Below are 43,704 nucleotides of genomic sequence, written 5' to 3'. Positions count from 1 at the left end.
TCAACCTCCCGCCGATGCAGCCCGGCTCGTCGATCATGCCCGGCAAGGTCAACCCCGTCATCCCGGAGGTGGTCAACCAGATCGCCTTCAAGGTCATCGGCAACGACCTGACGGTGACCATGGCGTCCGAGGCGGGGCAGCTCGAACTCAATGTCTTCGAACCCATCATCGTGCACAGTGTCTTCGAGTCGGTGGAAATGCTGATCCAGGGGATGAACACCCTGAGGCACCGCTGCGTGGAGGGGATCGCGGCCAACGAGGAGCGTTGCCGCTCCCTGGTGGAGAACAGCATCGGGCTGGTCACCGCCCTGGTCCCCTGGCTCGGGTACGCGACGGCGAGCGACCTGGCCCGGGAGGCGCTCGAAACCGGCGCGAGCGTCTACGCGCTCGTGCTGCGCGACAACCTTCTCTCCAGGGAGAAGCTCGACCGGATTCTCGCTCCGGAAAACATGATCCGGCCCGGGAAGATGACGGCGGATTAGGAACAACCGATATCCAGGAGGGGGACATGGCGGACTATTTCGTGGGATCCAGGGAATACTTCCCGGGCATCGGGAAGATCCGGTACGAGGGGCCGGAGAGCGATAACCCGCTGGCGTTCAAGTACTACGACCCGGGCAGGATGGTGGGCGGCAAGAGCATGAAGGACCACCTCCGCTTCGCCGTGGCCTACTGGCACAGCTTCTGCGCCGACGGCCGCGACACCTTCGGCGACCCCACCCACGCCCAGGGGTGGAAGCGCGGGGGGGACCCGATGACGCTGGCGGAGCAAAGGCTCGACGCGGCGTTCGAGTTCCTCACCAAGCTGGGGGCGGAGTTCTACTGCTGGCACGACCGCGACTTGGCCCCCGAGGGGGCCACCCCCGCCGAAAGCGAGCGGAACCTGATGGCCATGGCGGCCAAGGCGCGGGAGCGGCAGGCCGCCACGGGGGTCAAGCTCCTCTGGGGGACCGCCAACCTCTTCGGGGACGTGCGCTACATGAACGGCGCCGCCACCAACCCCGAGTTCGCCGTGGTGGCCCACGCCGCCGCCCAGGTCAAGGCCGCCATCGACGCCACGATCCTGCTCGACGGGGAGGGGTACACCTTCTGGGGCGGCCGGGAGGGCTACATGAGCCTCCTCAACACCGACCTCAAAAGAGAAAAAGAGCACCTGGCCCGCTTCCTCGCCATGGCCCGGGACTACGCCCGCGCCCGGGGCTTCCAGGGGGTCTTCTACATCGAACCGAAGCCGATGGAGCCGACCAAGCACCAGTACGACTTCGACGTGGAAACGGTGGCGGGCTTTCTGCGCCGGTATGGCCTGGACGCCGACTTCCGGATGAACATCGAGGCCAACCACGCGGAGCTGGCGGGGCACGACTTCCACCACGAGCTGGAGACCGCTGCGGCCATGGGGCTGTTCGGCTCCGTCGACGCCAACCGGGGGGACCCGCGCTGCGGCTGGGACACCGACCAGTTCCCGATCGACTGGCGGGACACCACCCTGGCGATGTACGCCGTCCTCCGCGCCGGGGGCTTCACGAGCGGCGGCCTCAACTTCGACGCCCACGTGCGGCGCAACTCCGTCGACCCCTCCGACCTGTTCGAGGCCCACATCGGCGGCATGGACGCCTTCGCCGTCGGGCTCGAGGCCGCCTGGCGCCTCCAGGCCGAGGGGAAGCTCGCCGCCTTCGTCTCCGAGCGCTACCGCTCGTTCGACTCGGGCGACGGGGCCCGCTTCGAGCGGGGCGAGATGAAGCTCGGGGAGCTGGCCGCCCTGGCCGCCGGGTACGGCACGGCCGGCCGCCAGAGCGGCCGCCAGGAGCGCCTGGAAAACCTAATCAACCAGGCGTTGGGGACAGTCACCACTGTCCCCAACCGCGTCGCCAACCGCGACGTCCCGCCCATCGCCCATTTCTGAAAACAGGGACGTCCCGCACGTTTCCCATTTTCCATAAGGGGGACGTCTGAACAGAGGGGGAAGTCACCAGCGTCCATTGGGGACACCGGTGACTGTCCCCCGGACTCATTCCCCTCCGGCATGGGCCTTGACGTTCTTGAGCGACTCGATCAGCCGGCTCGCCTCCGCCTTCGTCAGCCGCTCCAGCTGATCCCTGTGATGGTACTTGACGAGGAAATTGCGGAAGTGGTCCTCGCCCCACCCGAGTTCCCGGCGCAGGTTCCCGATGAAGTACTTCTGCCGGAGCGTGATCCCGTCGGGCCGCGGCCGGTAGTGACGGCTGCGCATGAAGACGTTCATCAGCCGGCGGAAACTCGCGTCGTCCAGGTCGCGCGCCGACTCCACCCCGGCGGCTTCGCGCAGGATCTCCCGGTACCGCTCCTCGTCCAGGCCGAGCTCCTTCTTCACGATATGGATGACGGCCAGCTTGTTCCGGTCGATCTTCATACTCAAAGTTTAGCATGAAGCTCCCGGCCAGGCCTTCGCGTAGGCGGCCAGCACGCGGTCGATCAGCCGCTCCACGGCCGGGTCGACCGCGCGCCGCGCCGGGTCGGCCTCGTGCCATGCGACGATCTCGCGGGCGCCCGCGGCGAAGGGGGTGTCGCAGCGGAAACCGGGGGCGAGCTGTCGGATCCTGCCGTTGTCGAAGATCCTGCTGCGACTCTTGTCCCCCAGCAGGCCCGCGCCGAACTGCGGGTCGTAGGCGTGGACGAGTTCGCTCGGCACGTGCACCAGGCGCGGCTCGACCCCCAGCGCTTCGGCCAGGATGCCGTAGATCCGGTTCCAGGGCAGCCACTCGTCCGAGGTGATGTGCACCGCCTCCCCCACGGCACGCGCGTTTCCGAGCAGCGGCACGAAGCCCCGGGCGAAGTCGCGCGCGTGGGTCAGCGTCCACAAAGATGTGCCGTCGCCGGGGACCAGCACCGGCTTCCCCCGCTTCATCCGCTCGAGCGTCGTCCACCCTCCCGGCAGCGGCACCTTGGTCGCGTCGTAGGTGTGCGAGGGGCGCACGATGGTCACGGGGAACTTTTCGTCGTGCCGGGCCCGCTCGAGCAGCCGTTCGCACTCGATCTTCTGGCGCGCGTACTCCCAGAACGGGTTTGCGAGCGGCGTAGCCTCCGTCACCGGCAGGCGGTCGGGCGGGGTCTGGTAGGCCGAGGCCGAGCTGATGAAGACGTACTGCCCCACCCGCCCGGCGAAGAGGTCGATATCCGCCTGCACGTGGTGCGGCTCGTAGGCGATCCAGTCTACGGCCGCGTCGAAGCTCTGCCCGGCGAGCGCGCGGGCGACGCTTTCGGGGTCGCGGATGTCCGCGCGCAGCACCCGGGCGCCCGCGGGGGCGGGCCGGGCGGCGCTCCGGCCGCGGGTGAGCAGGGTCAGGTCGATCCCCTCCCGTATGGCCAGCGCCGCGGCCTCCGAGCTGATCACGCCGGTCCCGCCGATAAAGAGCACTTTCATGCCTGTCCCCCCTCATGCCGGAAAGATGGTAAGATGATTCTACATCAAAGGATCGAGCCGAAACCCGTGGCGGCGAGGACCGATGGGTCCAGCCCCGCCGCAAAGTGCGAACGAATTTGCAGGCGACAGATCCGTCAGCCAACAATAAAGGAGCGCCCATGGAATATCTACGCATGATCGCGCAGTTGATCGTCGCATTCGGCATTCTGAACGTCTGGTTGCTTCGTTTCCACAAGGCGACGGCCTATCGGGCCAAAGCGGCGGGGAACATGCGGGAGGAGTTTGCCGCCTACGGACTGCCGGTGTGGTTCCTGTGGGTGGTCGGCGGATTGAAGGTGATCTTCGCCCTGTCCCTGCTCGCGGGTTTCTGGCTGCCACAGCTCGTCCGGCCCGCCGCCCTCGGCCTGGCGATCCTCATGATCGGTGCCGTCGGGATGCACCTCAAGGCAGGGGACCCATGGAAGAAGGCCGTGCCCGCCTCGATCGTGCTCGTTCTCTCGCTGATCGTTGCGATCCTCTGACCGGGGACAGTCGCCGGCGTCCCTCCAGCATGGGGCGTTGTCCGAAATCCGTTTGCGAACGGGAGGAGCTATGACAAACAGGACGGACGCCATCATCAGCGGCCTCGCGGCGCTCCTTGTATTGTTCACGGCCATGCTCGATCCGCGCGTGTCGGTCGGCCTGGCGGTCGTGTTTCTGCTCGGCGTGGCGGTCTACAAATTTACTCGGAAAGGCGGGGCATGAAATGCCGCGGCGTCCCGGTTTTACGATGGGGACAGTGGTGACTGTCCCCGTTCCCAGACGGTGACCTGGCTGAGGCTGTGCTGGAATTTCCGGCGCGTCTCGCGGATGACGAAGGGGACGGTGACCGGGTCCGCGACGGGGCGGAAGGACGGTTCGAGCACGCGGTGAAGCGCCTCGAGCGTCGCGAGCGGCTCCCCGGCCACGCGCCGCCCGCCGAGCCAGCGCGACCTGGGCGTGAACGCCTCGTCCCAGCTGTAGGGGGAGGCGATCACGAGCAGCCCGCCCGGGACGATGCGCCCGGCGATCGTCTCCAGGAAGCGGGCGGGGTCGGGCAACCGGTCGATCAGGTTGGCGGCCAGCACCAGGTCGTAGCCGGTGTAGCGCTCCTTGAGGTTGCAGGCGTCGGCCTGCTCGAACCGGACCCGGTCGCGCAGCGCCTCGAGCCCGAAATCGGCCAGCCGGGCCTCGTGGTGCGACTCGATCTCCCCCTCCTCGACGCGGGTGTACTGGATGAACCCCTGCTCCTGCATCGCCGCGCCGATGCGGATGAAGCGGGCGGAGAAATCGAGCCCGGTCACGCTCTCGAACCCGCGCGCCAGCTCGAAGGCGGCGCGCCCGACCGAGCAGCCGATGTCGAGGGCCGCGCGGTGGGGCTTCCCCTCCGTCGCCGCGAGGCAGATGCCGGCCATCGCCGCCGGGAAGTTGGGCACCCCGAAGGCGCCCTCGCCGTAGTGGCTCTCGCAGTACTGGGCCACCAGCGGGTCGCTTTCGTACGTCTCGACCGCCGCCGGCGCCGGCTGCGCGGAGACGAGGTAGCGGAAGCCGGCATGCTGGTAGAAGTGGCGCCGGAAGGCGTAGCGCGCGTGCCGCGTCGCCTCGTTCCCGGTCGAGATCCAGGAGCCCCCCTTGATCAGGTTGTGCCGGCCGTCGAAGGTGGGGGTGGAAAAGTCGTCGTAGTAGGGGTGGACCTCGAAGCCGGGCAATCCCGCGATCGGGGTCTCGGTCCACTGCCAGACGTTGCCGACGAGGTCCGAGAACGGCCCCTGGGTGAAGGCGCCGACCGGGCAGCTCGACGCGTGGTGCTCGAGGTTCAGGTTGCCGGGGGCCTTATCCCAGTCGGGCTGGTCCTCCGGCACGTGCCGCTCGCGGAGCAGCTGCCACTCCGCCTCGGTGGGGAGGCGCACCGGCTCGCCCCGCCGCTCGGCGAGCCAGTTGCAGAAGGCCTTGGCCTCGAGGTAGTTCACCTCGACCGGCCAGTCCCAGGGCATGTCGATCTCGTGCGTCACCAGCCTGAGCCGGTACCCGTCGTCCTCCCGGCGCCAGAAGCGCGGGAACTCGGCCTGCTGGAAGGAGCGCCAGCGCCACCCTTCTTCGGTCCACCACCGCTCCTCGCCGTAACCGCCCGCGTCGACGAAGGCGCGGAACTCGGCGTTGGTGGCGAGGTGGCTCGCGGCGCGGAAGGGGGCGACCGTTTCGATCCGCTCCCCGTATTCGTTGTCCCAGCCGTAGAGCCGGTGCGAGCGCGGTTTGCCCAGCCGGACGGAGCCGCCGGGGGCTTCGATCAGTTCGTTCGCGGGGGGCTCGCCCGCGCGCGGGCACGGCTCCCACAGCGGGTGCCGGCGGACATGCTCGAGGGGGAGCTGCCGGATCAGCACCGAGGAGGTTTCCAGGTGGATGCGGGCGTGCTCGATCCCCATCAGGACCGCCCACCAGGGATTGTCCCAGGTGATCGGCAGCGCGAGCGGCAGCCGCCGGATGAGCCCGTCGACCAGGGCGCGCACCTCGTCGCGGTAGGCCTGGACCGCCTGGGGGGCCGGCCAGTCGTAGTGGGCCTCGTCCAGGTCGTCCCAGGACATTTCGTCCACCCCCACGGCGAACATCGATTCGAAGGCGGGGTGGATGCGACGGTCGACGAGCTTGGCGACGACGAGCTTGTTGACGTAGAAGACGGCGGTGTGGCCGTAGTAGAAGATCAGGGGGTGGCGCAGCGGGTCGGCCCGGAGCCGGAACGACTCGTCGTAGCGCAGCGTTTCGAGCAGCGCCTCGTCCAGGTCCCAGGTGTCGTGGAAGTAGCGCAGGATCTCCGCGCGCTTGGCTTCCGGCTCCCCCTGGTCGAGGATGGGCGTCCGCGTGCGGCGGAGGCGCTCCTGGGTGCGCCAGCCCGACGTGGGCCGCTCGGTCAGGGCCGCGGCGCCGGGGGTCGGCGCGGAAGGTTTTGAACCCTGGTTTTCCGGCCCCATGGCACCCTCCCCGGGAAGCGACCTCGATGCGCCCTGTCTTCCCTTCAATGTAGTCGGGTCCGGGGCAGGAATGCAAGGGGGACAGTCACCACCGTCCCCCTGCCTCCTTCCGTTCCTATTGACATGTGTCACGTGACGCGATACAGTCTTGCCTATGATCAAGACGTTCGCAGATAAGCGGACACAGGAGCTTTTTCGCACCGGGAATATGAGACGTTTCCCTGCGGATACGGCGCGTCGGGCCATGCGCAAACTTGAGTATATCGACCTGGCGACCAGACTCGATGATCTCAAGGTGCCTCCGGGCAACCGGTTACATGGTCTGGAGGGAGATCGGAAGGGTAAGCACTCCATATCGGTCAACGACCAGTGGAGGATCTGTTTCCGGTTCGAGGATGGCGACGCCTACGACGTCGAAATCTGCGATTACCATTGAGACGGAGAACGAGATGAGTATTGACAACAAGGGGCGGAGGCAGTGCCGCCCGACCCATCCCGGCGAGATGTTGCGCGAGGATTTTCTCCCGGACTATCAGCTGACGGCCTCCGGGCTGGCCCGCGCCATCGGAGTGTCCCGGCAATCTGTAAACGAACTGTTGCGCGGACGACGCGCCGTCAGTCCGGAGATGGCGCTGCGTTTGGGAAAAGTGTTCGGCAACTCGCCCGAATTCTGGCTCGGCGCCCAGCGGGCCATCGATCTGTGGGACGCCGAACAGGAGTTGAAGGACGATATCGCCGGCATCAGGACACTGCATGTCGCTTGATCATCGGCCGGGGCGGCACCGACGAGGATCCGGTCCGGTCACACGCGAACGTTCCGCCCCAGGGGAGGAGCATGATCCGCGCTTTCGAACCTTCGGACATGGAAGACGTGCTGGAACTCTGGCTCGAGGCGTCGGCCGGGGCCCACGATTTCGTCGGCAGGGAATTCTGGGAGTCGAAAGTCGATGACATGCGAAACCGGTACCTGCCCGCCGCCGAGACCCATGTCTTCGTGCAGGGGGGCAGGGTCAGAGGTTTCGTTTCTCTCCAGGGCGATACCCTGGCGGCCCTGTTCGTCTCCCCCGCTTTCCAGGGGAGGGGCCTGGGGCGGCGGCTGATGGACAGGGTCAAGAGGCTGCGCGACAGGCTGGAGCTCACCGTCTATCGCGAAAATCAACGGGCCGTCCGGTTCTACCGGCGATGCGGCTTCGCCGTCGTCGGAGAAAGGACGGACCCCCACACGGGGCACGCCGAGGTCCTGATGGAGTACGGCCCCGGCGGGACGGTCCCCGCCCTCCCCGGAGGATGAATCGTGTTCGACGAACTGGCCGCCATCTTCGAACGGCCGGAGCCGTTCGGGTGTCACACCGCAAGGGAACTGTGGACCGACGGGCACACGTCGGCCCGGATGCTCTCCTTCCATCTCGACGAGGCCGGCGATCTCGCCTCGCGCAACGCCCGCTTCATCGACCGTTCGGTGGAATGGATTGCCTCCCGTTTCGGCCTCGGCGCGGACAGCCGGGTGGCCGATTTCGGCTGCGGCCCGGGATTGTACGCGACGCGGCTGGCACGGCTCGGGGCGAAGGTGACGGGCATCGATTTCTCCCCCCGGTCGGTCGGCTACGCCCGGGAGGTCGCCGCCCGGGAGCGGCTGGACATCCGTTACGTGGCGGCCGATTACCTCGATTGGGAGACCGCCGACCGGTTCGACCTCGTCCTGATGATCATGTGCGATTTCTGCGCCCTCGGGCCTGCGCAGAGAAACATGATGTTGCGCAGATTCCACCGGATCCTGAAGCCGGGCGGGTCGGTCCTCCTCGATGTCTACGCGCTCGCCGCTTTTGACCGGCGGGTGGAGGGGGCGAGCTGCGGGATGGACCTTCTCGACGGATTCTGGGCGCCGGGCCGCTATTTCGGGTTTTTGAATACCTTCAAATATGCCCGGGAAAAGGTCGTCCTCGACAAGTACACCATCGTCGAACCTGGGCGCATCCGGACGGTGTACAACTGGTTTCAGTGCTTCGACCCCGGCACCCTGGAAGGGGAACTGGCGGGGGCGGGCCTGGCCCTGGAGGGGCTCCACGCGGACGTCGCCGGGTCTTCCTACGACGAGAACGCGGAAGAATTCGCCGTCATCGCCCGGAAGGGCTGATTTTCAGGGGGACAGTCACCACTGTCCCCTTCGGGCCGTTCCGGTTGCGCGCAAAAACGGGTGGGACGTCCGCATTTTCAACGGCTGGGGCTGTTTCGGTGGTATAAGGCGGAGGAACAATGAGATACATGAAGAGGATCATGCTGATTGCATTTCTGGCTCTGTTTCCGCGAGCCTTTGTGGCCGGCGAGCAGGCCTCGACTCAAGACGATGAGGGTTTTTCGCTCATCAGAATCTCCACGGGCATTGTGAGTCAGGAGATGAATGGAAGCCTGGCGGGATATTATGCCATTTATGTGGGTCCCGACGCCTGGGACGCACTTTTGAATGACGGGGATCTGGGCCCTTTACTGAAAGCCGCTCCGCCCAACGCTGCCCAGAAGGCCGTCATACTCCTGCCGCCCAATCCCAGGAATGGCAAGACCCATTGCATCTATTTTGATAACGCCCATCCTGTTGGAGTGGTCGGCGTGCCGTCCAATGCCGAGGGGAAACTGGAATCAGCCGCAATCGGTTCCGCGCTCAGGGTGGTTACGGCCGAGATGAACCAGCCGTGCAGGGAAGAGCTGTATTTCATTCCGGGAATGTTGGAGGCCGATGACGGCAGGCCTGTGCGGGCACTTAAAATCGCCAGTGCCGGGCAAAAGTAAGGCGGTGATAACATCACTTTTTTGGGCAGAACTCTGGCTTTCGTGAAGGCGGGAACATGGAATGGATCCTTCTTTTTGTCGCGGGGCTGTTCGAGGCGGGCTGGGCGATCGGGCTGAAGTACACCGATGGGTTTACCCGGTTGTGGCCCACGGTCTGGACCGTCCTGGCGATGGTCGTGAGCCTCGGGCTCCTGGGCGTGGCCATGAAGGCGCTCCCGGTGGGCACCGCTTACTCCGTCTGGGTGGGGGTGGGGGCGGTCGTGACCGTCGCCCTGGGCATAGTGCTGCTGGGGGAACCGGCAAGCGCCGGCCGGCTCCTCAGCGCAGGGCTGATCATCGCCGGGATCGTGGGGCTCAAGCTTGCGACCCCGGCCTGAGCCCGGGTATAACCATGCACGCGGCGGTTCGATGCGGGTGTCGCCGGCCGGGTAAGAGTGCACGGACGCTGGAGGGAGCGGGAATGACGGCTGAACTGAACGGGCGGACCGCGCTGGTCACGGGGGCCAGCCGCGGGGTCGGGAAGGGCGTGGCGCTTGGATTGGGGGAAGCCGGGGCCACCGTGTACGTGACCGGGAGGACCGTGACCCCGGGGGCCGGGCCGATGGGTCTGCCCGGCACCATAGGGGAAACCGCCGACGAGGTCTCCCGCCTCGGGGGGACGGGCGTCGCCGTCCGCTGCGATCACACCGACGACGGCCAGGTCGAGGCGGTGTTCGAGCGGATCGACAGGGAGCGGGGGGGGCTCGACCTGCTGGTCAACAGCGTCTGGGGCGGTTACGAGCGCATGTTCGAAAACAACGAGTACACCTGGCCCTTCCCCTTCTGGAAGCAGCCGGTCTGGCGGTGGGACGCGATGTTCCAGGCGGGAGTGCGCGCCCACTACGTGGCCGGGGCGCTGGCCGCCCGCCGCATGGTCGCGCGCGGGGCGGGCCTGATCGTCAACATCTCCTACTGGGCCGCGCAGAAGAGAATGGGGAACGTGGCCTACGGCGTCGCCAAGGCGGCCACCGACAGGATGACGTCGGACATGGCCGCGGAGCTGGCGCCGCACGGCGTGGCGGTGATCTCGCTCTACCCGGGGCTGGTGCGGACCGAGAGCGTCATGCGCGCGGCCGAATTCCTCGACCTGGGCAATTCCGAATCCCCCCGCTTCATCGGGCGGGCGGTCGCCGCCCTCGCGTCCGACCCCGGGGTGATGAAGCGCACCGGCACGGTCTGCGTGGCCGCGGCCCTTGCAAGGGAATACGGGTTCGGGGACATCGACGGCAGACAGCCCGTCCCGTTGTCCCTGGAGGACGCATAGAACAAGGTCATGAAGGATTTCCGGGAGCTCCAGGAGCACGCGGAAGGCGGGTGGGAAGAGGGCCGGGCGGGAGCCGTCCCGACGCGGGTGGCCGGGGTGTCGCTCCACCGGCTGCCCCGGTTTTCCGATCTCCGCGGGAGCGTGACGGTGGGGGAGTTCGACCGCAGCGTCCCCTTTGCCGTGAAGCGCTACTTCCTGGTCTTCGACGTCCCCGGCGGGGAAGCGCGCGGGGGGCACGCGCACCGGCAGTGCCGGCAGTTCCTGGTCTGCGCGCGCGGCAGCTGCGCCGTGGTCGCCGACGACGGGCGCGACCGGCAGGAATTTGCGCTCGACCGTCCCGATTTGGGCCTCCACCTCCCCCCGATGGTCTGGAGCGTGCAGCACCGGTACTCGCCCGACGCCCTCCTGCTGGTCTTCGCGTCGCACTATTATGACGCCGACGACTACATCCGCGACTACGACGGGTTCCTCCGGATCCTGTCGTTTCATGGGGGGGTGCGCCGATGACGGATCGGCGGGTGGCCGTGCTCGGCGCCGGCATCCTGGGGAGCAGCCTGGCGCTGTTTCTGGCCCGCGCCGGGGTCCGGGTCACCCTCTTCGACAAGGCCGACCGCCCCATGGCCGCCGCCAGCCGCTGGAACGAGGGGAAGATCCACCTCGGCTATCTCTACGCGGCCGACCCGACCCTCGGCACCGCGCGGCACGTCCTTCCGGGCGGGCTCGCGTTCGCCCCGCTCCTCGGCCGGCTCATCGGCGCCGACCTGCGCCCCCACGCCACCGCCGTCGACGACATCTACCTCGTGCACCGCGACTCGGTGGTGGAAGCCGCGACCGTGCGCGCCCGGTTCGACGCGGTCGGGGCCCTGATCCGGGCCCACCCGGACGCGCGCCGCTACCTCACCGACGTCTCGGATGCGCGCGCCGTCCCGCTCGGGTCTTCCGAACTGGCGACGCTGGCGCCCGGGGACGACATCGTCGCCGGGTTCCGCGTCCCGGAGCGTTCGGTCGATACCCGCTGGGCGGCGGACCGGGTGGCCGAAGCCGTCGATGCCGAGCCGCGCATCGCCTTCCGGCCGCGGGTGACGGTCACGGGCGCCGCTCCCGTCGCCGGCGTGGACGGGGCGTGGCGCGTCAGGAGCGCCGGCGGCGACAGCGAGCCCTACGACGTCGTGGTCAACGCGCTCTGGAACGGGCGTCTCCCGGTGGACGTTGCGGCCGGGCTCGACCCGGAACCCCCCTGGACCCACCGCTACCGGTTCTGCGTGTTCGCGCGCACGCGCACCCTCGTCGACCTCCCGAGCGCCATCGTCGCGGTGGGGCCGTTCGGGGACGTCAAGAACTACAACGGGAGGGACTTCTACCTCTCCTGGTACCCGGTCGGTCTCGTGGCGGAGGGGGACGGGCTTGAGTTGGCGGAGCCGGCCCCGCTCGCGGGCGCGCTGCGCGAGCGCTTCCTCGACGAAGTGCGCGCCGGGCTTGGCGCCCACATCCCGGGGATCGGGCGGGTGTTCGACGAGGCGGAGGAGCTGGTGGTGGGGGGCGGCTTCGTATTCGCGCGCGGGAGCGGTTCGATCGGGGACCGCGATTCCACGCTGCACGCGCGCGACCGGTTCGGCGTCCGGCGCCGCGGCGCCTACCACTCCGTGGACACGGGCAAATATTCGACCGGACCCTGGCTGGCCGAGCGGCTGGCGCGGGAGATCGCCGGGTGAGGAGGAGACGTGACCGATAACGGGTGCCCGCTGGTGACCGCGCTGGTCCCCACCTGGAACGGGGCCGCCTTCATCGGCCGGACGCTCGAGTCGCTGGCGCGCCAGTCGTGGCCCCGCCTCGAAATCCTCGTCGGGGACGACGCCTCGACCGACGGCACCCTCGCCGTCGTCCGCGACTTCGCCGCCCGCCACCCCGGCACCCGGGTGATCGAGCGCACCGAAAACCTCGGCTGGCTAGGCAACTCCAACGACCTCATGGCGCGGGCGCGGGGCGAACTGATGTTCTTCGCCTTTCACGACGACGTGGTCGCCCCTACCTACGTCGAGCGTCTCGCCGGGGCCCTCCGGGACCGGCCGGCGGCGGTGCTGGCGTTCTCCGACATGAAGGTGCACGAGGTCGACGGGACGGAAGATTTTTACAGTTTCCGGCGCCTAGAGGGCAGGTCTAGCGCGGTGGGGCGCGGGCTGGTGATGCTGCGGCGCCCGGCCGGCTGGTGGGTGCCCAACCGCGGCCTGTTCCGCGCGAGCGCCTGGCGCCGGGTCGGGGGGATCCGGCCGAACGACCGGGGGGAGTACTCGGCCGACTGGACCTGGCTGCTGCACCTCGCGCTCTTGGGCCCGTTCGTGCGGGTGCCGGAGACGCTGTGCGACAAGTACTACCAGAAGGGGAGCATCAGCAAGCAGTGGCCCCACGACGCCGCCCAGGTGGCGGCGCTGTGGCGCGCGGGGGTCGCCGAAATCAGGCGCAGCCCGCTCGACCCCTGGAGCAAGGGGGTGCTGATCGCCCCGCTGATGGTCTTCCCGCACCTCGGCGGGCCGGTGAAAAGGGCGCTGCGGAAGGTGTTCCCGCCGGCGTGAGCCCGCTCACCCCGCGGCGACCGAACTGTCCGAGGACCTTTTCCACAAGAGGAGCGTCAGCCACAGGACGAAGGTCTGGAGCAGCGGCGGGATTTCTCCGTCGAACTCGGCTCGCACGCGGCGCCCCAGCCACGAGGCGGGAACGACGGCGCCCACGCGCCGGTCGCCGTCGAAGAGGCCGAATTCACGGCTGAGCGCGCTTGTGGCCTGAAGCGCATATTCCCGGCCGCCGAAGAGGACCGCGAATTTCCGCTGCAGGGCGGAGGGCTTCACGGCGCTGGCGGCGGTCGATCCGTCGACGCTTTCCAGCACGAAGGGGCCGGTCAGTCCCTGGCGGTAGACGCGGTACTCCCCCTCCGCCAGGATGATTGTCCCCTTCTCGCTCCAGGAGCCGATCACGACCCGGGCGACATCCGCCCCTTCCGAGTCCCTGACCGAATAATCCCACGACAGCCACCGTCTGGGTGACGCGCTCAGCATGACGGAACCCCCTTCTTTTCGCCGGGCCCGAGTCTACCGTGAAGTGCCGGCCGGACGCCATCGCGAACCGGAGGCCCCCGGGATCGGGCGGATGTCCCGTCCGCCGGTGTGATATAAAGTCGTGCGCGGGGCAGTCGGATCCCCGCGGCAAAGGAGGCTCCAATGATCCAGCGGATCGCGGCGGTTTTCGAATACCACGACTGGGCCAACCGCCAGTTCGTCGCGGAGGCGCGCGCGCTCCCGGCCGGGGAACTGGAGCGGGAACTGGGGGGCAGCTTCGCGACGTATCTGAAGACCCTCCGGCACATCCTTTTCGTGGAACGGCTCTTTCTCGGGCGCTGGCAGGGGGCGGCCGCCGCGACCGGGGTGAAGCTCGACACCGTGGAGGAGATCGGGGCCGCATGGGAGAAGCTCGAGACCGAAAGAAGGGCTTTTCTCTCCACCCTCGGGGTCGACCGGCTCGACGGGGAGATCCGGTACGCGGACACGCGGGGGCGGGACGTGTGCGTGCCGTTGTGGCAGGCGGTCTTTCAGTGCGTCAACCACGCGACCTTCCACCGCGGGCAGCTGGCGGAAAAGCTGCGGAAGCTCGGCCGGACGCCGCCGGCGACGGACTACATCCTGTTTCTCCTGGACAGGCAGGCGCGTGGCGTTACGGCGTCTTGATGCTTTGACGCCATGATGCTATGCTCCTTCCGGGAGGAGAGGACCCATGAAAAACAACCCGACCCGTTCCACGATCTATTTCGAGCCGGACCTGCACCATGCCCTGAGGATAAAGGCCGCCCATACCCAGCAGTCTCTTTCCCGGCTGGTGAACGATGCGGTCCGGCAGGCTCTCCAGGAGGACCAGGAGGACCTGGAAGCTTTCGATGAACGAGTGAACGAACCCTTGATCAGTTATGAGGAGCTTCTGAAGGATCTCAGGAAGCATGGGAAAATATAGGGTCGTCCTCCGCAAATCGGTTGCCCGGGATCTGCGTCCCATCCCGAATCCGGACCTTCGAAGAATCCTGGCCGCCATCGAATCCCTGTCGGTGGAGCCGCGGCCCTCAGGAGCCGAAAAGCTCTCGGGGCAGGACAGGTACCGGATAAGGTTGGGCGCCTGTCGGGTCATTTACGAAATCCACGACGGGGAAGTGCCCGTCATCGTCGTAAAGGTCGGACATCGCAAGGATGTCCATAGTCACAGATGAGGGGACAGTCACCACTGTCCCCACGGAAGGGGCGGCATGAGAGGGGATGTCCTGGTTTACAGCATCGACGGCGCCGATACCATTGCCGGCGTCGACGCCAACTGGCGGAGCTTCGCGGAAGATAACTGCTGGCGCTCGAGCTGCGGCCCGGAAGAGGTGGTGGGGCGGTTGCTGTGGGACTTCATCCAGGACTACGAGACCCGCCACCTCTACCAGGAGCTCTTCCGGCGGCTCCGGGACGGGCGCCGCTGCCCGCCGCTTCCGTTCCGGTGCGACTCCCCCTCCGAAAGGAGATTTCTCGAGCTCGCCCTCAATCCGCTGCCGGAGGGTGGGATCGAACTGCGCAGCCGGACAGTGCGCAGCGAGCGGCGCGAACCGGTGCCGCTGCTGGAGGCGGGCACGCCGCGCTCCGGGGACTCCATCACCATCTGCAGCATGTGCAAGAAGATCCGGGTCGCGGAGGAGCGGTGGGCGGAGATCGAGGAGGGACTGGTCCTCCTGAGGATCTTCGAGGCCGAGGCGATGCCCTGGTTGTCCCACGGGCTGTGTCCGGCGTGCTACCGGTCGGCGGTGGAAAATATGGATTAGGGGACAGTGGTGACTGTCCCCACTCACGACATGAAACGATTTTCTCGTCCGGACGACATCCCCTTGATCACGACGGAGCATTTCGTGCTGCGGCCGCTGCGCGCCGCCGACGCGGCGGCGATCTTCCGGGTCTTTTCCGATCCCGAGGTGGCGCGCTACTGGGGTCATCCGGCGCTCGCGGAGATCGAGGATGCGGAGTCCTTCATCCGCCAGGCCCGCGAGGGGGTCCGGTCCGGGGAGCTGCTCGAGTGGGGGGTGACCGAAAAGGGGCGGGACGAGGTGATCGGGACCTGCGCCTTCTCGAACTGGGTCCGCGCGCATCGCCGGGCGGAGATCGGCTTCGGGCTGCGGCGCGACCGCTGGGGGGAGGGGATCATGTCCGAGGTCCTGCCCGCCCTCGTCCGGTTCGGCTTCGTGGAGATGGGGCTCCACCGGATCGAGGCCGACGTCGATCCCCGCAACACGCGGTCGATCCGCGCCCTCGAGCGGCTCGGGTTCGTGCGCGAAGGGTATCAGCGCGAGCGGTATCACGTCAGCGGGGAGCTCCAGGATTCGGTCCTCTTCGGGCTGCTGCGCCATGAATATGAATAGGGGACAGCGGTGACTGTCCCCATTCACACCAACTGGAGGTTTTGGAGCTGGCGGTGGGCGGCCTCGGCCCAGCCGCGGTTGGCCAGCGGGCTGGCGGGGGAGGGGTGGAGGATCTGCCCCACCGGGATGCCGCTCCCCCCGAGCGCGCGCTCGGAGGCCCGGCGGGCGAAGGCGCCGACCCCCACCAGGAAGCGCGCGTCCATTGCGAGCGCCAGGCGCCGCAGCGCCTCGTCGCAGGCGGCGGTCAGCCGCTCGGCCTCCGCGGCCGGCAGCTTGTCGGGGGTGATGTTTTTGCCGCTCTCGGCCATGAAGACCAGGGGACAGTAGTTCACCACGAAAAATTTCTCGAAGAAGGGGCGCGGGGCCCCGAAGCGGTCCCGCGCGTAGCCCCACAACCGCGTGCCGCTCACCTCGCTCCGCGGGCAGTCGAAGCCGCGGATCGGGCGCTTGGGGTGCTGCCGGGGGAGCGCGTCCAGCGCCCCCGAAACGCCCAGGAAATCGCGCACCATGGCCACGTCGCCGAAGGGGACCCCGGTCTGGGCCATGCCGAAGGGGCCCGGGTTCATCCCCACCCAGAGGGCGACCCCCGGCCGGGCGTGCTTCTCCACGTAATCCCTGTGGGGGGCCCGGGCATAGGCGAGGGGGTTGTACACGTACTCCACCGGCGGCCCGAAACGCATCCGGTCCACCCGCGCCGACAGCTCCTCCGTGATCTCCATCAGCCGGGCGGCCAGACCCCTCATCGGGCCGGCTCCGCGGGCGGGGGGGACACCCTCCGGTGAAGGGCGGGGACCGCCACGAGCGCGGCCGACCCGTACCACTCCTGGAGCTCCATCACCAGGCTCCCCGCTTTCACCGCGGGATCGGTCTCGGTGAGGGCCTTCGCTTCGGCCAGGGTGGCCACATCGAAGATGTAGATCCCGCGCAGGTCCCCCTCCCCGAGGAAGGGGCCGGCCACGAGCAGTTTCCCCTCTTCCACCAGCCGCTGGATGTTCTTCAGGTGGGCCGCCTGCAGCTCCCGGGCCCGGACGGGCTCGATCGGGCGGTTGGGCCCCCGGTTCAGCAGCGCGATCACGTACCTTTTCATGCCGTTGCTGTCGGCGCCGAATGTTTTCGCCGCCCGCGCGTCGAACCCGCCGTCCGCCAGGCAGGCGTCGAGCGGGACACTCTCCTCCCCCCTCGCGGCCGCGGCCGGGAGCGCCAGCGCACAGGCCAGGACCAGAACCGCTTTCGGGATGTTCATGGACCGTTCCTCCATGATTTCATTCTCCCGCATCCCGGGCGGAGGGGCAACGGCATTATCCACGTCCGCCCACCCTTCCGGGAAAGGGTTGCCCGCGCACCGAATGGGAGATATCCTTTAGGTAAAGAGTACGGCGGTAAATGAGTAAAGGATAAGGAATCGTGAAAGTAAGCAGGGTATCGACCAAAGGGCAGGTCACTATTCCGGCGGGCATCCGATCGGCCCTGGGTGTGGGTCCGGGCGATCTGATCGCCTACGAACTGGAGGGGGACCGGGTGCGGCTGAGGAAGGTCGAGCCGTTCGATGCGGCCTACCATGCCGCGGTCGCCGAAACCCTCCAGGAGTGGAACAGCCCGGAAGACGAGGAGGCGTTCCGTGATCTGTGAGCGCTGCGACGTCGTCGTGGTGCCCTTCCCTTTCTCGGACCGGGTACAGGCAAAACGGCGGCCGGCCCTGGCGCTGAGCCGCGAGGACTTCAACCGGCACGGGCACACGGTGATGGCGATGGTGACCACCGGCCGGGCCCCGGCCTGGCCGGGAGACATCGTGCTCACCGACTACACCGAAGCGGGCCTCGCGGTCCCCTGCGTGGTGCGCATGAAACTTTTCACCCTGGACAACCGGCTCATTCTCCGGAAAATCGGGCGTCTTGCCGACGACGATGCCGAAAGAGTCTCCGGCAGCGTCCGGCAACTCCTGGGGGAGGCGGACGAATGCCCGAAAAACTGAATCCGCGGAAGAAGCCGATGAAGCGCTGCGGCTGGCCGGGGGACGACCCCCTGATGGTGGACTATCACGACCGCGAGTGGGGCGTCCCCTGCCACGACGACATCCGGCATTTCGAGTTCCTGGTCCTCGAGGCGGCCCAGGCGGGGCTGAGCTGGCGCACGGTCCTTTACAAGCGCGAGGGGTACCGCAGGGCGTTCGCCGGTTTCGACCCGCGGAAGGTGGCGCGCTTCGACGCCCGGAAAATCGAGCTCCTGCTCGGGGACCCCGGGATCATCCGCAACCGCCTGAAGGTCGGCGCCGCCGTCCACAACGCCCGGCGCTTCCTGGAGGTGCAGGGGGAGTTCGGTTCGTTCGATCGGTACATCTGGGGCTTCGTCGGGGGCCGGCCCCGCGTCAACCGCTGGCGGTCGGAGGGGCGCGTCCCGGCGACGTCGGCGGAGTCGGAAGCGCTCAGCGCCGACCTGAAGCGGCGCGGCTTCAAGTTCGTCGGTTCGACCGTGATCTACGCCCACCTGCAGGCCGCTGGACTGGTCAACGACCACCTGGTCGGCTGTTTCCGCCACGCCGGGGTGCAGGCCGGGGGCGCTACAGGGTCCCGATGAAGCTGGAGGCTTCGATCTTGAAGTCGAAGTCGCGCTCGAAGAGGATGAAGCTCACGGGGACGGAGTAGGTCACCTCGATGACGACCTGGCCGGCGAGGCGGTGCACCTTGATGTTTTCCCTCTGGATCGGGACGTCGTTCCGCTTCGCCATCTGGTAGACGTCGCGGATGATGGTGTCGTCGTCGAGGAAGCGGGCGCCCGCGCGGCTGGCCTCGGTCTTGATGTCCGCCTCCATGTTGTAGTTGGCGTAGTAGACCGGCCCCAGCTGCACGGCCAGCACGATCGCCAGCCCCATGAGGACGATGAACACGAGGCAGCCGACCATCCCCTTGCCTTCAGCGTTTTCGAGTAAGCGACGCCCTTGCGATTTCATATTCCCATGCTCTCCCGGGGATCCCCCCGATGTCCGACCAAAGCAGAAATGCCGCTATTACGCCTAACGTAGCTCCAAACCGCCGGCAAAGGAAACGCTTTTTCCCCCAATCTTCCGAAACTGTGAGCGCCGTCACCGTACGGGCCCGCGGCTCGCCCTAATCCACCTTCAGGATGGCCAGAAACGCCTCCTGGGGGATCTCGACCTTCCCCAGCCGCTTCATCCGTTTCTTCCCCTCCTTCTGCTTCTCGAGGAGCTTGCGCTTGCGGGTGATGTCCCCGCCGTAGCACTTGGCCAGCACGTTCTTGCGGATCGGGCGGACGACCTCCCGCGCGATGATCTTGCTGCCGATGGCGGCCTGGATGACGACCTCGAACATCTGCCGGGGGATCAGCTCCTTCATCTTCAGCGCCAGCGCGCGCCCCCGCAGCACCGAGTTGTCCTGGTGGATGATGAGCGAAAGGGCGTCGACCGGCTCCCCCGACACGAGGATGTCGAGCTTGACCAGGCGCGCCTCCTGGTAGCCGGCGAAGCGGTAGTCGAGCGAGGCGTAGCCGCGCGAGGCCGATTTGAGCCGGTCGTAGAAATCGAGCACGATCTCGTTGAGCGGCAGGTCGTAGGTGACGAGCACCCGGTTCCGGGTCACGTACTCGAACCCCTTCTGGACCCCCCGCTTCTCCTCGGCCAGCTTCAGGATCGGGCCCAGGTACTCGTCGCTGGTCAGGATCATGGCTGTGATCAGGGGCTCCTCGAACTTGTCGATCTCCTGCGGATCCGGGAGCTTGGAGGGGTTATGGATCTCCATCACCTCCCCCTTCCGGGTGGTGACCCGGTAGCGCACCCCGGGCGCCGTCGTGATGAGCGAGAGGTTGAACTCCCGCTCCAGCCGCTCCTGGACGATCTCCATGTGCAGCAGACCCAGAAAGCCGCAGCGGAAGCCGAAGCCGAGGGCGCCGGAGGTGTCCGGTTCGTAAAAGAAGGCGGAGTCGTTCAGCTGCAGCTTCGAGAGGGCGTCGCGCAGGTCCTCGTACTGCCCGTTGTCGGTCGGGTAGAGCCCGGCGAACACCATCGGCTTGATCTCCTGGTACCCCGGGAAGGGGGCGTCGGTCGGCCGGGAGTGCTCGGTGATGGTGTCGCCGATCTTGGTGTCGGCCACCCGCTTGATGTTGGCGATGACGAAGCCGACCTCGCCCACCGTCAACTCGTCCGCTTCCTGGAACTTGGGGGTGATGACCCCCACCTGCTCGATCGTGAAGGACTGCCCGGTGGCCACCATCCGGATCTGCTGTCCCTTGCGCAGGGTGCCGTCGATGACGCGCACCAGCACGATGACGCCCCGGTAGGCGTCGAACCAGGAGTCGAAGATCAGCGCCTTCAGCGGCCGGTCGTAGTCCCCGGCGGGGGGGGGGAGCCGGTGCACGATCGCCTCCAGGATCTCCTCGGTGCCGATCCCCTCCTTGGCGCTCGCCAGGATGGCGTCCTCGGCGTCCAGGCCGATGATGTTCTCGATCTGGTCCTTGATCCGCGGGATCTCGGCGCTCGGCAGGTCGATCTTGTTGATGACGGGGATGATCTCCAGGTGGTGGTCCAGGGCCAGGTAGGTGTTGGCCAGCGTCTGCGCCTCCACCCCCTGCGCCGCGTCCACCACCAGGAGCGCCCCCTCGCAGGCCGAAAGGCTGCGGGAGACCTCGTAGGAGAAGTCGACGTGCCCCGGGGTGTCGATCAGGTTCAGGACGTAGTCCTCCCCGTTGGCCGCGCGATAGTTCAGGCGCACGGAATGCGCCTTGATGGTGATCCCCCGCTCGCGCTCCAGGTCCATGGCGTCGAGCACCTGGTCGGACATCTCCCGCTTGGTGAGCGCCCCCGTGCGCTCCAGCAGGCGGTCGGCCAGGGTCGACTTCCCGTGATCGATGTGTGCGATGATGGAGAAATTCCTGATGTGACTCTTGTCGCGCAGCAAATGGACTCCTCTTTCTTTCCCGGAACCTTCGTTCCCACCCCCCAAATATACCTCGAACGGGTCGGGACTCGAAGAGCGGGGAATAAACGGTTATAATAAAGGCTTTTCGGCAGAGAGCAAATGGCCAAAACACCGAATCCGGGCGGGGACCTCGTCTACGGCGACGTGGCGTACGGGAAATCCCTGATCCATTCGTCGCAGTTCGAGATCAGCACCCCCTTCGAGCCCGCCGGCAACCAGGCCGACGCCATCGGGCAGCTGGTCCGGGGGGTCCGGGCGGGGGACCGCCACCAGGTCCTGCTCGGGGTGACCGGTTCGGGGAAGACCTTCACCATGGCCAAGGTGATCGAGGCGCTCCAGCGCCCGGCCCTGGTGCTGGCGCACAACAAGACGCTGGCCGCCCAGCTCTTCCGCGAGTTCAAGGGCTTCTTTCCCGGCAACGCGGTCGAGTACTTCGTCTCCTACTACGACTACTACCAGCCCGAGGCCTACATCGCGGCGACCGACACCTATATCGAAAAGGACGCCCTGGTCAACGACGAGATCGACCGGTTGCGCCACTCGGCCACCCGCTCGCTGTTCGAGCGCCGCGACTGCGTCATCGTCGCGAGCGTCTCCTGCATCTACGGCCTGGGTTCCCCGGAGGCCTACTACGGGATGCTGCTCTTTTTGGAGAAGGGGCAGCGGGTCTCCCGCGACGGGATCCTGCGCCGGCTGGTGGAGATGCAGTACGCGCGCCAGGACTTCGCGCTGGAGCGGGGGTTCTTCCGCGCCCGGGGGGACGTCGTGGAGGTCTTCCCCTCCTACGAGGACTACGCGGTCCGCATCGAGCTGTTCGGGGACGAAATCGACGCCCTCTCCCTGATCGATCCGGTCACGGGGCGGAGGCTCCGGACGTTCGACCGCGTCCCCCTCTACCCGAAATCGCACTACGTCCAGCCCCGGGAGCGGCTCGCGGAGGCCATGGACGGCATCCGCGCGGAGCTCGAGGAGCAGTGCGCCCGCTTCGAGCGGGAGGACAAGCCGCTGGAGGCGCGGCGGCTGCACCAGCGGACGATGTACGACCTGGAGATGATGCGCGAGCTCGGCTACTGCCGCGGTATCGAGAACTATTCGCGGCACCTGACCGGGCGCGGGCCCGGGGAGGCCCCCCCCACCCTTCTCGACTACATCCCGCGCGACTGGGTGCTGTTCGTGGACGAGAGCCATGTCTCCATCCCCCAGGTCCGGGCGATGTTTCACGGGGACCGCTCCCGGAAGGAGAACCTGGTCCGGTACGGCTTCCGGCTCCCCTCGGCCCTCGACAACCGCCCGCTCAACTTCGCCGAGTTCGAGGAACGGGTGAACCAGGTCATCTACGTCTCGGCGACCCCGGGGCCCTACGAACTGGAAAAATCGGGGGGCGTCGTCGTCGAGCAGATCGTCCGGCCCACCGGGCTGACCGACCCCGAGATCGAGATCCGCCCCGTCGCCGGCCAGGTGGACGACCTCATGGAGGAGATCCGGCTCCGGGCCGGGCGCAACGAGCGGGTGCTGGTCACCACCCTGACCAAGCGCATGGCCGAGGACCTGGCCGAATACTACACGGAGCTGGGGCTGCGGGTGCGCTACCTCCACTCGGAGGTGGAGACGCTCGACCGCATCCAGATCCTCCGCTCCCTGCGCGCGGGGGAGTTCGACGCCCTCATCGGCATCAACCTGCTGCGGGAGGGGCTCGACCTGCCCGAGGTCTCGCTCGTCGCCATCCTCGACGCCGACAAGGAGGGGTTTCTGCGCTCGACCACCTCGCTGGTTCAGACCGTGGGGCGCGCGGCCCGGCACATCAACGGCCGCGCCATCCTCTACGCGGATGTCATGACCGGCTCGATGCGCGCGGCGATCGAGGAGACCGGCCGCCGGCGCGCGGCCCAGCGGGAATACAACGAGGAGCACGGCATCACCCCGCAGTCGATCACGAAGCCCCTCGACGCGGACATGATCCGCATCTACGAGGGGGACTATTACGAGCCCCCCGCCCTGGCCGAGGAGGCCGTCACCTACCAATCCGCCGCGGAGCTGGAGCGCGAGATCGGGCGCCTGGAAGGGGAGATGCGCGCGGCCGCCCGCCGGCAGGAGTTCGAGCAGGCGGCCGTCCTGCGCGACCAGGTGCGCAGGCTCAAGAAGACGGCCATGGAACTGGTGCAACCGGAGACGACCGCATGATCCAGACACTCGAAGCCGCAACCACCGTTACCGGGACCGTCCGGCTCCCCGGCGACAAATCGATTTCCCACCGCTACGCCATGCTGGCGGCGATAGCGGAGGGGACGTCGGTGATCGGGCGTTTCGCCGCGAGCCGCGACTGCCACAGCACGCTCGGGTGCCTCCGCGCGCTCGGGGTCGAGGTCGGGACGGAGGGGGACACCGTCACCATCCGGGGGCGCGGGCTGCGCGGCCTCTCGGCGCCCGCGGCCGCGCTCGACGCGGGCAACAGCGGGACGACCATGCGCCTCCTGGCGGGCATCCTCGCCGGCCAGCCGTTCGAGTCGGTGCTGACGGGGGACGATTCGCTCGTCAACCGGCCGATGGGGAGGGTGCTCGAGCCGCTCCGGCGGATGGGGGCCGCCGTGGAGGCTCGGGAGCGGGGCCTTCCCCCCCTGCGGATCCGGGGGGGCGCCCTCGGCGCCATCCGCTACCCCCTGCCGGTCGCCAGCGCCCAGGTCAAGTCGTGCGTCCTGCTGGCGGGGCTGTACGGCTCGGGGACCACGGCGGTGGAGGAACCGGTCCCGACCCGGGACCACACGGAGATCGCCCTGGGCGAATTCGGCGCCGCGGTGAGGGTCGATGGGAACCGGATCGAGGTGGACCCGGAGCCCAGGCTCGGGGGGCGGCGGCTCGTCGTCCCCGGGGACCTTTCCGGGGCCGCCTTCTTCCTGGTCGCCGCCGCCCTCGTGCCCGGCTCCGACCTCCGGCTCCCCGGGGTCGGCCTGAACCGCCGGCGCCGCGAACTCCTCGGCTACCTCGAGCGGGCGGGGATGGGGCTCGAGGTGGAGAACGAGCGCGACGAAGCCGGGGAGGCGCGGGGCGACCTGCGCGTGCGCTACAGCCCGGCGCTGCTCGAGGGCGCCCTCCCCCCCATCGCGGGCGCCGGGACGGCGGCCCTGATCGACGAGATCCCGGTGCTGGCCGTGCTCGGGTCGCAGGCGGCGGGGGGTCTGGAGATCTCCGACGCCCGGGAGCTGCGGGTGAAGGAGAGCGACCGGATCGCGGCCGTGGCCGCCAACCTCGCCGCCATGGGGGCCCGGGTGACCGAAAAACCGGACGGGCTCGTCATCGCGGGCGGGGCGCGGCTCCGGGGGGCCGACATCGCCACGCGCGGCGACCACCGCATCGCGATGGCGTTCGCCGTGGCCGCGCTCGCGGCGCGGGGGGAGACGCGCATCCACGGGGCCGAATGCGCCGACGTGAGCTTTCCCGGTTTCTGGGACGCGCTCGGGAGCGTCCGCTGATCCCGCGGGGGCGGGGAAAGGAGGGACGATGGCCGACTGGCCTTTCGATTCGTTGAGGGCCCGCCTCGACTACGAACCGGTGGAGCTCCGCTTCGGCACCAGCGGGCGCCGCGGCGAGGTGCGGCACCTCAGCCAGCTCGAGGTCTATATCAACGCGCTGGCGGAGATCGAGTACCTGCAGTCGCTCCCCCCGGGGGAGGGGGGGACGCGGCGCGGGGCCCCGTTCTATATCGCCTGCGACCTGAGGCCGAGCTGCACACGCCGCGTCGCGGAGCAGGGGGGGCGCGGGGAGATCGTCCAGGCGGTCGTGCGGGCGGCGCTCGATGCGGGAATGCGGCCGGTGAACCTGGGCCGGATCCCGACCCCGGCGCTGGCCCATTACGCCCTGGCCCGAGCCTGCGGGAGCGTCATGGTCACCGGGAGCCACATCCCGTTCGACCGCAACGGCTACAAGCTCAACACCGCGCGCGGCGAGCTCCTCAAGAAGGACGAGGCCCCGGTCAACGAACGGGTGGCGCGGGTGCGCGCCGCCCTCTACCGCCAGCCCTTCGACGCGTCCCCCTTCGACGGCCGCGGGGACTTCAAGGCCGGGCACCGCGAGCTCCCGCCCGAATCGGGCGAGGCGCGCGACGAATACATCGAGCGCTACGCGGAATTCTTCGCCGGGAGGCCGCTTCTGGGGATGCGGGTGCTGTGCTACCAGCACTCGGCGGTGGGGAGGGATATCCTGGTCGAGATCCTGGAGCGGCTGGGCGCCCGGGCGATCGCGGCCGGCCGGAGCGGGACCTTCGTGCCGATCGACACCGAGAATGTCCAGGACGAGCTGGTGGCCGCGATCCAGGGGATGGCGGACCGGGCCGCGGCGGAGCACGGGCCGATCGACGCGGTGGCGTCGACCGACGGTGACAGCGACCGCCCTCTGCTGCTCGGGATCGAGGCGGGGCGCCTCCTCTTCTTCGGCGGGGACCTGCTCGGGATGGTGACGGCGGAGTTTCTCGGGGCGGACGCCGTGGTGGTCCCCGTCAGCTGCAACGACGCCATCGACCGGGGGAGCCTCCGCCCGGCGCTCGAGCCCAGGACCCGGATCGGTTCCCCTTACGTCATCGAGGGGATGGAGCGGGCGCGCCGGAAGGGGCGGCGCGCCGTCTGCGGCTGGGAGGCCAACGGCGGCTTTCTCACCGGGAGCGCGATCACGCGCGCCGGGCGCACCCTTTCGCCCCTGCCGACGCGCGACGCCCTGCTCCCTCTCCTTGCCGTCCTCGCGGCCGCGCGGGAGCGGGGGTGCGGCGTGGCCGGGCTCTTCGCGCGCCTCCCTCAGCGCAGGAGCCGCGCGGCGCTGATCCGGGACTTCCCCCGCCCGGCGAGCGCGGCGATGATGCGGCGCTTTTCCCCCACCGACGAAAGGGTCCGCGAGGCGGCCTTCGACCCCCTGTCCCTGACCGGGGAAGAGGGGGGCATCGTCGCCCCTTCCCCTTCCGCGGCCTCGGAGCTCGGGCGGATCCGGGAGGAACTCCAGCGGCTGTTCACCCCGGAGCTCGGTTTTTCCCCCGTCGCGGGGATCAACTGGATCGACGGGGTGCGCGTGCTGTTTGCGAGCGGGGAGGTGGCCCACGTGCGGCCGAGCGGCAACGCCGACGAGCTCCGCATCTACGCCGTCGCCGACGACCAGGCCCGGGCGGACGCGATCGCCCGCGCGGGGGTGGCGGAGCCGGACGGGATCCTGCGCCGGATGGAGCGAATGGCCTGCTAGCTCTGTCCGCTTTCGGGTTACAATGGCCGCAAACGGGGAGGACTTATGGATTCGGGACAGGAAGAGAAGGGGTGGACGCGCAGGCATTTTGTGGCGACGGCGGCGGCCGGCACGGCCGTGCTGGCTTCGAGCGCCGCCGGAATGGCCGAGGCCCGCAGTGCCGCGGCGAAGGAGGCAACGCCCATGCAGCAGATGAACACGTACGGAAACGATCTTCTGAACATGCTGGTGCTCAGGACCTACCCGATCGCCATCAAGATGCTCAAGGATGAAAGCGGGATCCCCGCGGGGGCGGTGAGGCCGAAGCGCGACCTGGGGGAGCACTACTCCGCCTGCCAGGCTTTCGGCATCGTGCGACGGCGCGGTACGGCGCTCGCCATGTTCCTCGAGGACCACTGGTGCTTCGAGCCCATCATCGGCTATGGGCTGGTGGAGCCGCCCGCGGACTTCATGGAGGGTTCCGGGAGCGCCTTCTTCGTCCAGGACAGGGCGGCGGCCAGAAAGAGGACGCAGGAAATCTCGCTCCTCCCCCACGGGAAGTACGCGGGCATGGTGCTGGCGCCGCTCCACAAGGCCAATTTCGAGCCCGACCTGACCGTCTTCTACTGCAACGCGTCGCAGCTCCGGCACATGCTCTTCGCCCTGCTCCTCAAAAGCGGCACCCGCGTCACCTCCACCATCGACCCCCTCTGGTCCTGCGTCCACTCCGTGGTGCCCCCGCTCCTGACCGGGGAGTGCCAGGTGACGGTGCCGGACCCCGGCGAGTTCGAGCGCGGCGGGGTCGGGGACGACGAGATGATGTTCACCGTCCCGGCCTCGCGCATGGAAGAGATGATGTACGGCGTCTACCACTACGAGAAGGCGGGGATGGGCTACCGCAGCTTCGGCCGGGAGATGAAGGGCGATTTCGCCCAGCCCCCCTTCTACCTCGATTATTTCAGGAAGTGGGGCCTGGACGCGCCGAAGAAATAGCGGGAACAAGGTTCTTTTATTCATTCCCTCCCGGGATCTATAATGTCCTATCCCGGGAGGTTTCCATGAAACACGGCAACTGGATCGTTTTCCTGTGTCTCGCCTCGGCGCTCCCCGCGGCCCACGGGCAGATGCAGAAGTGCAGCATGGTTTCCGGCGGGGTCATGAACGGCCTCGACGGGAAATATACGGCCACCCTCACCTATAACCCGCTCCCCATGGGGAAGCCGGGCATGCTCCCCGGGCGCCCCTATGCGGGTGAGGAGATCGCGCAGCGGGTGAAGACCCTGCCCGACGGCTCCAGGGTGGTCGATCCCCGCCCCTCCACCTTCCACTACCGCGACTCGGCGGGGCGCACCCGCACCGAGCGCCCCCTGGCCAGGTCCTCGGTCATGAACCGCGCGAACATCCCGGTGGTCCCGGAGATCTTCGACCCGGTCGAGGGCGCCTGCGTCTACCTCGACACGGTCAACCGGGTGGCGCACCGCGTCCGGATCGAGCTGCCGGTCCGGGTGCTGACCCCCCCCGAGGGGTTGACCTTCCCCATGCCCGTAACGGTCGCCATGGGGGGGAAGTCGAACGCCGCCGCCGCGAGCGCCACGGAGCGGCTCGGGCCGATGACGATCGAGGGGGTGGAAGCCAGGGGAACCCGCACCACGACGACCTATCCCGCCGGCGCCATGGGGAACGACCAGCCGATGACGGTGTCCAGGGAAAACTGGGTTTCGGAGGAGCTCAACGTCACGGTGCTCTCGAAGGTGACCGACCCGCGCCAGGGGGAAGACCTCGAGGCGCTCGTCAACATCAGCCGCGAGGAGCCGGACGGCTCCCTGTTCGAGATCCCGCGCGGGTACCGGGTGGTGGAGGAGACCCTCCCCTTCCAGATCACCTTCTCGGGCCGGGCGGAGTGAGGCCTACTCCGCCCCGATGGCCTCGAGGTCGGCGAGGTCCTTCTTCCGGGCCAGGGCCTTTTTGTTCCGTATGAGTTCGCGGATCCCCAGGTAGCGTACGGGAAGGTCGCCGAGGAAGTCTTCCACGCTCCCGGCCAGGGCTTCTTCCCAGGAGACGCCCGTGATCGATGTCAGCAGGTCGATCCTGACCGGGGGAAATCCAAGCTGCACGACCTGGCCCGGCTGCTGAAAGTCCTCCGCCTTCAACCCGAGAGAACCGAATCCGAATTCCTTGAGCGATTTCAGAATTCGCGCTGCGTTGGCGGTATCCGCGTGAACCAGGATATCGAGATCTCCCGTGTAGCGCGGAGCGCCATGCCGGGCCAGGGCGTAGGCTCCGACGATGAGGCACTCAACTCCGTTCCTGTCGAACAACGCGAGCAGATCTCTGAAGTCGGGCTGAATTTCCATGGTTTTGCCTTCGCAGCAGTTCGACGGCGGCGACCCGCTCCTCGGGGCTCCGGCGCAGCCAATAGGCCAAGTCTTCCCTGATCGAGCAGTCCCGGGTCAACTCGAGAATCGTGACCGCTTTTTCCATCATCGGGATCCGCTCCTCCGGCATGTCATGATTATACCCTGTCCGGGCCGGGGGCGTTCCCGTTTTCGGCCCAGAGCCGGGCGAGGTTCACGATCGTGGCGACCGCGAGCTCCATGGCGCGGGAGGAGACCCACTCGAGCTTGCTGTGGGGGTTCTGCATCCCGGCGAACAGGTTCGGGGTGGGGAGCCCCATGAAGGAGAGGCGCGCGCCGTCGGTCCCCCCGCGCACGGCGTGGCGGAAGGGGGTGACGCCCGCCTGCCGCATCGCACGCTCGGCCATGGCGACGACCCGGGGGTGCCGCCCGAGCACCTCCTTCATGTTGCGATAGCTGTCGATGATCTCGAGCCCCACCGTGACCCCGGGGAAGCGCCTCTCCGTCTCCGCCGCCATCTCCCCGAGCAACGCTCCCTTGGCCGCCATCCCCTCCGTTTCGAAGTCCCGCAGGAGCACCTTGAGCCGCGCGAGCTCCTCGTTGCCGCCGAGGTCGTGGGGGTGCAGGTACCCTTCCCGCCCCTCCGTCGTCTCCGGCTTCATCCCCTCCGGAAAGAGGGAGAGGAAATGGCCCGCCGCGTAGAGCGAATTCACGAGGATCCCCTTGGCGTAGCCGGGGTGGGTGTTCCGCCCCGCGAAGGTGACGACGGCCGTCTGCGCGTGGAAGGTCTCGTCGCTGATCTCCCCGATGTCCCCCCCGTCGACGGTGTAGGCGAAGTCGGCGCCGAACCCCTGGACGTCGAAAAACGCCGTCCCGTTCCCCACCTCCTCGTCGGGGGTGAAGGCGATCCTGATCGTCCCGCGCCGCTCAGCCGGGTGCGTCGTCCAGTATTGGACCGCCGTCATGATCGCCGCGATGCCCGCCTTGTCGTCCGCCCCGAGCAGGGTGGTGCCGTCCGAGGTGACGATGTCGGCCCCGACCTGGCTCCGCAGGACGGGGTTTTCCCTGATCACCTGCGCCGGGTCGCCCGGGAGCGCGATGTCGCCGCCGGCGTAGTTTTCGTGAACGACCGGGCGCACGCCGGTCCCGCTGACCGAGGGGGAGGTGTCGAGGTGGGCGATGAAGCCGACGGCGGGGACGGCGGCCGCCTCCGCGGGGGGGAGGGTGGCCGGGACGGTGGCGTAGACGTAGCCGTGCTCCTCGTCGAGGCGCACCTCCCGCACCCCGAGTTCCCGGAGTTCCTCCACGAGCAGCCGGGCGAGGGTGAACTGCTTCTCCGTGCTCGGGACCCGGAGCTCCTCTTCTTTGGACTGCGTGTCGATTGCGGCGTAGCGCACCAGCCTCTCCACGACCTTCGGTTTGATCTCCACGGCCCCTTCCCCTTTGTCCGGACGGTTTTCGGAAGTATCCGCCCGCGCCCCGGGCTGCACCGAGTATACTTGCTTTCAGCGCGAAGCGACACGATTTTGGCCCGGGGAGCGGGAGGCCGATTTCCTCCTGCGCGCGGGGTATAATGGAGGCGGGCGTATGAAAAAGGGGACGGGTCTGCTGGCTTTGATGTTTCTGGGAGGGATGGTCATGAACATGAGTGCGGCCGACGGCAACGACGAGGCGGTCGGTTTCGGGATCGCCCACCACCATGTCGGCATCAGCGTGCCGGACGCCGAGGCGTCCGCCGCCTGGTACGGCCGGATGCTGGGGTTCGAGGTGATCGCGCGGATGAAGGAGGACGGCGCGCAGAAGATGAACATCGTGCATATCCGCCGGGGCAACTGCTACATCGAGCTGTTCGAGGTGGAGGGGGCGAAGCCCCTGCCCGATTACCGGCGCGACCCCTCGGCCGATTTCGGAGTGCACGGCCTCAAGCACATGGCTTTCGAGGTGGCCGACGTCGCCGCCGCCGTCGCCGAGCTCCGGGCCAAGGGGGCCGAGGTCGCCTTCGGGCCGGTCGATACCCCCGGGGTGGCCTTCGTCTTCATCCGGGACAACGCCGGGAACCCCTTCGAGCTGATCCAGTACAAGCAGCCGCAGCCGTGAGCGTCGAAAGGGAGGACCTGGCGCCCTGGCTCCGGCCGACGGACATCATCGACGCGGACCACCCCGATATCCTCGCCTTTGTCGCCCGGCACGCCGCGGGCGCCGCGGACGAGCGGGAGCGGGCGGTGCGCCTCTACCGCGCCGTGCGGGACGGGATCCGCTACGACCCCTACACCCCGTTTCACCTCCCGGAGCACTACCGGTCGAGCCGCGTGCTCCGGGCGGGACGCGGCTTCTGCATCCCCAAGGCGTCGCTCCTGTGCGCGGCCGCGCGCGCGGCCGGCATCCCCGCCCGGCCCGGGTTCGCCCACGTGCGCAACCACCTCGCCACCCGGCAGCTGCTCGAGTACCTCGGCTCCGACCTGTTCGCCTGGCACGCCTTCGCCGAGCTCCACCTCGGGGGGAAATGGGTGAAGGCCACCCCCGCCTTCAACCGGGAGCTGTGCGAGCGGCACGGCGTGCCGCCGCTCGAGTTCGACGGGCTCGAGGACTCCATCTTCCAGCCCTTCAACGGGGAGGGGCGCCGCTACATGGAATACGTCGCTTTCCTCGGCAGCTTCGATGACATCCCCGTGGCCGAAATCGTCGCCGGCTTCCGCGCCGCCTACGGCGAGGAGCGGGTCCGGGGCTGGATCGAGAGCCACGAAAGACGGCAGGCCCCCCGCCCGCGGTTCGAGACCGAAGAGGTGGTCTAGCCGGGAACCGCGGTTATTTGCGCATGGCGCGTTCCAGCAGTTCGCGCAGCCGGGTGCGGGCGCGGAACACCTTCAGGCGGGCCGCCTGCTCGGTGCACTGCATGATTTCGGCCATCTTCGGGTAGGGGACCCCCTCCAGGTCGCGCAGGACGATGGCCGTGCGCTGCTGCTCGGGGAGCTGGTCCAGCATCCGGTGCAGGAGCGCCGCCACCTGCTTCTGGTCCTCCTCGGTTTCCAGCGGCGGTTCGTTCTGGCTGATCAGCGTCTCCAGCCGGTTGGAATCCTCCAGGCTCAGTTCGCTGAAGGTGTGCACCTTGTGGCGCCGGAGCTTGCGGAGTTCGTCGTAGCACTGGTTGGCGGCGATGCGGTAGAGCCAGGGGAAGAAGGGGCGGCGGTTGTCGAACTTGGAGAGGGAAAAATAGACCTTGGTGAAGATCTTCTGGGAGACGTCCTCGGCGTCGTTGCGGGAGCCGAGGTAATGATAGACGAGGTTGAGGACCGATTGCTGGTACTTGCGGACCAGGGTCTCGAAGGCGCTCGCGTCCCCTTCGCGGCACCGGGTCACCAGGAGGCGGTCTTCATCCGAGTCCGTGTCTTTCCACACGCAGGGATCTTAGCGTATCAGGGCTTTGGGGAGCCAGAGGATATGCGGAGCAGCCGCTCTTTTGCCTCGACGAGGGTCTCCTCCCGCTTGCAGAAGCAGAAGCGGACGATGCCGCCGCCGCGGCCGGGGTGGTGAAAGAAGCTGCTCCCGGGGACGACGGCGACGCCGGCCTCCTCGACCAGGCGGCGGGTGAAGGCGGTGTCGCTCTCGGCGCTGAGCCGGCCGTAATCGGCCATGATGTAGTAGGCCCCCTGGGGGGGCGCCGCGGCGAAACCGGCCTCGCCGAGGGCCCCGACGAGGAGGTCGCGCCTCTCCTGGTAGGCGGCGGCCAGGCGGGAGTAGTACGCGGGCGGCAGGCCGAGTGCCGCGACGGCGGCCTCCTGCAGCGGCGCGGGCGCCCCCACGGTGAGGAAGTCGTGCACCTTGCGGATGCCCCGGGTCAGGTGCGGGGGGGCGATGGCCCACCCGACGCGCCACCCGGTCACGCTGTAGGTCTTGCTCATCCCGTTGATGGTGATGGTCCGGTCCCGCATCCCCTCGACGGTGGCGATGGAGCGGTGCTCCAGGCCGTCGTAAACGATGTGCTCGTAGATCTCGTCGGTGACGGCATAGGCGTCCCAGCGGATGCACAGGTCGGCGATCACCCCGAGTTCCCGCGGGCCGAAGACCTTCCCGGTGGGGTTGTTGGGCGTGTTGAGGATGACGGCGCGGGTGCGGCTGTTGAACGCCCGCTCGAGCTCCCCGGGGTCGAAGCTCCAGTCGGGGGGGCGCAGGGGGACGAAACGGGGGACCGCCCCGGAAAGGACGGTGTCGGGGCCGTAATTTTCATAGAAGGGTTCGAAGATCACCACCTCGTCCCCGGGGTCGACGACGGCCAGGAGGCTCGCGATCATCGCCTCGGTCGACCCGCAGGTGACGGTGATTTCGCGCTCCGGGTCGATCTCGCGCTTCCACCGGGCCCCGGTTTTCGCGGCGATGGCGGCGCGCAGCCTCGGGGCGCCCCAGGTGATGGCGTACTGGTTGACGTCCTCCATGATCGCGCGGCAGGCCGCTTCCTTGATTTCGGCCGGGGCGGGGAAATCGGGCATCCCCTGGGCCAGGTTGACGGCGCCGTGGAGCCGGGCCAGGCGCGTCATCTCGCGGATGACCGATTCGGTGAAGCGTTCGGCTTTCTGCGACAGCTGGGGACGGTTCATTCGCTCTTTTCCTGCGCCGCCAGGGGTGCGCCCGATAGTAATACCCTGTAGCGGGAGCGGTTGTCCAGGACGCGGCGCACGTAATTGCGGGTTTCGCGGAAGGGGATCCGTTCGATGAATTCGTCCATGTCGGGCTCGCCGAACTTTTCGAGCCAGAGCTTCACCCGGGAGCCCCCCGCGTTGTAGGCCGCCAGCGCCAGGTCTTCCCTCCCGTACCGCTCGAGCTGGTCGGCCAGGTAGCGGGTCCCGAGAGCGATGTTGACGGCGGGGTCGTAGAGCCGGGCGGCGCTGTATCCGCGGATCCCGGCCTTGCGCGCCAGGCTCCGGCCCGTGGAGGGGAGGATCTGCATCAGGCCGCGGGCGTTCGCGCGGGAGCGGGCTTTCGGGTTGAAGGCCGATTCCTGCCGGATGAGACCCAGGACCAGGGCGGGTTCCACCCCCCTGCGGGCGGCCTCCGCTGCGACGGCGTCGCGGTGGAGCGTCGGGTACAGGAGGTCGCGGGCCTCGGCGGGGAGATCGGCCAGCGGGCGGGCGGCGTATTCGGGATACACGCTGTAGAGGTTCGAAATGGCCCCGTGGTAGTCCTGGCCCCGGGCGCAGACCCGGGCCATCAGGTACTGGAGGAGGCGCCGGTTTTCGGGCCGGCCGCGGAGCGCGTGCCGGAGCTCCTCGAGGGCGAGAGGCTCGAGCCCGGCGGCCGCGAGCTGTTCGGCGCGGTCGATCGGGCCGGCCGCCGCGCCGTCCGGACCGCCGATCGGGACCGGTGCGTATCCGAGCTTGTCGACGCGGGCCTGGAAGGAGTGGAAGTCGCCCGTCCCCGTCCCCTTCCCCGACGGCGGCAGCTCCCGCGCCCTGGCGCGGGCCAGGTCGCCGTAGAAGGTGTCGGGGACGAGGGCCGCGGCGCGCCCGTAGAGGTAGCGCGCCCGGGCGGCGTCCCCCAGCTTCCCGTAGCAGCGGCCCATCCAGTAGAGCGCGGGGGCGGCCGCGGGGGGGTCGGGATGGGCCGACACGTATCCGGCGAAGGCGGCGGCCGCCTGTTCGAAGCGCCCGCCGAGCCAGGCGTACAGCGCCAGTTTCCACCGGGCCCGCTCCGCGTGCCGCCCCCGGGGGAAAGCCTCGAGCAGGACCCGGTAGGCGTTTTCCGACTCCGCGTCCTCGTACCGGGTGTCGTACCAGGTCGCCACGGAGTAGCAGAGCTCCTCGGTGTCGGCCGATGCGGGGTGGAGTTTGAGGGCCCGGTCCCGCGCCGCCAGGAAGAGCTTTTCGTTCCCCTGCCGCCGCCGGCAGCCCCCCTCCAGGTAAAGGGCCCGGGCGTGCAGGCTCGGGTCGTCGGCGCTGATCTTCGCGAGCGAAATCAGGGCCGAGGAGGTTCGTTCGAGCGCGTAGTCGGCCTCGGCCAGCAGCAGGGTCCGCTTCTGCGAAGAGCCGGAATCGGGGGCCGAAACCCGGCCCAGGGCCAGCAGGAGGGTGCGGGCTTCGGAGTTCCTCCCCGCCGCGAGCAGCTTCTCGGCGCGCCGCAGGCGGGGCGCGTAGTTCCGTTTCCCCGCGAGCGCCCCGGGGGAGAGGGCCTCGAGGGCGCGTCCCGCCTTTTCGGCATGGGGGGTTGCGGGGCTTTCGGACCAGACCGTGAGGTAGAGGGGGACCGCCCCGGCCCTGTTCCCCTCGAGTTCGAGGGCCCGGGCCCGGGTGTAGAGGGCCTCCGGGTCGGTGTACGCGGCCAGCAGCCCGGGCACCGGCCCGGCCTCGCCGAGTTCGAGCAGGGAGGCGCACTGGCCCATGACGGCTTCCCGCTCGAGCGGAGAACCGGGGTGGCGCTCGGTGAGGGTACGGAACGCCTGGCGCGCCTCCCGGTACTGTTTCAGCTCAAAGTGGGCTTTGGCCCGGTAGAGCAGGGCGTAGTCGGCGACCAGAAAGGACGGGGCGCCCGGCCCGGGGAGGGTGTCGAGCGCTTCGGCCCAGCGCCCGGCCTCGAAGTGGTCCACGCCCCGCCCGAGCGCCTCGAGCGGCGCGAGGGGGAGACGTCGGTCGTCGGGGTCCCACCGCTGGAGCCCCGCCGGGGGCGGGGGCGGATCGATCGATACGCCCGCGGGGGGGGGCGCGAGGCACGCGGCGAGCAGGGGGGCCGCAAGCGCGGAGAGGCAGAGGGGGCTCAGTCGTTCACGGCGCCCCCCTCCTCGAGATTTTCGGAATACGTGCACTGGCTAACTTTCAATCCTGGGCCCCGGATAGTCGCTTCCGAGCGTCGAGGGGTCGTTATCCCCCAGAATGCGGACGATCTCGTCGTGAAAATAATCGATCCGGTCGGCCACGGTCGGGGAGACCCGTTTTTCGTACATCTCGCGGCTCCGGTCGATGTCGCGCTTCAGCCTCAGGTAGAGATCCTGGTTCTGGCGCCCCTCCGTGACGTGGGTCTCGTTGTAGAGCTTGATTTCCGATACCAGGAGGCGGGCGAACCGCTTGGCGTCCGCGTGCAGCCTCTCGTCCTCGCCGGCGGGGGAGTCCTCCGCCTGGGCTGAAGAGGCGGAAGCCTCGAAGCCGCTCCCCGCCCAGTCTCCGAACTCGTGTCCGGGTTCTTCCGGCGCGGCGCCTGGCGCGGCCTCCGCCCCCGGGGCATCTTCCGCCTGCGGCGGCGGCGGCGCGGGCTCCGTCGGCCCGGCCTGCGGTTTGGGTTCTTCGCGGGTTTCGGGAAGGCCGTCGCCGGGTGCGGGTGCGGCCGGTTCGCGGAATTCGCGCAGGAGCCGGAGCGCGATGTTTTCGAGGCGCAGGGCGGTGAAATTCACGAGGATGGAGAGCGCCTGCGGCCTTGCCGAGACGCCGTCCCCCCCCCCGGCAACCAGCAGGGCGACGGGGCGGTCGAGCACGCGGAGCGCCTGGAGGCGCCAGGGGCCCCGGCACTCCGCCTGGATGGGCGCGAGCGAGGGGGCTTCGGGCAGGCTGGAGGCTTCCACGGGCGTCGCGGCGGCGAGGGCGTCCCCGAATTCGGGACACGCGTCCGGGGAAAAGGAATCGGCCCCGATCGTCCTGGCGGCGTCCTCGGCGAACCCCCTCGACGACCAGCCGGTGAGCCGTCCGTCGCGCAGCGCGAACAGGGCGACGCGCGCGGAGCAGCGGGCCGCCGCGTCGAGCAGGAGGGTGAGGATCTGTTCCTGGGTCTCCATCCGGCCCAGGTCGTGCGTGAATTGTGCCAGGGCCTCCGATTCCAGGTCGCGTGCCCGGATCGACTCCTCGAGCATCCCGTCCAGCGCGGGCGCCATCGCGGGGAGTTCGACACGCCGCAGCGCCTCTATCTTCTGTTCGAGCTGCCCGATCCCCGCGGCGAGGGAACGGCGGACCTGCTCCAGCTCGTCATTGAGCGCTTCGAGCTGCGGCGAGAGGGTTTTATAGGCCTGTTCCCGAAGCCGATCGGCACATTCTCTTGCGGAGGGCATGGATCGCTCCTAATCACTCAAATTTGTGTGAAGACTATCGAAAGCCCCCGGGGGTGTCAACCGGGATCGCGGACTGCGGGCGAAAAAGGAAGGGCGGCGGGGGTGGAATCTTCCATCCCCCGCCGCCCCCTGAAAGGAGGTGTTGTACTGGGTTTGAGGGTCTCCTTTCAATAACGACATTCTCCCGGAAAGGTTGCAGTTTATCCCCGAAAACTTTCGTCTCCGGCGCGGCTGCGGGCCGCACCCGGTCCCTTATCGGCAGGAGTTTCGGACCGCGATTGTGACCCGGGTCACATTTTCGGGTAAACCCCATGGAGCATCTACTTATGGAAACATCCGGCTCCGGGGGTCGTATCTTAGTCAAGCGGCGGCCCCGGGGAGCCCTCCGGGCCGGCAGGATGAAAACTCAGGGAGGTCGAGGAATGAACAGGCGATCGGGAGTGCGCCGGCGGACGCTCTGCGCCGCCTGTGGGTTGTTCGCGCTGGCGCTGTCAGGGTGCGGGCGCGCGCCGTCCCCCCCTGAGGGGGCCCCCCCTGAAGGAGCCCCCGGGGCGTCCGCGCCCGAGGCGTCCGCGCCCGAGGCGTCCGCGCCCGAGGTGTCCGCGCCCGAGGTGTCCGCGCCCGGGACGTCCGCGCCCGGGGCGTCCGCCCTCCTCCTGGAAAGGGAGGCGAAGGACGAGGCCTTCAGGTCGGGGGCGGAGTCCCCCATCCCCGCCGCCGGGCGCGCGGCGTTCCGGGGCCTTTCCTATTACCCCGTCGATCCCTCGCTCAGGTTTTCGGTGCGGCTCCGTCGCTACGAGGTCGCCTCCCCCGTGCGCATGGGGACCAACACCGGCGAGGTCCGCGACGCCCTCCGCTACGGCTGGTTCGAATTCCGGGTGGGGGACCGCGACTGCCGCCTGGAGGTCTTCCGCTTCGCAGATACCGCCTCCCCCTCGCTCTTCGTCCCGTTCCGGGACGCCACCTCGGGGGACGAGACCTACGGGGCCGGCCGCTATATCGATCTGGCGGAAAACACTTCGGGGACCTACGACCTGGATTTCAACCGGGCGTACAACCCCTACTGCGCCTACAATCCCGATTACAGCTGCCCGCTGCCGCCGGCGGCCAACACCCTCTCCGTTCCCGTCAGGGCGGGCGAAAGGAAATTCCCGCCCGCCGGCAAGACCGGGAAGCTGCGGCGGAAGGTGGGGGCGAAAGGGCTTTCCGGCGTCCCGAAGACGGTGCTATCATGAAACCACTCATCCAATCGACAAGGAGCCCTATGGCAGATCTCAACGCCGATCTCAAGGAACTGCTGAGCCGCACCGAACTGGTGGTATTTCCCGAGGACTACGTCGCCGTCGACCTTCCGGTGGGGACTCACCCCATCCCGGGCGAGTGGTTCCGTCCGGCCACCACGCGTTTTGCTCTGATCGTCCAGGAGCCCAAGTCGGTCACCATGGTGGTGCCCCGCCGCAAATGGCTGCGCATGAAAGGCATGCTGGAGAAGTACGACGTGAAGGGGCTGGTGAAGATCATCGGCTTCGACAAGAAGCTCTCGCTCGTCACCACCGGCTACATGTGCGCCGTCGGGACCGTGCTGAGCGACAACGGCATCCGGGCCGTCCCGACCTCGACCTTCAAGAGCGACCAGATCATCGTCCCCAAGGAAGAACTCCCGCGGGCGGTAAGGGTGCTCAGGGAGTTCCTGGCCGCCTGCAGGAAGAAGCCCGCCCGGACCCCGGTGAAGAAGGGCGCGGCGCGCCCGGCCGGTAAAAAGAGTCCCGTTCCGGCCGCCAGGAAGAAGGGGTAGGGCTCAGGCGCCTTCCCCGGGGAAGCGGCAGCGCTCCAGGAAGTCCTGCAGGAAGTTGTCCGGCCCGGCCTGCGCCGCCCGCTCGGCCAGGTCCGCCCGGGCCGCGGCCAGGGCTTCGCGGTAGGATTCTGGCGTCAGCCGGCCCCGCAGCAGCTCCACCCGCAGAAAAAGCAGGTAGGTCTGCACCACGTCGGTGACGCAGTACTGGTTGATCTCCTTCTGCCGCCCCTGCCGGAAGAGATATTCGACGTCATCCCCTTCGATGCTGTACTTTCCGGGAAGCCCGATCAGCCGCGTCAGGACATCGAGCGAACTGCGCCGGTGCGCGGCGCCGAAATTCGACAGGAAATCGCAGAGGTCGATGTGGTAGGCGTCGCTGTAGCGGCTGCCGCGGAAGGTGCTCCGCCCCTGGTCCGCCCCGAAGTAGCGGGGGAGGGAGAGGCCGAACTTCAGCGCGCGGGTTTCCAGCACGGGGAGGTCGAACCCGCGGCCGTTGAAGGTGACCATCGTCCGGGCGCTCTCGAAAATGCTCCAGAACCTGGCGACCAGGTCCTCCTCCGAAAAGCGGTCGGCCCCCAGGCACCCGAGCGACAGGATCCGGTACTTTTCGTCCGCCTGCATCGTGGAGATGGCTATCGGGATATGGAAAGGGATGGGGAAAAAGTCGCTCTGCTGGTTGCTCTTCTCCAGGATCCGGTCCCGGGCGGTGTCATAGGCCTGGTCCAGCGTCAGGCTGTTCTCGGGGTCGTAGATCTCCTTCACCAGATCCTTGTCGACGCGGGTCTCGATATCGAAAACGAGGTACTGGACCATGTCACCTTCCGGGGGGGCGGTTTGTTTTTGGAGTGCCATTGTGAAAGATAACGCCCCGGATGTCAAACGGGATGCGGGGGCGGCCGGCCGGGGACCGTAACCTGCGACTGTTGAGGGATTTATCCGACTTTATGCAACATATTGTGGTGAGTCGGGCATTGGAGTACCATATTTAGTAGAACTTTTGGGATAATTTGATTGACAGCGCCGACGCCGTTCGTGTAAAAACCGGACATACCCTTTGAGGCGGTTACACTCCCGCATGCGGTGGAGGTCGCGGCGGAGTCATCCCATTTTATAGATATCAGCAGGGAGGAGTCTTCTCATGAGCAGCAACAAAGTGGTTCCAATGGAAAATGCCGCCTTGAAAGGAATGGCTGTGCAGCGGCAGGACGCCGAGGGGCTCGAGTTCCCCCGCCACTTCACGAAGGAGGGGACGAATCCTTACGACACGGTGGAGTGGGAAGAGCGCTCGGCCGTCATCACGAGTGAAAAAGGGGACGATCTCTTCCGCCAGGACGGGGTGGAGATCCCGAAAAGCTGGTCCCAGACGGCGACCAATATCGTCGTGAGCAAGTATTTCCACGGCCAGGTCGGGACGCCGCAGCGGGAGCGGAGCGTGCGCCAGCTCATGGAGCGGGTCGCGCGCACGATCACCGGGTGGGGGATCGAGGGGGGCTATTTCGCCTCCGCCGCGGATGCCCAGACCTTTCACGACGAGCTGGTCTACCTGCTGCTGCACCAGTACGCCGCGTTCAACTCCCCCGTCTGGTTCAACTGCGGGATCGAGCCCAATCCCCAGTGCTCCGCATGCTTCATCAACTCGGTCCAGGACACCATGGATTCGATCCTGTCGCTCGCGCATACCGAGGGGAAGCTGTTCAAGTTCGGTTCGGGGACCGGCACCAATTTTTCCCCCCTGCGCTCCTCCCGCGCCCGGCTCTCCGGGGGGGGGACCGCCTCCGGCCCGGTCAGTTTCATGAAGGGGTTCGACGCCTTCGCCGGGGTGATCAAGAGCGGGGGGAAGACGCGCCGGGCGGCCAAGATGGTCATCCTCGACATCGACCACCCCGATATCGAGGAATTCATCGAGTGCAAGGCGAAGGAGGAGAAGAAGGCCTGGACCCTGGTGGCCTCGGGCTACGACAGCGCGGTGGACGGGGAGGCCTACAGCAGTGTCTTCTTCCAGAACGCCAACAACAGCGTCCGCGTCAACGACGAGTTCATGTGCCAGGTGGAACAGAACGGGAGCTGGATGACGCGGGAGCGCCCCTCCGGGGAGATCGTCGACACCTACGCCGCCCGTGACCTGATGCACAAGATCGCCGCCTCCTGCCACGCCTGCGGCGACCCCGGCATGCAGTACGACACCACCATCAACCGCTGGCATACCTGCAAGGCGTCGGGCCGCATCAACGCGTCCAACCCCTGTTCGGAATACATGTTCCTGGACGATTCGGCCTGCAACCTGGCCTCCTTCAACCTGCTGAAGTTCATGGGCCCGGACGGCGAGTTCGACGTCGAGGGGTTCCGCCGGGCGGTCGACATCATGATCACGGCGCAGGACATCATGGTCGACAACGCCAGCTACCCGACCGAAAAGATCGACAAGAACAGCCGGGAATTCCGCCCGCTGGGGCTGGGCTACGCCAACCTGGGGGCCCTGCTCATGCACAGCGGCCTGGCCTACGACAGCGACGAGGGACGGAATTACGCCGCGGCGGTCTCGGCGGTCCTGACCGGGGAGTCCTACCTGCAGTCTTCGCGCATCGCGGCCCGGCTGGGGGCGTTCACGGCCTATGCCCGGAACCGCGATTCCTTCATGGACGTCATGCGCTCCCACCGCGCCGCGGTGCAGAACATCCAGGCGGAGTGCGTTCCGGAGCCGCTCGCGCGGGCGGCCCAGGAGTGCTGGGACCTGGTGGTGCTCGAGGGGGCCGAACACGGCTTCCGCAACGCCCAGGCCACGGTCCTGGCGCCCACGGGCACCATCGGTTTCATGATGGACTGCGATACGACCGGGGTGGAGCCGGACCTGGCCCTGGTGAAGTTCAAGAAGCTGGTGGGCGGCGGGGTCATGAAGATCGTCAACCAGACCGTTCCGGCCGCCCTGGCCAGGCTGGGCTATACCGGGGAGCAGATCGGCGCCATCACCGCCTATATCGACGAGAACGGCATGATCGAGGGGGCCCCCCACGTGAAGGCGGAGCACCTGCCGGTGTTCGACTGCGCCTTCAAGCCGCAGCGCGGCGACCGGTCGATCCACTACCTGGGGCACATCAAGATGATGAGCGCGGTGCAGCCGTTCATCTCGGGCGCCATCAGCAAGACCGTCAACGTGCCCGAGAGCATCACCGTCGACGAGATCGCCGACCTCTACACGCAGGCCTGGCGCCTGGGGGTGAAGGCCATCGCCATCTACCGCGACAATTCCAAGCGGACGCAGCCGCTCAACGCGTCGGGGGGGTCGAAGGCCGAAGCGGCCAAATCGGCGGTCCCGGAATTCAAGCCGGTGCGGCGCAAGCTTCCCGTGGAACGGAGGGCCATCACCCACAAGTTCAGCATCGCCGGGCATGAAGGGTATATCACGGTCGGGATGTACGACGACGGGCAGCCGGGGGAGATCTTCCTGGTCATGGCCAAGGAGGGGAGCGCCATATCCGGCCTGATGGACTCCTTCGCCACCGCGATCTCCCTGGCGCTGCAGTACGGGGTGCCGCTGCGGGTGCTGATCGACAAGTTCAGCCATGTCCGCTTCGAGCCCTCGGGGCACACGGGGAACGCGGAGGTCCCGTTCGCCAAGTCGATCGTCGATTACATCTTCCGCTGGCTGGCTTCCAAGTTCCTCCCGGTGGATGAGCAGTTGCAGACCGGGGTCCACGTGAGGGAGACGGCCGTCGCCGAGGCCCGGGAAACCGTCGTCCCCGATGCCGGGCCCAAATCGCTCAACGACATGAAATCGATGTACGCGCTCGACGACGCCCCCAGTTGCGCCTCGTGCGGCAGCATCATGGTACGCAACGGTTCCTGCTACAAGTGCATGAACTGCGGCGAGACCAGCGGCTGTTCGTAATCGGGTCCGCGGGCGCCGGGCGGACGGTCCGGCGCCCCCGGGCCGGGTGCTCCCATGCGTCAGAGCGGCATCCTGCTTCATCCCACCTCGCTTCCGGGCGATTTCGGCATAGGGGACCTGGGGGCCGGGGCCTGCCGCTTCGCCGACTTCCTCGCCGAAAGCGGGTGCGGGCTGTGGCAGGTCCTCCCCCTGGGACCGACCGGGTTCGGCCATTCCCCGTACCAGGCGTATTCCGCCATGGGGGGGAACCCGCTGCTGGTGAGCCTTCAGCCCCTGGTGGAGCGGGGGCTCCTCGCTCCGGGGGAGCTGGCGTCCCCCCCCCTTTTCCCCGGGGACCGCGTCGATTTCGACGCGGTGATCCCCTGGCGGAAGCGGCTGCTCGGCCGGGCGGCGCGCGCGTTTTTCCGCAAGGGTCCGCCCGACCCGCAGTTCGAGCGTTTCTGCGCCGACGAGGATGGGTGGCTCGAGCCCTTCGCCCGCTTCGCCGCCTTGAGGGAGGCCCACAACGAGGCGCCCTGGACCGACTGGGACCCGGGCGCCGTCCCTGACGAAGAGGCCGCCCGGGCCCAGAAATTCATCCAGTTCGAATTTTTCCGGCAGTGGCGCGGGCTGAGGGCCTACTGCCGAGAGCGGGGGATCCGCATCATCGGCGACCTCCCGATTTTCGTCGCGCACGACAGCGCCGACGTCTGGGCCCACCGCGCGCTCTTCGACCTGGACGAGCGGGGGCGCCCCCTCACGGTTGCCGGCGTCCCCCCCGATTATTTCAGCGCCACCGGGCAGCTCTGGGGGAACCCGCTCTACCGCTGGGGGGAGATGGAGCGCACCGGGTACCGCTGGTGGATCGAGCGGGTGCGCGCGGCGCTCGGGACGGCCGACATCATCCGGCTGGACCACTTCCGCGGGTTCGAAAAGTATTACGAGATCCCCGGGGGGGCGGCCGACGCCTCGGTCGGGCGCTGGGTGCCCGGTCCCGGGGAGCGCTTCTTCGCGGCCCTCGAGGCCGAACTGGGCCCCCTCCCCTTCATCGCCGAGGACCTGGGGTACATTACCCCCGGGGTCCTCGCCCTGCGCGACCGCCTGGGGTTTCCCGGGATGAGGGTGCTGCAGTTCGCCTTCGGGGACGAGTCGCGCGCCAACCCCCACAAGCCGTACAACTTCACCCGGAACTCGGTGGTCTACACCGGGACGCACGACAACGACACCACCGCCGGGTGGTTTGCGGCCGGCCGGACCCGGGGGGAGGCGGCAGCGGCGCTCCGCTACATGGGCACGGACGGAAGCGACGGGGTCCTGGACCTCGTCCGGCTGGCGCTCGGGTCGGTGGCCGACACCGCCGTCATCCCGATGCAGGACCTCCTGGGGCTGGGGAGCGAGGCGCGCATGAACACCCCCTCGACGGTCGGGGGGAACTGGCTCTGGAGGATGCGGCCGGACGCTCTCACGCGGGAGGGCGCGGCCCGGCTGCGGGAGATGAACCGCAGGTACGGGCGCGGCGGTGTTTAACCCGCATTATTCATGAGGGTACGTCGCGAGGCGGCGCAGGTGGGCGTGGATACAAGGCGCGAGCCGGGAGGATTCCGCAGGCGTACTGGACGGTACGTCGAGGAATCCGACCAAGCGTAACGC

At 68.2% G+C, this 43,704-nt stretch carries 48 protein-coding genes; 33 read left to right on the top strand and 15 right to left on the bottom strand.

Annotated elements, in window-relative coordinates:
- Together GXY47_12525 and xylA are read left to right on the top strand one after the other, a co-directional pair.
- Window positions 1–482 (top strand): aspartate ammonia-lyase (locus GXY47_12525; GenBank protein ID NLV31966.1); only part of this gene is annotated, 482 nt, incomplete at its 5' end.
- A gap of 26 nt (window positions 483–508) precedes the next feature.
- Complete coding sequence (gene xylA / locus GXY47_12520; GenBank protein ID NLV31965.1) at window positions 509–1,903, top strand: xylose isomerase; 1,395 nt, start codon at window positions 509–511, stop codon at window positions 1,901–1,903.
- Window positions 1,904–2,008: 105 nt separating this feature from the next.
- On the opposite strand, the gene GXY47_12515 is transcribed toward xylA, so the two are convergent.
- Both GXY47_12515 and GXY47_12510 read right to left on the bottom strand, forming a co-directional pair.
- Window positions 2,009–2,389, bottom strand: a complete 381-nt coding sequence (locus GXY47_12515) for a DUF1018 domain-containing protein (protein NLV31964.1) — start codon at window positions 2,387–2,389, stop codon at window positions 2,009–2,011.
- Between the two features lie 9 nt (window positions 2,390–2,398).
- The gene (locus GXY47_12510; GenBank protein NLV31963.1) at window positions 2,399–3,400 is read right to left on the bottom strand and encodes an NAD-dependent epimerase/dehydratase family protein; all 1,002 of its coding nucleotides are present in this window, start codon (window positions 3,398–3,400) and stop codon (window positions 2,399–2,401) included.
- Between the two features lie 158 nt (window positions 3,401–3,558).
- On the opposite strand from GXY47_12510, the gene GXY47_12505 reads away from it, so the two are divergent.
- Window positions 3,559–3,921 (top strand): DoxX family protein, encoded by a 363-nt coding sequence (locus GXY47_12505; GenBank protein NLV31962.1) that lies wholly within the window; start codon window positions 3,559–3,561, stop codon window positions 3,919–3,921.
- Window positions 3,922–3,991: 70 nt separating this feature from the next.
- On the top strand, window positions 3,992–4,144 hold the full coding sequence (locus tag GXY47_12500) for a hypothetical protein (protein ID NLV31961.1): 153 nt from the start codon (window positions 3,992–3,994) through the stop codon (window positions 4,142–4,144).
- A 20-nt stretch (window positions 4,145–4,164) separates the two neighbouring features.
- On the opposite strand, the gene ovoA is transcribed toward GXY47_12500, so the two are convergent.
- The gene (gene ovoA, locus GXY47_12495; GenBank protein ID NLV31960.1) at window positions 4,165–6,384 is read right to left on the bottom strand and encodes a 5-histidylcysteine sulfoxide synthase; all 2,220 of its coding nucleotides are present in this window, start codon (window positions 6,382–6,384) and stop codon (window positions 4,165–4,167) included.
- 154 nt (window positions 6,385–6,538) lie between these two features.
- Between ovoA and GXY47_12490 the strand changes: the two genes are divergently transcribed.
- The 10 genes from GXY47_12490 (at window position 6,539) to GXY47_12445 (ending at window position 13,041) form a co-directional block, all read left to right on the top strand.
- On the top strand, window positions 6,539–6,820 hold the full coding sequence (locus GXY47_12490; protein ID NLV31959.1) for a type II toxin-antitoxin system RelE/ParE family toxin: 282 nt from the start codon (window positions 6,539–6,541) through the stop codon (window positions 6,818–6,820).
- A gap of 13 nt (window positions 6,821–6,833) precedes the next feature.
- Window positions 6,834–7,148, top strand: coding sequence for a HigA family addiction module antidote protein (locus GXY47_12485; protein ID NLV31958.1), 315 nt, complete (start codon window positions 6,834–6,836; stop codon window positions 7,146–7,148).
- Between the two features lie 71 nt (window positions 7,149–7,219).
- On the top strand, window positions 7,220–7,675 hold the full coding sequence (locus GXY47_12480) for an N-acetyltransferase (protein NLV31957.1): 456 nt from the start codon (window positions 7,220–7,222) through the stop codon (window positions 7,673–7,675).
- A gap of 3 nt (window positions 7,676–7,678) precedes the next feature.
- Window positions 7,679–8,518, top strand: coding sequence for a class I SAM-dependent methyltransferase (locus GXY47_12475; GenBank protein NLV31956.1), 840 nt, complete (start codon window positions 7,679–7,681; stop codon window positions 8,516–8,518).
- Between the two features lie 128 nt (window positions 8,519–8,646).
- A complete protein-coding gene (locus GXY47_12470) occupies window positions 8,647–9,168 on the top strand; it encodes a hypothetical protein (GenBank protein ID NLV31955.1) in 522 nt (173 codons plus the stop codon).
- Between the two features lie 56 nt (window positions 9,169–9,224).
- Window positions 9,225–9,545, top strand: coding sequence for a quaternary ammonium compound efflux SMR transporter SugE (gene sugE, locus GXY47_12465; protein NLV31954.1), 321 nt, complete (start codon window positions 9,225–9,227; stop codon window positions 9,543–9,545).
- Window positions 9,546–9,628: 83 nt separating this feature from the next.
- Entirely contained in the window at window positions 9,629–10,471 is an 843-nt protein-coding gene (locus tag GXY47_12460) for an SDR family NAD(P)-dependent oxidoreductase (GenBank protein NLV31953.1), read from the top strand.
- Between the two features lie 9 nt (window positions 10,472–10,480).
- Window positions 10,481–10,978, top strand: coding sequence for a WxcM-like domain-containing protein (locus GXY47_12455; protein NLV31952.1), 498 nt, complete (start codon window positions 10,481–10,483; stop codon window positions 10,976–10,978).
- The gene (locus GXY47_12450) at window positions 10,975–12,183 is read left to right on the top strand and encodes an FAD-binding oxidoreductase (GenBank protein NLV31951.1); all 1,209 of its coding nucleotides are present in this window, start codon (window positions 10,975–10,977) and stop codon (window positions 12,181–12,183) included. Before GXY47_12455 ends, GXY47_12450 begins: the two co-directional genes overlap by 4 nt.
- A 9-nt stretch (window positions 12,184–12,192) precedes the next feature.
- A complete protein-coding gene (locus GXY47_12445) occupies window positions 12,193–13,041 on the top strand; it encodes a glycosyltransferase family 2 protein (GenBank protein NLV31950.1) in 849 nt (282 codons plus the stop codon).
- A gap of 6 nt (window positions 13,042–13,047) precedes the next feature.
- On the opposite strand, the gene GXY47_12440 is transcribed toward GXY47_12445, so the two are convergent.
- Entirely contained in the window at window positions 13,048–13,521 is a 474-nt protein-coding gene (locus GXY47_12440) for a hypothetical protein (GenBank protein NLV31949.1), read from the bottom strand.
- Between the two features lie 162 nt (window positions 13,522–13,683).
- Between GXY47_12440 and GXY47_12435 the strand changes: the two genes are divergently transcribed.
- The 5 genes from GXY47_12435 to GXY47_12415 are packed head-to-tail and all read left to right on the top strand — an operon-like array spanning window position 13,684 to window position 15,896.
- Complete coding sequence (locus GXY47_12435; GenBank protein NLV31948.1) at window positions 13,684–14,187, top strand: hypothetical protein; 504 nt, start codon at window positions 13,684–13,686, stop codon at window positions 14,185–14,187.
- Window positions 14,188–14,233: 46 nt separating this feature from the next.
- The gene (locus GXY47_12430; GenBank protein NLV31947.1) at window positions 14,234–14,467 is read left to right on the top strand and encodes a CopG family transcriptional regulator; all 234 of its coding nucleotides are present in this window, start codon (window positions 14,234–14,236) and stop codon (window positions 14,465–14,467) included.
- Window positions 14,454–14,717 (top strand): type II toxin-antitoxin system RelE/ParE family toxin, encoded by a 264-nt coding sequence (locus tag GXY47_12425; GenBank protein ID NLV31946.1) that lies wholly within the window; start codon window positions 14,454–14,456, stop codon window positions 14,715–14,717. Before GXY47_12430 ends, GXY47_12425 begins: the two co-directional genes overlap by 14 nt.
- A gap of 36 nt (window positions 14,718–14,753) precedes the next feature.
- Complete coding sequence (locus GXY47_12420; protein NLV31945.1) at window positions 14,754–15,305, top strand: hypothetical protein; 552 nt, start codon at window positions 14,754–14,756, stop codon at window positions 15,303–15,305.
- Window positions 15,306–15,314: 9 nt separating this feature from the next.
- Window positions 15,315–15,896, top strand: a complete 582-nt coding sequence (locus GXY47_12415) for a GNAT family N-acetyltransferase (protein ID NLV31944.1) — start codon at window positions 15,315–15,317, stop codon at window positions 15,894–15,896.
- 23 nt (window positions 15,897–15,919) lie between these two features.
- Here the strand turns inward: GXY47_12415 and GXY47_12410 are convergent, their stop codons facing one another.
- Window positions 15,920–16,639: a single-stranded DNA-binding protein gene (locus tag GXY47_12410; GenBank protein NLV31943.1), complete on the bottom strand. Its 720-nt coding sequence runs from the start codon at window positions 16,637–16,639 to the stop codon at window positions 15,920–15,922.
- The gene (locus GXY47_12405) at window positions 16,636–17,139 is read right to left on the bottom strand and encodes a hypothetical protein (GenBank protein ID NLV31942.1); all 504 of its coding nucleotides are present in this window, start codon (window positions 17,137–17,139) and stop codon (window positions 16,636–16,638) included. Before GXY47_12405 ends, GXY47_12410 begins: the two co-directional genes overlap by 4 nt.
- A gap of 158 nt (window positions 17,140–17,297) precedes the next feature.
- On the opposite strand from GXY47_12405, the gene GXY47_12400 reads away from it, so the two are divergent.
- The 3 genes from GXY47_12400 to GXY47_12390 are packed head-to-tail and all read left to right on the top strand — an operon-like array spanning window position 17,298 to window position 18,470.
- Window positions 17,298–17,525, top strand: coding sequence for an AbrB/MazE/SpoVT family DNA-binding domain-containing protein (locus GXY47_12400; GenBank protein NLV31941.1), 228 nt, complete (start codon window positions 17,298–17,300; stop codon window positions 17,523–17,525).
- Window positions 17,515–17,868 (top strand): type II toxin-antitoxin system PemK/MazF family toxin, encoded by a 354-nt coding sequence (locus GXY47_12395; protein NLV31940.1) that lies wholly within the window; start codon window positions 17,515–17,517, stop codon window positions 17,866–17,868. The genes GXY47_12400 and GXY47_12395 overlap by 11 nt, the downstream gene beginning before the upstream one ends.
- A gap of 17 nt (window positions 17,869–17,885) precedes the next feature.
- Window positions 17,886–18,470, top strand: coding sequence for a DNA-3-methyladenine glycosylase I (locus GXY47_12390; GenBank protein NLV31939.1), 585 nt, complete (start codon window positions 17,886–17,888; stop codon window positions 18,468–18,470).
- Here GXY47_12390 and GXY47_12385 read toward each other — a convergent pair.
- Together GXY47_12385 and lepA are read right to left on the bottom strand one after the other, a co-directional pair.
- Window positions 18,454–18,843 carry a DUF4845 domain-containing protein gene (locus tag GXY47_12385; protein NLV31938.1) on the bottom strand — a complete coding sequence of 130 codons (390 nt, stop codon included), beginning with the start codon at window positions 18,841–18,843 and terminating at the stop codon, window positions 18,454–18,456. The two genes, GXY47_12390 and GXY47_12385, sit on opposite strands and share 17 nt — an antisense overlap.
- A 157-nt stretch (window positions 18,844–19,000) precedes the next feature.
- On the bottom strand, window positions 19,001–20,800 hold the full coding sequence (lepA, locus tag GXY47_12380; GenBank protein ID NLV31937.1) for an elongation factor 4: 1,800 nt from the start codon (window positions 20,798–20,800) through the stop codon (window positions 19,001–19,003).
- A gap of 123 nt (window positions 20,801–20,923) precedes the next feature.
- Here lepA and uvrB point away from each other — a divergent pair, with 123 nt between their 5' ends.
- The 5 genes from uvrB to GXY47_12355 all read left to right on the top strand — a co-directional run bounded on the left by uvrB (window position 20,924) and on the right by GXY47_12355 (window position 27,924).
- Complete coding sequence (uvrB, locus tag GXY47_12375) at window positions 20,924–23,005, top strand: excinuclease ABC subunit UvrB (GenBank protein ID NLV31936.1); 2,082 nt, start codon at window positions 20,924–20,926, stop codon at window positions 23,003–23,005.
- Window positions 23,002–24,291: a 3-phosphoshikimate 1-carboxyvinyltransferase gene (gene aroA, locus GXY47_12370; GenBank protein ID NLV31935.1), complete on the top strand. Its 1,290-nt coding sequence runs from the start codon at window positions 23,002–23,004 to the stop codon at window positions 24,289–24,291. The genes uvrB and aroA overlap by 4 nt, the downstream gene beginning before the upstream one ends.
- Window positions 24,292–24,319: 28 nt before the next feature.
- Window positions 24,320–26,041 (top strand): phosphomannomutase, encoded by a 1,722-nt coding sequence (locus GXY47_12365; protein NLV31934.1) that lies wholly within the window; start codon window positions 24,320–24,322, stop codon window positions 26,039–26,041.
- A gap of 45 nt (window positions 26,042–26,086) precedes the next feature.
- Window positions 26,087–27,013, top strand: coding sequence for a DUF169 domain-containing protein (locus tag GXY47_12360; GenBank protein NLV31933.1), 927 nt, complete (start codon window positions 26,087–26,089; stop codon window positions 27,011–27,013).
- Window positions 27,014–27,078: 65 nt separating this feature from the next.
- Entirely contained in the window at window positions 27,079–27,924 is an 846-nt protein-coding gene (locus GXY47_12355) for a hypothetical protein (GenBank protein ID NLV31932.1), read from the top strand.
- Window positions 27,925–27,927: 3 nt separating this feature from the next.
- Here the strand turns inward: GXY47_12355 and GXY47_12350 are convergent, their stop codons facing one another.
- Window positions 27,928–28,374, bottom strand: coding sequence for a nucleotidyltransferase family protein (locus GXY47_12350; GenBank protein ID NLV31931.1), 447 nt, complete (start codon window positions 28,372–28,374; stop codon window positions 27,928–27,930).
- A gap of 158 nt (window positions 28,375–28,532) precedes the next feature.
- Entirely contained in the window at window positions 28,533–29,798 is a 1,266-nt protein-coding gene (gene pepT / locus GXY47_12345; protein ID NLV31930.1) for a peptidase T, read from the bottom strand.
- 220 nt (window positions 29,799–30,018) lie between these two features.
- Here pepT and GXY47_12340 point away from each other — a divergent pair, with 220 nt between their 5' ends.
- Window positions 30,019–30,471: a VOC family protein gene (locus GXY47_12340; GenBank protein NLV31929.1), complete on the top strand. Its 453-nt coding sequence runs from the start codon at window positions 30,019–30,021 to the stop codon at window positions 30,469–30,471.
- Window positions 30,468–31,166, top strand: a complete 699-nt coding sequence (locus GXY47_12335; protein NLV31928.1) for a transglutaminase domain-containing protein — start codon at window positions 30,468–30,470, stop codon at window positions 31,164–31,166. The genes GXY47_12340 and GXY47_12335 overlap by 4 nt, the downstream gene beginning before the upstream one ends.
- A 13-nt stretch (window positions 31,167–31,179) precedes the next feature.
- Here the strand turns inward: GXY47_12335 and GXY47_12330 are convergent, their stop codons facing one another.
- The 4 genes from GXY47_12330 to GXY47_12315 are packed head-to-tail and all read right to left on the bottom strand — an operon-like array spanning window position 31,180 to window position 36,394.
- Window positions 31,180–31,770 carry a sigma-70 family RNA polymerase sigma factor gene (locus GXY47_12330; protein NLV31927.1) on the bottom strand — a complete coding sequence of 197 codons (591 nt, stop codon included), beginning with the start codon at window positions 31,768–31,770 and terminating at the stop codon, window positions 31,180–31,182.
- Between the two features lie 17 nt (window positions 31,771–31,787).
- Window positions 31,788–32,966 carry an aminotransferase class I/II-fold pyridoxal phosphate-dependent enzyme gene (locus GXY47_12325; GenBank protein ID NLV31926.1) on the bottom strand — a complete coding sequence of 393 codons (1,179 nt, stop codon included), beginning with the start codon at window positions 32,964–32,966 and terminating at the stop codon, window positions 31,788–31,790.
- A complete protein-coding gene (locus tag GXY47_12320) occupies window positions 32,963–35,164 on the bottom strand; it encodes a transglycosylase SLT domain-containing protein (GenBank protein ID NLV31925.1) in 2,202 nt (733 codons plus the stop codon). The genes GXY47_12325 and GXY47_12320 overlap by 4 nt, the downstream gene beginning before the upstream one ends.
- Before the next feature lie 3 nt (window positions 35,165–35,167).
- The gene (locus GXY47_12315; protein NLV31924.1) at window positions 35,168–36,394 is read right to left on the bottom strand and encodes a hypothetical protein; all 1,227 of its coding nucleotides are present in this window, start codon (window positions 36,392–36,394) and stop codon (window positions 35,168–35,170) included.
- Window positions 36,395–36,816: 422 nt separating this feature from the next.
- On the opposite strand from GXY47_12315, the gene GXY47_12310 reads away from it, so the two are divergent.
- Window positions 36,817–37,629: a DUF1684 domain-containing protein gene (locus GXY47_12310; GenBank protein NLV31923.1), complete on the top strand. Its 813-nt coding sequence runs from the start codon at window positions 36,817–36,819 to the stop codon at window positions 37,627–37,629.
- A gap of 29 nt (window positions 37,630–37,658) precedes the next feature.
- Window positions 37,659–38,189: an ACT domain-containing protein gene (locus tag GXY47_12305; GenBank protein NLV31922.1), complete on the top strand. Its 531-nt coding sequence runs from the start codon at window positions 37,659–37,661 to the stop codon at window positions 38,187–38,189.
- 3 nt (window positions 38,190–38,192) lie between these two features.
- On the opposite strand, the gene GXY47_12300 is transcribed toward GXY47_12305, so the two are convergent.
- The gene (locus tag GXY47_12300) at window positions 38,193–39,002 is read right to left on the bottom strand and encodes a 3'-5' exonuclease (GenBank protein NLV31921.1); all 810 of its coding nucleotides are present in this window, start codon (window positions 39,000–39,002) and stop codon (window positions 38,193–38,195) included.
- A 325-nt stretch (window positions 39,003–39,327) separates the two neighbouring features.
- Between GXY47_12300 and GXY47_12295 the strand changes: the two genes are divergently transcribed.
- Both GXY47_12295 and malQ read left to right on the top strand, forming a co-directional pair.
- Window positions 39,328–42,075 (top strand): vitamin B12-dependent ribonucleotide reductase, encoded by a 2,748-nt coding sequence (locus tag GXY47_12295; protein ID NLV31920.1) that lies wholly within the window; start codon window positions 39,328–39,330, stop codon window positions 42,073–42,075.
- A gap of 54 nt (window positions 42,076–42,129) precedes the next feature.
- Window positions 42,130–43,581 (top strand): 4-alpha-glucanotransferase, encoded by a 1,452-nt coding sequence (malQ, locus tag GXY47_12290; protein ID NLV31919.1) that lies wholly within the window; start codon window positions 42,130–42,132, stop codon window positions 43,579–43,581.
- Window positions 43,582–43,704 lie beyond the last annotated feature (123 nt).

Source organism: Acidobacteriota bacterium (assembly GCA_012729555.1).
Classification (GTDB): Bacteria; Acidobacteriota; UBA6911; order UBA6911; family UBA6911; genus UBA6911.
The sequence above is the reverse complement of the archived record's forward strand: the minus strand, read 5'-3'. Positions and strand labels throughout refer to the sequence as shown.

Coding starts and splice junctions, on each gene's coding strand:
- ovoA (NLV31960.1), bottom strand. CDS start 6,384: ATGGGGCCGGAAAACCAGGGTTCAAAACCTTCCGCGCCGACCCCCGGC.
- GXY47_12315 (NLV31924.1), bottom strand. CDS start 36,394: ATGCCCTCCGCAAGAGAATGTGCCGATCGGCTTCGGGAACAGGCCTAT.
- GXY47_12305 (NLV31922.1), top strand. CDS start 37,659: ATGGCAGATCTCAACGCCGATCTCAAGGAACTGCTGAGCCGCACCGAA.
- GXY47_12390 (NLV31939.1), top strand. CDS start 17,886: ATGAAGCGCTGCGGCTGGCCGGGGGACGACCCCCTGATGGTGGACTAT.
- GXY47_12450 (NLV31951.1), top strand. CDS start 10,975: ATGACGGATCGGCGGGTGGCCGTGCTCGGCGCCGGCATCCTGGGGAGC.
- xylA (NLV31965.1), top strand. CDS start 509: ATGGCGGACTATTTCGTGGGATCCAGGGAATACTTCCCGGGCATCGGG.
- GXY47_12485 (NLV31958.1), top strand. CDS start 6,834: ATGAGTATTGACAACAAGGGGCGGAGGCAGTGCCGCCCGACCCATCCC.
- GXY47_12440 (NLV31949.1), bottom strand. CDS start 13,521: ATGCTGAGCGCGTCACCCAGACGGTGGCTGTCGTGGGATTATTCGGTC.
- GXY47_12410 (NLV31943.1), bottom strand. CDS start 16,639: ATGAGGGGTCTGGCCGCCCGGCTGATGGAGATCACGGAGGAGCTGTCG.
- GXY47_12500 (NLV31961.1), top strand. CDS start 3,992: ATGACAAACAGGACGGACGCCATCATCAGCGGCCTCGCGGCGCTCCTT.
- GXY47_12355 (NLV31932.1), top strand. CDS start 27,079: ATGAAACACGGCAACTGGATCGTTTTCCTGTGTCTCGCCTCGGCGCTC.
- GXY47_12405 (NLV31942.1), bottom strand. CDS start 17,139: ATGAACATCCCGAAAGCGGTTCTGGTCCTGGCCTGTGCGCTGGCGCTC.
- GXY47_12480 (NLV31957.1), top strand. CDS start 7,220: ATGATCCGCGCTTTCGAACCTTCGGACATGGAAGACGTGCTGGAACTC.
- GXY47_12455 (NLV31952.1), top strand. CDS start 10,481: ATGAAGGATTTCCGGGAGCTCCAGGAGCACGCGGAAGGCGGGTGGGAA.
- GXY47_12350 (NLV31931.1), bottom strand. CDS start 28,374: ATGGAAATTCAGCCCGACTTCAGAGATCTGCTCGCGTTGTTCGACAGG.
- GXY47_12425 (NLV31946.1), top strand. CDS start 14,454: ATGGGAAAATATAGGGTCGTCCTCCGCAAATCGGTTGCCCGGGATCTG.
- GXY47_12385 (NLV31938.1), bottom strand. CDS start 18,843: ATGAAATCGCAAGGGCGTCGCTTACTCGAAAACGCTGAAGGCAAGGGG.
- GXY47_12510 (NLV31963.1), bottom strand. CDS start 3,400: ATGAAAGTGCTCTTTATCGGCGGGACCGGCGTGATCAGCTCGGAGGCC.
- GXY47_12420 (NLV31945.1), top strand. CDS start 14,754: ATGAGAGGGGATGTCCTGGTTTACAGCATCGACGGCGCCGATACCATT.
- GXY47_12300 (NLV31921.1), bottom strand. CDS start 39,002: ATGGTCCAGTACCTCGTTTTCGATATCGAGACCCGCGTCGACAAGGAT.
- GXY47_12340 (NLV31929.1), top strand. CDS start 30,019: ATGAGTGCGGCCGACGGCAACGACGAGGCGGTCGGTTTCGGGATCGCC.
- GXY47_12310 (NLV31923.1), top strand. CDS start 36,817: ATGAACAGGCGATCGGGAGTGCGCCGGCGGACGCTCTGCGCCGCCTGT.
- malQ (NLV31919.1), top strand. CDS start 42,130: ATGCGTCAGAGCGGCATCCTGCTTCATCCCACCTCGCTTCCGGGCGAT.
- GXY47_12325 (NLV31926.1), bottom strand. CDS start 32,966: ATGAACCGTCCCCAGCTGTCGCAGAAAGCCGAACGCTTCACCGAATCG.
- GXY47_12365 (NLV31934.1), top strand. CDS start 24,320: ATGGCCGACTGGCCTTTCGATTCGTTGAGGGCCCGCCTCGACTACGAA.
- uvrB (NLV31936.1), top strand. CDS start 20,924: ATGGCCAAAACACCGAATCCGGGCGGGGACCTCGTCTACGGCGACGTG.
- aroA (NLV31935.1), top strand. CDS start 23,002: ATGATCCAGACACTCGAAGCCGCAACCACCGTTACCGGGACCGTCCGG.
- GXY47_12360 (NLV31933.1), top strand. CDS start 26,087: ATGGATTCGGGACAGGAAGAGAAGGGGTGGACGCGCAGGCATTTTGTG.
- GXY47_12470 (NLV31955.1), top strand. CDS start 8,647: ATGAAGAGGATCATGCTGATTGCATTTCTGGCTCTGTTTCCGCGAGCC.
- GXY47_12515 (NLV31964.1), bottom strand. CDS start 2,389: ATGAAGATCGACCGGAACAAGCTGGCCGTCATCCATATCGTGAAGAAG.
- sugE (NLV31954.1), top strand. CDS start 9,225: ATGGAATGGATCCTTCTTTTTGTCGCGGGGCTGTTCGAGGCGGGCTGG.
- GXY47_12490 (NLV31959.1), top strand. CDS start 6,539: ATGATCAAGACGTTCGCAGATAAGCGGACACAGGAGCTTTTTCGCACC.
- GXY47_12430 (NLV31947.1), top strand. CDS start 14,234: ATGAAAAACAACCCGACCCGTTCCACGATCTATTTCGAGCCGGACCTG.
- GXY47_12460 (NLV31953.1), top strand. CDS start 9,629: ATGACGGCTGAACTGAACGGGCGGACCGCGCTGGTCACGGGGGCCAGC.
- GXY47_12295 (NLV31920.1), top strand. CDS start 39,328: ATGAGCAGCAACAAAGTGGTTCCAATGGAAAATGCCGCCTTGAAAGGA.
- GXY47_12435 (NLV31948.1), top strand. CDS start 13,684: ATGATCCAGCGGATCGCGGCGGTTTTCGAATACCACGACTGGGCCAAC.
- GXY47_12505 (NLV31962.1), top strand. CDS start 3,559: ATGGAATATCTACGCATGATCGCGCAGTTGATCGTCGCATTCGGCATT.